Below are 55,275 nucleotides of genomic sequence, written 5' to 3' on the forward strand. Positions count from 1 at the left end.
CTGGCCACGCGCTTCGACAACCCCAAGGCGAAGGTCCTCGCGGACACCCTGGACCGGGCCACGGGCACGTTCCTCAACGAGAACAAGTCCCCGTCCCGCAAGGTCAACGAGCTGGACAACCGCGGTTCGCACTTCTACCTGGCCATGTACTGGGCCGAGGAGCTCGCCCGGCAGACCGAGGACACGGAGCTCGCGCAGGCCTTCCAGCAGGTCGCGTCCGAGCTGCGCGCCAACGAGGACACCATCAACGCCGAGCTGCTCGGCGTGCAGGGCTCCCCCGCGGACCTCGGTGGCTACTACTGGCCCAAGCCGCAGCTCGTCTCGGGCGTCATGCGCCCGTCCGCCACGCTGAACCGGATCATGGACTCGCTCTCCGCCTGATCCGCTCCGCACAGCACGACGCCGCCGCGTCCCCTCCCCGGGGGCGCGGCGGCGTCGTTTCTCGGCCGGTGTGGGAGCCGCGGGCCAGGAATGGGCGACGGCAGCGGCGTCGCATCTCCTGACGCAGCCCGCAGGGAGGGGGTCAGGACAGGGCGGCCACGGCGGCGTCGTAGTCCGGCTCCTCGGTGATCTCCGGGACGAGCTGGGTGTGGACCACCTGACCGTTCTCGTCCACGACCACCACGGCACGGGCGAGCAGGCCCTCGAGGGGGCCGTCGGTCATGGTCACGCCGTAGTCATCGCCGAACGAGGAGCGGAACGCGGACGCGTTGACCACGTTGTCGATGCCCTCCGCGCTGCAGAAGCGGGCCTGCGCGAACGGCAGGTCCTTGGACACGCACAGCACGGCGGTGTCCTGCAGCTCGGTGGCGCGCTGGTTGAACTCGCGCACGGACTGGGCGCACACGCCCGTGTCCAGGGACGGGAAGATGTTGAGCACCATGCGCTTGCCGGTGAACTCGTCGGACGCCACGGGACTGAGGTCCGCGCCCACCAGCTCGAAGGGGCGGACGGTGGCGCCCCGGGCGGGCAGCTCGCCCACGGTGTGCACGGGATTTCCTTGGAATGCGGTATCAGCCATGCCCTCATTGTGACGGGGCGCGACCACACGCCGCCAGGGGCTTGCGCCGTGCGCTGAACGGGTGCCGCTGATACTGTCGATCCCACCGAAATCTTGTGACGCACCACACACGTGTCACGCATCCCAGGAGGAACCACCGTGAGCCTCACGCCCATGACCGTGGCAGTGACCGGCGCCGCCGGCCAGATCGGCTACAGCCTGCTCTTCCGCATCGCCCACGGCGACCTCCTGGGTCGCGAGCGCCCGGTGCGGCTGCGCCTGCTGGAGATTCCCGCGGCGCTGCCCGCACTGGAGGGCACGGTCATGGAGCTGCAGGACTGCGCCTTCCCGCTGCTGCAGGACGTGGAGATCGGCTCGGACCCGCGCGAGGTGTTCGACGGCGCCCAGCTCGCCCTGCTCGTGGGTGCCCGCCCGCGCGCCAAGGGCATGGAGCGCGGTGACCTGCTGGAGGCCAACGGGGCCATCTTCACCGAGCAGGGCAGGGCCCTCAACGAGGTGGCCCACCACGACGTCCGCGTGGTCGTGACGGGCAACCCCGCGAACACCAATGCGCTGATCGCCCAGCGCAACGCACCGGACATCCCGGCCTCCCGCTTCAGCGCCCTCACCCGCCTGGACCACAACCGCGCGGTGGCCATGCTGGCCGCGGAGACCGGTGCCGACGTGGCCGAGGTGAAGCACCTGAGCGTGTGGGGCAACCACTCCGCCACGCAGTACCCGGACCTCGACCACGCCACCGTGGCGCGGCGCCCGGCCCTCGAGATGGTGTCCCGCGAGTGGGTCACCGAGACCTTCATCCCCACGGTGGCGCAGCGCGGTGCGGCGATCCTGCAGGCCCGGGGAGCGTCGTCGGCGGCCTCCGCGGCGAACGCGACCATCGACCACGCCCGCGACCTCATGCTGGGCAACTCCCGCGGGGACTGGACGTCCATGGCCGTGCGCTCGGACGGCTCCTACGGTGTGCCCGAGGGGCTCATCAGCTCGTTCCCCGTGACCACGTCCGGTGGGGACTGGTCGATCGTGCAGGGCCTGGAGATCTCGGAGTTCTCCCGGGCGCGCATCGACGCCTCCGTGGCGGAGCTGGAGTCGGAGCGCGCCGCGGTCACGGAGCTGGGCCTTATCTGAGGAGCGGCGCTACCACACCGCGCGGCATCCGCGCCGCTGCGGTTCCCCGGTTGTCTCGCGGCCCTGGCAGGAAACTCACGGAACGGAAGGAGACAACGGTGTGCCAAGGACACAGTGGCCTGCCCGAGCCGAATGCGATTCTCATCCGACCGGCTCGTCCCCAGGATGACATTTTTCTGGCCCGGATCGACCACGCCGGATGGTCGACCAGGACAGATCCCGGCGATCATTGGAGCGCCGACCGACCGTTCTTCGGCCCACCCACCGGGACCACCGTGGACGAAGTCCACGTGGCTTGTCGGTCCGGGAGCATCGTGGGCTACGTTAAGGCACGCCCCGAATCCGGACCGTTCGGCGACTGGTACATCGGCGGGCTCGCTGTTGCTCCGGCGGCACGCAGACGGGGGGGTGGCCCGCCAACTCGTGCATGCCGCAGTGGACCGGGCCGCACGGCATCAAGGCCGCCAAGTGTGGCTGAAAGTACTGTCCACCAATGTCCCGGCAATCGAGCTGTACTCGTCCCTCGGCTTCGTGGAATTGGCACGGACTCCCGAAGCCTTCGAGCAGCGACCGGGAGCGGATGATCTGCGGCTCGCGCGTTCACTTGGGGTTGCTTCACCCGGTCTCATGGGGTGAACGGCCAGCCCATTGGGCCCCGCAGCCGCAACCTCCGTGGTCGAAAGCTCTGGCCGACCGGATGCGGAGACCGATGCGTGCGACATCTCAAAACCCAAGGCGTCGAGCGCGGTCACACAGCGAGTGTTCTTCCGCGGGCACCGGTACACGTGTTCGCATCGATGCAGGACCAAGCGTTCCGGCCATCTCCTGATGCCTCTCCCCCCGCAGTCCCGAACGGGATCGAGTGCAGATTTTGCCGTGAATGGCGTGGATTTGGGCACACGCTGCACATAATCCTGGGTGGATGAGGGCGCACCGGCGCCGCGCCGGGTCAGTTGCGCCCGGTGGGTCGGTGCTGCGCGTCGGATCAGTGCTGCGCGGCGTCGAGGGCCGTGTGGAAGGCGGCCTCCGCGTCCGCCGAGAACGGGACGAAGACCACCGTCTCCACGTTCGTGTCCGTGTCCAGCACCGTGTGCACCGCGATCTCCGCGGCACTGTCCATGGGCCAGCCGTAGATGCCGGCGGAGATGGCGGGGAACGCCACGGACGTGGCCCCGATCTCGTCCGCCACGCGCAGCGACTCCCGGTAGCAGGACGCGAGGATGTCGCTCTTGTCCTTGGTCTTGGCGAACACCGGGCCCACGGTGTGGATCACCCAGCGCGCGGGGAGGTCGTAGCCGTCGGTGGCCACTGCCTGTCCCGCGGGGAGACCGTCCTTGAGCGTGGTCTCCCGGAGGTGCCAGCACTCCGCGAGCAGCTGCTTTCCGGCCGCGCGGTGGATGGCGCCGTCCACTCCCCCGCCGCCGAGCAGCTTGGAGTTGGCGGCGTTGACGATGGCGTCCGTCCGGACCGTGGTGATGTCACCCTTACGGATCTCGATGTTCATGGGGCCACTTTACTGCGGCGCCCCGGGTGAGCGAGGGCCGAGAAGCCCGCCCACGGGAGTGCCGCACGAGGTGAGTCCTCCCGCCGGCCCGCGGTTGCGAGTGCAGGGCCGTGCGCTCACTCGGCGGCCGGACCCACGTACATCCAGCGCTTCGCGCGCCGGGTGAACTCGGAGACCTCGTGCAGCTCCAGGGCTCGGCCACCGCTCACATGGGCTGCGGTGAACTCCACGATCCCGTGCTCGTCCTCGGGTCCACCGGCCACGGTGCTGTCCACACGCAGACCCGTCCACCGGGTGTCGGGGTCGATGGACACGTCCGCCGGCCGGGTCAGGGGGTGCCACGTGCGGAACAGGTGGTCCTCCGCCCCGGTGGCGAAGGCCGTGAACCGGGAGCGCATCAGCGCCTCCGCCGTCTCCGGCCACGTCTCGTTCGCCAGGGCGGGGCCGCAGCAGGAGGACAGGGACGCACCGGCGGGCAGGCCGCCGCAGGGACAGACGTTCATGCTCCCCGAGAGTACCCCCACACCCGCGCACCACGGTCGAGCGTGCTCAGCCGCCGGGAGCGGCGGCCAGGGCGAGGGCGTCGTCGAGCATCTGCTCCGTGAGCAGACCGGTGAAGGTGTTGCGCTGGCTCACGTGGTAGCAGCCCACGAGTCGCACGGTGCGTCCGTCCGGTGTGTGCAGCTCGGTCACCGCGCCGTGCCCGAACTTCGGACGCGGCCTGGGGACCTCCCAGCCCATGCGCACGGCGGCGGCGAGGACCGTCTGCCACGCGATGCCGCCCAGCGCGAGCATGCCCTGCAGGTTCGTGAGCAAGGAGATCTCCGCGTCGAACCACCCGCCGCACGCGGCCTTCTCCTCCGGGGTGGGCTTGTTGGCCGGTGGTGCGCAGCGCACGGGTGCCACCATCCGCACGCCGTGCAGCGTCTGCCCGTCCCCGGCGGTGGACACCGTCTCGTGCTCCGCGAGGCCCGCGCGGTGCAGCGCCGCGTAGATCCAGTCCCCCGCGCGGTCCCCGGTGAACATGCGGCCCGTGCGGTTGCCGCCGTTCGCCGCGGGCGCCAGGCCGATCACCGCGAGCCGCGCCCGGGGGTCCCCGTAGGACGGCACGGGTCTGCCCCAGTAGGGCTCCCCCGCGAAGGACGCGCGCTTGTGCTCGGCCACGTCCTCCCGCCACTCCACGAGTCGCTCGCACGCCCGGCACACGCTGGCCATGGCGTTGAGCCGGTCCACGTCCGCGGCGGTCGCGGCGAGCTCACGGACGCGGGCGGCGTCGTGCGCCACGGGCGCGTCCGACGGCGCGGGGTCCTCCGGCCATCCCGTGCCGGGCGGCACCGGGGATGGGAAGAGCTGTCCGGTGAGCGGGTGCGGAAGACCCGGGGTGGTCTGTTCGGTCATCGTGGGCCTTTCCTGGGATCCGTGGGTGCGGCCCCTCCCGCGGGCGGCGGACTTCGGCGAGGGGCGGCCGGAGGGCGATGGGGCGGCGGCGTCCGCTCAGAGCAGGGTGTCCTCGCCCAGCCGGCGCATGATCTTGCGGCGCCACTGCTCCGGGAACTCCGGGGCGCGGGTCAGGCCGCGCAGCGCGTCCCGGTCCGCGACCCCGGCGGCCATGATGCGCACGACGTCGCTCACGGACACCGCGCCCGAGGGCCGGCTCACGAACTCGAAGGCGTCCCCGGCGCCCACGTGACCCTCGCGCAGCACCCGCAGGTAGAACCCGGTGCGGGCGGTCTGCTCCATCTCCCGCGGCAGGTCCCAGTCCGACCAGCGCCGGGAGATGGTGTTGCACGGGGTGCGCGGCTGCGTCACCTGGACCACGGCGGTGCCCACCTGGAACACGTCCCCCAGACAGACCCGCTCCTCCGTGGCACCGCGCAGGGTGAGGTTCTCGGAGAACGCGCCCGCGTCCAGGTCGCGGCCCTCGCGCCGCCAGGCGTCGTAGTTCTCGGCCGCGTAGCAGCACACGGCCTTGTCCGGGCCGCCGTGGTGCTTGCGGTCGCCCTGCTCGTCCCCGATGAAACCGGTGCCGCTGAGGAACACCCTCCCGGTGCGGGGCTCCTTCTCCGCGGCGGTCTCGATGTCCCGGCCGTCCCATTCGTGGTGGCGCACCGCCCCGGTGTGCAGGGCGGTCACCTCGGCGTCCGTGACGGTCTGCTGGGGGTTGTCCATGTCAGCTCCTGGTCCTCGTCGCGTGGGAATGGTGGGTCTCGGATGCCGCCGGAGTGCACTCCGGGCAACGGGTGCGGGCACCGGTGCCCGTGCAGGTCTCGCAGCACAGGAACAGCCGACGGCAGTCCTGGTCCGCGCAGTTCACGAACCGGGGTGTGGGCTCACCGCACTGCACGCACGTTCCCAGTGACCGCGCGTCCGGCGAGAACTCCACGTGCATCCGCCTGTCGAACACGTACAGGGAGCCGTCCCACAACCCTGTGCTCCCGTACGCCTCGCCGTAGCGCACGATGCCCCCGTCCAGCTGGTAGACGTCGCGGAAGCCGCGGTTCCTGAGGAGCACGCTCAGCACCTCGCACCGGACGCCGCCGGTGCAGTAGGTCACCACGGCCTTGTCCCTGAGGTGGTCGTAGGCTCCGGAGTCCAGCTCGGCGAGGAGGTCGCGGGTGGTCTGCGCCCTCGGCACCACCGCGTTGCGGAACCTCCCGATGCGCGCCTCCAGCTCGTTGCGGCCGTCGAGGAGGACGACGTCCTCGCCGCGCTGCGCCACCAGCTCGTGCAGCTCGTCGGGCAACAGGCGCGTGCCCCCGCCCACCACCCCGCGTTCGGTCACCCGGATCACGTCCGGGGCGTCGAAGGTCACCAGCTCGGGGCGCACCTTCACGCTCAGCCGGGGGAAGTCGTCCCCCGCGCCGTCCGACCACTTGACGTCCGCGTCCTTGAACGGGGCGTACTCCCGCAGCCCACGCACGTAGGCCTTGACGTCGTGGATGTCTCCGCCCACCGTGGCGTTGATCCCCTGTTCCGACACGATGATCCGGCCCTTCACGCCGCACCGCTGCGCGAGGGTGAGCTGCCACAGTTTCACCGCCTCCGGGTCCGCCAGCGGCGTGAAGACGTAGAACAGCACGATCTTGGGGAGGGACATGTGCTCCAGGGTAGTAGGGCCCGGGCGGTGTCGTCGTGGCGGACGCCGCTGCCGGTTGACGGCACGCGAACCGGGTCTCGTCCCGTGGCGGCCCCGTCCGACGACCGGTGCGGGCTGCCCGATGCCACCACGCTCGCTGCGTCCGCCCGAACGACGGCGGTCCCAGCCCTACGTGCCGTCACCGTCCTTGCGCGCCGCGGGCCTGCGGCGCAGCCGCGTGAGCGCACCGGGGCTCAGGTTGGCGGGGCCCGGCAGCCGCCACCCGAAGCGACGCGCGGACACGCTGACCACGGCGCTGAGCACGATGGCGCCGGCCATCCCGTGGCTGGGGCGCCCGAGCCCGGCGGCCAGTGCCATGACGGAGCTCGCGAGCAGCGCGCTGGTCGCGTAGAGGGTGTTGCCGCCGAAGATCGCGGGCAGGCGCCCCACGGCGATGTCGCGGATCATTCCGCCGCCCACCGCGGTCACCACCCCCAGCAGGATCGCCGGCGGCCACGCGAGGCCCACGCCCAGTGCCTTGATCGTGCCCGTGGCCGCCCAGCACCCCACGGACAGGCAGTCCGCCACGAACAGTGCCCGGAAGGTCCATCTGCTGCCGAACACCATGAGGTAGGCGATCAGCGCCCCCGCCAGAGCGGTGCTCAGGTACGCCGGATTGGTCAGGGCCACGGGGAACCCCTGCTGCAGCAGGGTGTCGCGGAGGATGCCGCCGCCGAGCCCCGAGATGATGGCCAGCACCGTGAACCCCACGAGGTCCATGCGCAGCTGGCGGGCCACCACCCCGCCCAGGACGCCGTTGGTGAGCACCCCCAGGAGGTCCACGAGATCGAAGACCGCCCCCGCCTCGATGTCCACCGTGATCTCCCGTCTCCTCAGCCGCGCGGCCCCGGCGCCGGGACCAGCATAGGACCGGTCCGCGTCCGCCGAGGCCGGATCCGCGATCCATTCGTGCGCACGGGGTGCCCGCCACACCATTGCCGTTGCGCGATACCGAACATGGTTCCATTCTCGAACAAAGTTCGCCTATAGAACACCGTTCGGGAAAGGTCCCCACATGTCATCACCCCTCCCCGAGCCGATCACCGGATCGGCTCCCGTCACCACGCCGCGTTCCCGCGTCCCATCCCTCCGCGCGGCCTGGCTGCCGTTCACGGCCCTGTGCCTCGCCTTCTTCGTGGAGATGGTGGACAACACCGTCCTGACCATCGCGCTGCCCACCATGGGCCGGGACCTCCACGCGTCCACCGCGCAGCTGCAGTGGGTCACGGGCGCCTACTCCCTGGTGTTCGGATCGCTGCTGCTCACCGCGGGGTCGCTGGCGGACCGGTTCGGCCGACGCCGCGTGCTCATCACCGGTCTCGCGGGCTTCGGTCTGGTCTCCGCGCTCGTCTGGCTCGTCACGGACGCGAACCAGCTCATCGCGCTGCGCGCCGTCATGGGCCTGTTCGCCGCGTGCATGGCACCGGTGACCATGTCCCTGGTCTTCCGGCTCTTCGACGACGAGAAGGTGCGCATGCGGGCCATCTCCCTCATGGTGATGGTGGGCATGGGCTCCATGGCCCTGGGCCCGGTGGTCGCCGGTGGTGCGCTGCATGCCGTCAGCTGGCACTGGCTGCTGTTCGTCAACACCCCCATCGCGGCGTTCGCCGTCCTCGGTCTGCTCCTCGGCGTGTCGAAGGACACCGCCGAGGACCTGCACCGCGCGCCGCTCGACGTCCCCGCCGCGGTCCTCACGATGGCCGCCGTGGGTCTCGGGTGCTACGCCCTCACCAGCGGTGTGGACCACGGCTGGGGCTCCCCCATCACCGTCGGCTGCTTCGTGGCGGCGGTGCTCTCCGTGATCGGATTCATCCTGCGCGAGCGCAGTGCCCGGCACCCCCTGCTCGACCTCTCGCTGCTCACCCACCCCACGGTGCGCGGCTCGGCACTGGCCCAGCTGGCGTCCTCCGTGGCCATGATGGCCGCCATGTTCCTGCTCATCCTGCACTTCCAGTACGCGCTGGGCTGGTCGCCGATGAGGGCGGGACTCGGGAACCTGCCGTTCGTCGTCATGATGCTGCTCTCCAGCCCCGTCTCGGAGAAGCTCATCACCGCGTTCGGCCACCGCGTCACCTGTCTGGTCGCCACCGCCTCCGTGGTTCTCGGCACGCTCGTCCTCGCCGTCGGTGTAGCGCACGGCTACTGGGTGCTCGCCGTGGGGATGTCGGTCATGGCCCTGGGGCTGCGCATCATCATGACGGTGTGCGCGGTGGCGCTGATCGAGTCGGTTCCCGAGGACCGGACCTCGATCGGCACCGCGCTGAACGACGTCGCCCAGGAGCTCGGCACGTCCCTCGGCACCGCGGTGGTGGGCACGATGATCGCCGCGCTCGTGGCCACGGTGCTGCCCACCGGCGCCTGGGGCCCCGAGTTCACGCAGACCTTCTTCCACGGCGAGCGCACGACGTTCCTCGTCGTCGCGGCCCTCGTGGCCGTGGTCGGCGGCTACGGCTGCGCCACGCTCACGGACTCGCGCAGCGCGGAGGAGCACTGAACGCCCCCTCCTGCGCCCGGGCCACTTGGACCGGCGCCCGCCGTCCCGTCCCGCCCCGGGCACGGCTTCTGCGTGTCGGCGGGGTGGACCAGGATGGTGTCATGACTCACGTTCGCTCCGGATACACCCTGCTGGACGGCCCGCCCGCCGTGGCGGACTACCTCGCTCTGCGCCGTGACACGGGCATGCACCCCAAGACGGAGGAGCAGGCACGCGCCGGCAGCCACGGCGCCTGGGCAGCCGTTCACGTGCGGCACGACGACTCCGGGGCCACCGTGGGGATGGGCCGCGTGATCGGGGACGGCGGCTGGTACTTCCACGTGATCGACATGGCCGTGCTGCCCGAGCACCAGGGGCAGGGCCTGGGAAGCGCCGTCCTGCAGCACCTGCTGGACCGGATCCGCGAGGACGCCCCGCCGGGTGCGTACGTGAGCCTCATGGCGGACGGCCCCGGACAGCCCCTGTACGCCCGGCACGGGTTCCAGGACCGCGCACCGCACACCATCGGCATGGGCCGACGCCTGGACGGTCCGCGTGGGTGATCGGCCCTCCTGCGCAGACCCGTCCGGCGAGCACGAACCACACCGCCGCGGGGTCGGGCATCCGCTGTCCCCGAACCCCGGTGACGGGGTCCCGGGCACGAGTCACCCGCGCCCCGACGGCGCCGCCCCACCGGCCGCGGTCGGTCCACCCCGGTGGGACGCACCGTGCGGAACGGTGATCGGCCGGCGGGACGGGCCCGTGGACCGGGCCACCGGCATCCGGTATGCCCACGCGCAGCGGTACGAGCGTCCGCGGCCCGTGGCGGCGGCGTCGTCCGCGATCCGTGCCACCGAACCGGCGCCCGCGTGCCCCCAGCCGCCCATGCCGTTCCTGGACGACATCGTGGGCAGCACCATCGGGGACCTGCCGCAGGACGAGGACTGCCTGCGGGTCTCGGTGACCGCGCCCGCGGACACCCCTTGTGATGCGCGATTGCCCGTGATGGTGTGGATCCACGGCGGGTCCTACGCCGCCGGGGGTGGTGACGCCCCGTTCTACGATCCCGGCGCGCTCGTGGCGGAACAGGCCGTGATCGTGGTGAGCGTGACCTACCGGCTGGGGCTGCTGGGCTTCCTGGGCGATGGCGAGGCGATCCCCGCGAACCTCGGGCTGCTGGACATGATCGCCGCGCTGCGCTGGACCCGGGACAACATCGCCGCGTTCGGTGGTGACCCCGCGAACGTGACGCTGTTCGGGCAGTCCGCGGGCGGGGATGCCGTGGCACACCTGATGCTCGTCCCGGCCGCCCGCGAGCTGTTCCGCCGGGCCGTCATCCAGAGCGCCCCGTTCGGACTGCTGGCGGGACGTGCCAGGATGAGCGCGCTCATGGCCACCACCGCCGCCCCGCTCGCGCGGGACGCCCCGCTCACCGAGGTCCGTGCCATGCAGCAGCGCGTGGCGAAGGCCGCCACCCGGTACGGACTGAAGGGGCAGATGCCGTTCGGGCTGCAGTACGGCCAGGACCCGCTGCCGCCCGAGGACGAGCTGGACCGGTCCTGGCGGGACGCGGCACCGCACGTGGAGATCCTGGTGGGCAGCACGGCACGCGAGGCCGCGCTGTTCGCCGCCCGCATCCCCCCGCTGCTCTCCCGCATGCGGCATCCCCGCAGGGCCCGCAGGGTGGAGCGGTTCTTCATCAGCCCGTTCACCCGGCGGCTCTACGGCACGGGAGCCGTGCGGTTCGCGCAGCGTCACGCCCGGGCGGGTGGAACCGGTTGGCGCTACGAGTTCTCGTGGGGCATCGGGCGCAACCCCGTGGCCGCCTCGCACATCTCCGACCTGCCCCTGCTGTTCCCCGGCAGGGGCGTCTGGGGGTCCACGCCCCTGGTGGAGGGTCACACCCGGGCGGAGGTCCTGGCCGACGGCGCCGGGCTCCGCGCGGCGTGGGCCGACTTCGCGCGCGGGCGGACCGTCCGCAGTGACGCGCGGGCGGGGCTGCGGGTGTCCCCGCTCGGGGCCACGCCCTGAGAACCGGCGGGCTCCGAGAGTGCCACCGCAGCCCGCGGCCGTTGCAGGCCCGCCTGCTGTGTCAGTCTGACGCGGGAGGGAGCACCCCGGCCGCCCGGGCGATCTCCCCGTACGCCCTGGCGAGGTCGTCCAGTGACGAGTGGGCGTTCAGACCGCTCGGGTTCGGGGCCACGAACAGCTGGGTGCCCGGCCAGGGGGACTCCTGCCGACCCGTCGTGGCCCGGGGCCGGTCGAAGGCGGCCCGGTAGGCCGTGATCCCGAGAACGGCCACCACCGCCGGGTGCTGCTCCCGTATCAGCCGGTCCAGGCGCCGCGCCCCCTCGTGCAGCTCCTCCCGTGAGAGCTCGTCCGCCCGCGCGGTGGCCCGCGGGCACACGTTGCTGATGCCGATCCCCCGGCCGGTGAGCTGCTCCAGTTCCGCGGGGTCGTACCCGTCCGCCGCGTTGATCTGCAGGTCCGTGACACCGGCACGGTGCAGCGCAGGATAGAACCGGTTTCCCGGGCGGGCGAAGTGCGCCCCCGTGGCTGCGGTCCACAGTCCGGGGTTGATGCCCACGAACAGCAGGCGCAGCGGGCGGGGCAGCAGGTCCGGAACCGTGCGGTCCCGGAAGGACTCGAGTTCAGCGCGTGAGAAACCCATGGCAGCCCATGCTAGGCACCGGCGGTGACACGAGCCCGGCGCCGCCGCGCAGCACCACGGGTCGAAGACCGCCGCACACGGACGCGAGCCGGGAGCGGGCGGCGGCACCGCCTCCGTCCCGCTCAGGAGGCCGTCGCGGGCCTCGCGGGCGCCCTGCCCCCGGACCGCACGGCCGCCGCGCTCGCCAGGATCACCAGCGCCATGCCCGAGAGCTCCAGCGGGCCCAGGGCCTGGTCCAGGATCAGCCACCCCACCAGGGCGGCCACGGCGGGTGCCGTGCTCACGAGGATCGAGAAGGTCTGCGCCGGCAGCCGCCGCAGCGCCGCGAGCTCCAGCGCGTACGGCAGCGCGGAGGACAGCACCGCCACGGCCAGACCCACCAGCAGCACGCGCGGTCGCAGCAGGGCCGCGCCACCGCTGAGAACGCCGAACGGGGCCGCGAGCAGCGCACCCACCGCCATGCCCAGGGCCAGGCCCTGGATGCCCGAGAAGGACCGACCGGCCTGCCGGGACATCAGGATGTACAGGGCCCACATCCCCGCAGCCGCGAGCGCGAACAGCACACCCGCCGGATCGGGAATCGCCGTTCCCGGCCCCACACCGCTCAGCAGCAGCACCCCCGCGAGAGCCAGCGCGGCCCACAGCACACCGGTGAGCCTGCGGGACAGCACCACGGAGAGCGCGAGCGGACCGAGCAGCTCGATGGTCACGGCCACGCCGAGCGGCAACCGGTCGATGGCCTGGTAGATCAGCATGTTCATGGCACCCAGGGCGAGCCCGAACGCCAGCATCACGCCGAGGTTCCGGCGCGTGATCACCGCCGGGGACGGCCGGACAACGGCGCCCAGGACCACGGCGGCCATGGCCAGGCGCAGGAACACGGCGCCCAGGGCACCGACCTCCGCGAACAGGCTCACCGCGATGGCCGCCCCGGTCTGCGTGATGAACGCGGCGGCCACCACGAGAAGCACTCCCTGGGCGGTGGAGTCGTCGCGCGCCCGACCGGCGCGGAGGGGCGTGCGCACGGCTACCGCTCGGCCAGGAGGAACGTCCGCAGGGCCATGATCACCTGCTCCGGACGGTCCGAGTGCACCCAGTGGCTTGCACCGCGCACCGTGATCCGCACGGTCTTGGGGAACAGCGCCCGCATGGCAGGGGCGTCGGCGTCCTGGATGTAGGGGGAGTCCTCCCCCGCGATCCACAGCACGGGCCCCGTGAAGGTCCGGCCGGCCACGTCCTGCGCGGGCCAGTCCCCCACGGCATCGAGCTCGGCGTGCAGCAGATCCAGGTTGGGCTGCCACCCGAACCCGCCGTCCCGGTGCCGCAGGTTCTGCAGCAGGAACCCGCGCACCATGTCCTGGGGGATCTCGGCACGCAGGGCGGCGTCGGCCTGGGAGCGGTGCGTGATCCCGCTCAGGTCCAGGCGCTTGAGGGAGCCCAGCAGGTGCTCGAAGTCGCCTCGGGACGAGGCGGTGTCCGCCTCCTTGGAGTCCACGGGAGCGATGTCCTCCACCACCAGCCGGCGCACGAGGTCCGGGTGGCGCAGCGCCAGGATCATCGCCACCTTCCCGCCCATGGAGTGCCCCAGCACGTCCACGGGGCCGTCCGCGGCGAATCCCGCGCGCAGCTCCGCGGCCACGGTGTCCGCCATGTCGGCGTAGCCGAAGCTCTCGGTCCACGCCGAGTCCCCGTGGTTGGGCAGGTCCACCAGCAGGCACCGGAACTGCGGCTGCAGCCCCTTCGCGATGTTCGTGAAGTTCTTGCCCCGCCCGAACAGGCCGTGCAGGAACACCAGCCGGTGGTCTCCTGAGCCGATGAGCGTGGTCTTCAACGTGGGCTTCGCATCCTGGGGCACGCGGGTCAATGTACTGCGCCGCCGCACCGGCCGCCAAAGCCGACGACGCCGCACGGCGCGCGCCCGCCGCGCACCCCGGTGGACGCGGTGACGGGCGGCCGCCGGGTGGTGGTGCGGGCTACTCCGGGAAGTTCCCCCACACCAGCTGGGCACCCGCGTGACCCGTGAGCGCCGTCATGACCAGGGCGAACACGGCGAACCCCATGGCGAGGACGCGCAGCACCAGCAGAAGCGTGTCCCGCCGGGCAAAACGCTCCGGCGTGAGCCACCGCTCCGCGGCGTACAGGCACGCCGAGGCGCCGAGGGCGAGGCCCACAGCGACCACCAGCAGGTCCGCGTACTGGGCGTGCGGACCCACCTGACCCGGTGCGTGCTCACTGAGACCCATGGCGGGGAGCAGGGCCTCACCCGTGCTCTTGGCGATCACCGAGGCGAGGAGCGCCACGGCGTTGACTCCCACGGTGGTGGCACGGAGGCCGCGGCGCCACCGCGGGACGAGTGCCCACAGCAGCAGCAGGAGAGCCCCGAGGGGAGCGGCGACGACGGAGAGGTGGACGAGGAGCGGATGGGCGGGCAGTCCCGCGATCGATGCGAACACGCGATCATCTTCGACCCGGCCGCGGGTCCCCCCAAGCAAGCTGAGGCTCTCCTGGCTCGGCCGGTTCCCAGGAAGGCCCCCGGACTGGGACGTCCCCGGGAAACACATGAGAACCGCCCCGCAGCGCCCTGGGGAGGGGCTGCGGGGCGGTTCCGGTGGAGCGGACGAGTTCAGTTCGTGGAGCCCTTGAGCCGTTCGATGTGCTCGGAGGCCTGCGCCTTGGTGAGGTCCGCGGGCAGCTCCTCGCCGGCCTGCTTGGCCAGGGTGTCCAGGTAGGACTTCTGCGCGCCGGTCATGGGCTCGTCACCGCTGACCCAGGTGGAGGGGTCCTTCTCCAGCGTGGAGTCCTGGGCGTCCCCGGTGGCGCCGATGGTCTCGCCCTGGGGAGCGCCGTTCTGCGCGGCCCCGTTCTGGCTCATTCCACCCTGCGGTGCGCCGTTCTGCGCGGCGTCCTGGGGCACGGAGCCGTCCGGGGTGCCGTTCTCGAGGGGCGGCTGGGCGTTCTGGTCCTGTGGGTCCTGTGCGGGGGTCTCGGTCATGACTGCTCCTCGGGTGGGTGCCGGGCCGGTGACCCGGGCGGGTTCTGAAGGTGCCGGAGATGGTGCACACGTGCGGTGCCGGGCCTCGTGGCCGTGGCGCCGGACGCAGGCATTCTCCCTGTCGTGGTGTCGACCGTAGTGGTCCACGGCTCGGTTGGGGAGCCGGTTTCGCTCACGGCGCGCACGTCAGGCGGCCCCTCGGCGCACGATGCTGCGGTTGCTCCCGTCCTCCCGCCGGGTCCAGCCCTTGGCATCCAGGTGTTCCAGCAGCGGGATGGCCACGCGCCGCGTGGTGTCCCACGCCTGGCGGGCCTGGCTCGTGGTGAACGGCTGCGGCAGGCGGGCGAGCTCACGCATGGCCAGGGCGGGCGCCGTGGGCAGCAGCACGACGTCGCCCGGCAGCCGCAGCAGCCTGCCCAGCCGCTGCGCCGTGGCGAGTTCCCGGGGACCGAGCTGCAGGGCGGCGAGCTCGTGGGCCTCCGGGGCCGCGAAGGGCCGGCTCCGCAACCGGGCCTCCAACCGGGCCACAGCGGTCTCCGCCGCTCCGAGCCCGGTGCTGCGACCGGGAAGGGCGAGGTAGCCCTCACGGTCCTCGAGGCGGGCCCGCTCCACGACCGTGTCCAGGACGTGCGCGCCGGGTTCGCCGAGCACGGAGCGGGCGGCCCCGCGGGACAGTCCCGGAGCCAGGGGGTCGCGGTCGTGGGCGGCCGCCATGGCCGCGCGCAGGTCCGCGGCCCACTGCCGCAGCCGCGGCTCGTGGATCCACCAGCCGTGTGCGACAACGACCTCCGGTGCGCCGGGGGAACCCGCGGTCGCGGGTGGCGTGGTGGGCAGCCCGAGCAGCTCCAGGCGGCGTGCGGACACCGCCCCGTGCTTGACGGTCTCCGCCACGGGGTCCCCGCGATCGGGGATGGCGGCCAGGCGCTCGGCCTCGCGGGCGGCGGCACCGCGCCGGTCGAGCGCGGGCGGGTCCACGTCCAGCACCCGCGCCCCGCCCACGACCACGCGCGCACCGGGATAGCGCAGCACGAGGCGGTCACCGGGGACGAGGGTCAGGGGGTGCTCGAGCTGCAGCCTGGCGTGGTCCTCGTCCAGGGGTCGGATGCGGGCGCCCACACCCGCGGTGCCGGCGTGCACCACGAGCTCCTCCGGAACCTCGGTGAACGGTGCCCCGCGGTCCCGGCGGACCTCCAGGACGTCCGTGGTGGGCCAGGCGTCCGGGCTCAGCAGCACGTCCCCGCGGTGGATGCCGTCTCTGCCGGTGCCCCGCAGGTTCACGGCAACCCGGTTGGTGGGTCCGATCTCCTGCACCGAGGTGTTCTGGCTCTGCAGGGAACGCACCGTGACGTGCTGCTCCCCCGTGGGGCCCCGCATCGTCATGCGGTCCCCCGTGCGCAGCGTGCCCGCCGTGAGCGTTCCGGTGACCACGGTGCCGGCGCCGGAGATCGTGAAGGCGCGGTCGATCCACAGCCGGATCCGCGCGCGGGGATCCGGTGCGGGCGCCCGGGACAGCACGGCGTCGAGCGCGGCCCGGAACTCGTCCAGCCCCGTGCCCTCCTGCGCGGAGACAGCCACCGCGGGGGCGTCGCCCAGGCCCGTGGCGGCCAGTTCCGCGCGTGCCTGGGCCGCCACCGCGGCCACGCGGTCCGGCGCCCGGTCCGCCTTGGTCACCACGATCAGCCCGTTCGTGATGCCCAGTGCCGCGACGGCGTCCCGGTGGTCCCCGGACTGCGCCTGCCAGCCCTCGTCCGCAGCCACCACGAACACCACCACGGGAGCGGGACCCACCCCGGCGAGCATGTTCCCGAGGAACCGCTCGTGCCCGGGCACGTCCACGAAGGCCACGTGTCTGCCGGAGGGCAGCTCGGTCCACGCGAAGCCCAGGTCGATGGTGAGTCCGCGCTTCTTCTCCTCGTCCCAGCGGTCCGGTTCGATGCCCGTGAGCGCCCGGACCAGCGTGCTCTTGCCGTGGTCCACGTGACCGGCGGTTGCCACCACGTGCATCAGTCCAGTCCCTCCAGCGCGGTGCGCACGGCCTCCTGCAGTGCGCCGTCCTCGGACTCCGGGACGCAGCGCGGGTCCACGAGGCACGCGCCGTCGTGCACCCGGGGCAGCACGGCGGGCCGGCCCAGGCGAAGGGGCTGAGCCGCGGTCTCCGGCAGGCGCACGGCCCAGCCGTGCAGGGCAACCCCGGGGGCGCCTCCCCCGCCCACGCGGCCGTCGTGCGGCACCACCTCGGCGCCCACGGCGGCGGCCAGCGCCTCGGCGCGCTCGCGCAGCCGCGCCGGGTCCGCGTGCAGGGCGCGGGCGACGGGCGCCTGCGGGCCGCGCAGCGTGGCCTCGAGCGCCGCGAGTGTCAGCTTGTCCGCGCGCACGGCCCGCGCGAGCGGGAAGCGGGCGAGGCGCTGGACGGTCTCCGCACGGCCCAGCACGATGCCCGCCTGCGGTCCCCCGAGCAGCTTGTCACCGCTCGCGATGACGACGTCCGCGCCCGCCTCGAGTGCCTCCCACAGGCTGGGTTCGTGCGGGAGCGCGGGGTCCGGGGTCAGCAGACCACTGCCCACGTCCACCACGAGGGGCACCCCGAACTCGTCCGCCAGCGCGCGCAGCTGCGGCAGCGGCACGGCGGACGTGAAGCCGTCCACCCGGAAGTTGCTGGGGTGGACCTTGAGGAGGCACCCGGTGTCCGGTCCCAGCGCGTCCCGGTAGTCACCGGTGTGCGTGCGGTTGGTGGTGCCCACCTCGCGCAGCCGCGCCCCGGTGGACTCCATGAGGTCCGAGAGCCGGAACCCGGCCCCGATCTCCACGAACTCGCCGCGGCTGATCACCACCTCCCGGCCCGCCGCCAGCGCCGTGGTGGCGAGCACCAGTGCACCGGCACAGTTGTTGACGATCAGCGCGTCCTCCGCCGCCGGGCACGCGTTCAGCAGGGCCTGCCGCGCCGCGGCACCGCGCGTCGAGCGCTGACCGGTGCCCAGGTCCAGTTCGACGTCCACGTACCCCGAGGCGTCGAGCAGGGCCTGCCGCGCGGCGTCGGACAGCGGGGCCCGGCCCAGGTTGGTGTGCACCACCACCCCGGTGGCGTTGAGCACGGGGGTCAGTGAGCTCGCACCACGCGCGGTCAGCGCGGCGACGACGGCGGCCACGACGTCCTCCGGCGCGACCTCCCCCGCGCGGGCGCGCTGCTGCGCGGTGACGACGGCGGTGCGCACCACCTCCTCGCCGAGCCCCGCACCGGCGCGGAGGACCCCCGGATCCGCGAGGACCCGGTCCGTGCGCGGGATGCGGCGGCGGGGGTCCTCTGCGTTCACGGGGCTCCTCGGTGGCGCGGTGGTTGGCGGAGGCGGACGGGAATCGAACCCGCCAGACCGAGCTGCTCGGTCTCACCGGTTTTGAAGACCGGGGCGCCCACCAGGACACGGACGCCTCCGCCAGCGAATGTAGCACTGCGCGCGGACCCGTTCATTAGCAGGCTGTCCGGGCCGCTCCCTAGACTGGGGCCATGACTGATCTCCCCGTCGACCCGACCGCCGCACCGGAGGATTCCGCGCCGGGTTCTCCCCCCGGTGTGGGCCGGCTGACCGGGTACGCCCACGGCGGCGGCTGCGCCTGCAAGATCCCGCCTGGTGAACTCGAGGACGCCGTGCGCGGGCTCACCGGCCAGAACGCCCCGAACGTCCTGGTGGGCCTGGACGACGGCGACGACGCCGCGGCCGTCCTCGTGCGCCCGGACCTCGCCGTGCTCTCCACCGCGGACTTCTTCACCCCCGTGGTGGACAGCGCCTACGACTGGGGCCGGATCGCCGCGGCGAACGCGCTCTCGGACGTCTACGCCATGGGCGGCACCCCCGTGGTCGCGATCAACCTGGTGGGCTGGCCGCGCGAACTGCTGCCCATGGAGCTGATGTCCCAGGTGCTGCAGGGTGGTCTGGACGTCGCCTCGCAGGCGGGGTGCCCGGTGATCGGTGGCCACTCCATCGACGCCCCCGAGCCCACGTACGGGATGGCCGTCACGGGCACCGCGGACCCGCAGCGCCTGATGCGCAACGACGCCGCCCGGCCCGGTCTTCCGCTGACCCTCACCAAGCCGATCGGCGTGGGGCTGCTCAACAACCGGCACAAGGCCACGGGGGAGGTGTTCCCCGCGGCCGTCGAGACGATGACCGCCCTGAACCGGGACGCGTCCCAGGCCGCGCTGGCCGCTGGCGTGCAGGCGGCCACGGACGTCACCGGCTTCGGTCTGCTGGGCCACCTGTACAAGATGTGCCGCGCCTCCGGTGTGGGTGCCGTGCTCGACGCCTCGGCCGTCCCCCTGGTGGCCGGTGCCGCCGAGGCGCTGCGGGACGGGTACGTCTCCGGGGGCACCCGCCGGAACCTGGACTGGGTGCGCCCGTTCCTGTCCTCGGGTCCCGGGATCGACGAGGACCAGCTGCTCCTGCTCGCGGATGCCCAGACCTCGGGTGGTCTGCTGGTGGTCGGCGAGGTCCCGGGCTGCCCGGTGATCGGTGAGACCACGGTGCTCCCGGAGGAGGCGGGCGCGCTCGTCACGGTGCGCTGAGCACCAGGACGGCCCTGGCCGGTGACATGCGCAGGGGCGGACCGGTGAGGTCCGCCCCTGCGCATGATGGCCGTTCACGGTCGGGGACTAGGAACTCAGGCCACCGTGGTGATGGAGTCGTCCGTGATGCCCTGCGCGCGGCGCTTGTTCAGGCGGTTGCGCTGCGGGACCACGGTGTACTTGGGGTCCTTCACGGACTCCTTGCCGGCCCAGAACACGCCGAAGCGGGTGAGAGCGGACGACGCCATCAGCGCGGCGCCCGAAGCTGCGGCAACCCAGCGGCGTCGTCCGCCGAGGAGAGCGCCGAGACCACCGGCGATCGACAGGCGTTCGCTCCACTCGAGCCACGTGCCGGGCCTGCCCTGTTCGAGGGGTTCCGCGGCCACCGGATCCATGGCGCGCTTCATGACGCGCATGGCCGCGAGCTCACCGGCCACTCCGGCCACCGCGAAGACCCGCGCGGGACCGGTCTCGGCCACGGGTGTGGTGAGCAGTGCGAGACCGCCCGAGGCCAGGGACGCCGAACTGACGAAGACGAACGGGAGGTGTCCGTGCATCTCGTGCCACGTGGGGACGGAGGTGTCACCGAGCAGCACCGCGGTGTACGCGGCCAGGGGCGCGCCCAGCACACCGGCACCCACGCTCGTGGGCGTCTCCATGACGCGCAGCACGGGACGCAGCGGACCGAGCGGCAACCGTTCCCCCGTCATGCGGTCCACCTCGACGGCGGCGGCCACACCCGCGTTCGTGGCGAACACGGCGAGCAGCCACGAGCCCAGGCTCATGGGCGAGGTGGGCTTGAACGTGCGCATCATGTGCAGGAAGCGTTCGGGGCGCCCGAGATCCGCCACCAGGGCGATGGTGCCGAGACCCGCCGCACCCAGTGCACCGAGCCGGCCGTTGCGGCGCAGGACGTCGCGGCCGGTCAGGTGGCCGCCGAGGGCGAGGACGGACGATCCGCCCGCCAGTCCGCCCAGGAACAGGTACGCGGCGATCTTGGAGTCCCACGGCGGCGCCTTGACGATCGGGCGGCCGTAGTAGGACGTGAACTCCGGCTCGGGCACCATGGCCACTTCGCGGGAGCCGTCCCCGCCGCCGCGGCGGAACGCGCCGCCGCCGGGGGTGCGGTTCTTCCGACGCCGTGTGCGCCGCGGCTCCTCCGGCGGGCGGTAGCTGTCGTAGGGGGACAGGCTCATGCGCGATCACCCGCCGCGAAGGCCGCGACACCGAGTGCCAGCATGCCCGCCACGGCCATGCCCGCCCGCTTGTACATGCGCGGCAGGTCCGCGGTGGGAACCCGGGGATCCGGCGGCAGGCCGTAGACCTCCGGCTCGTCGAGCAGCAGGAAGATGGAACCGGTGCCACCCACGCCGTCCTTGGGGTTCGCGCCGTACAGCCGGGCCTCGGTCCGGCCCTGCTCGTGCAGCTGGGCCACCCGCTGCTGCGCGGACTCCAGCATGGTCTCCCGCTCGCCGTACTTGATGGAGGTGGTGGGGCACGCCTGCGCGCACGCGGGGGTCTGGTCCTCCTTCATACGGTCGTAGCACAGCGTGCACTTCTGGGCGATGCCGTCCTGCGGCACCTTCACGGTGTCCGGCATGGGTGCCGCACCGCGCTGCGTCTTGGGCTCCACGAGACCGTCGTCGCGGCGCTCGATCACGCCGAAGGGGCACCCGGCCACGCACGTTCCGCAGCCGTTGCAGATGTCCTCCTGCACCACCACCGTGCCGAACTCGGTGCGGAACAGCGCACCGGTGGGGCACACGTCCAGGCAGCCGGCGTGGGTGCAGTGCTTGCACACGTCCGAGGACATGAGCCACCGGAAGTCGGGGGTGTCCAGGACGGGGGAACCGTCCTCGCCGGTGCCCGCGGATGCACCGCCCGCTCCACCGGAGGAACAACCGCAGCCGCCCGTGGATCCGCAGCCACCGGCCGCGGGCGCGGTGGTCGCCGAGGACGGGCCCGCGCACGCGCACCCGGACCCCGCGGCGTCGTCCGCCGGCGCCGCCGAACCGCACGCGCACCCGCCGGCCGCCGGGGTCGACGCCGCCTGCGGGGGTCCCACACGCGGCATCCCCAGGTTCACCAGGGCGCGGCCGGACTCACGGGCCTCCTCGATGCGGTCCTGGGTCTGCTCAATGAACGCCACGTGGCGCCACGTGTCCGCGCCGAGCCCGCCGGTGTTGTCGTAGGAGGAACCCAGGATCTCGTAGTCCGAGTCCACCGGGTTGCGGTTCCACTCCTTGCACGCCACCTCGCAGGCCTTGCAGCCGATGCAGATGGACGTGTCCGTGAAGAACCCGCGCCGGGGATGCGGGTGGTCCCAGTGGGTGTCGTCCGCGAAGGCGGAGGTGGGCGTCATCCGGTCCGTGCTCACTTGTCTTCTCCCTGGTCCGTCGTGGCCGTCCCCGCCGTGTAGGCCGTGGACCGTCCGGCGACGTCCCCGCTGTCGCGTGCTCGCAGCGGATCGTCGTTCAGCTCGCGCTCCGGATCCGTGATGCGCTCCATGCCGGTCATGATCGTGAGGTTCGCGCGCTGCTGGTACTCGCGCACCAGCTCGTCACGCTGCGCCCCGCGCGGTCTGCGACCCGGACGGATGTCGCACGAACCCGTCTTGAAGTTCTGGATCTGCACGTTGGGGTCCAGCGTGATGCCCAGCAGGTCGTTGGCGCCGTCACCGGAGACCACGGCATCGCTGCCTGCACCCCAGTGGTAGGGCAGCCCGATCTGGTGGATGGTCTTGCCCCCCACCGTGAGCGGGGTCATCCGGTCCGTGACGAGCACCTTGACCTCGATGGCCGAACGCGGTGAAACGATCGTGGCCCACCCGTACGGCTCCAACCCCTTCAGCTCCGCGAGCTCGGGTGAGATCTCGCAGAACATCTCGGGCTGCAGCTCGGACAGGTACGGCAGCCACCGGCTCATGCCACCGGCCGTGTGGTGCTCGGTCAGCCGGTAGGTGGTGAACATGAACGGGTACACGTCCGTGCCCGGTGCCTCGCCGCTGGGGGCGGAGAGGTTGTCCTCCCGCGGGAACATGACGCGCGTGGGACTCTGCTGCTGCGTGTACAGCGGATTGTCCACGGGCGATTCCTGCGGTTCGTAGTGCGTGGGCAGCGGACCGTCCAGCATGCCCTTCGGGGAGAACAACCATCCCTTGCCGTCCGCCTGCATGATGAAGGGGTCGTCACCGGCCAGGGCGTCGGGGCCGCCCTGCTGCGGGTCGGGATGGCTTCCGGGCTCCCGGTCCAGTGGGAAGTCCGGGTTGTCCTTGCCCGTCCAGGTGTGGTTCTCCTCGTCCCACCACACGAGCTTCTTGCGCTCGCTCCAGGGCTTGCCCTGGGGGTCCGCGGAGGCACGGTTGTAGAGGATGCGACGGTTCGCGGGCCACGCCCACGCCCACTCGGAGGCGATCTCGTCCTGCACCTGCCCGGGCACGCGCATGGCGGCTCGGTTCACACCGTCCGCATAGATGCCCGTGTAGATCCAGCATCCGCCGGCCGTGCTCCCGTCGTCCTTCATCTGCGTGTAGGAGCTCAGGGGCTTGTCGGCGTCCGGGCCCGTGAGGAACCGGCCGTTGATCTCGGCCAGGACGGCCTCGGCGTCCGGCTCCCCCTCCTCCGTGAGCGGGTAGTCCCAGGTGAGGTCCTGCAGTGGACGGTCACGGGGATCGTCCGAGTCTGCGACCCGCGCGCGGATGCGCTTGCCCAGCTCGTGGAAGAACTCCAGCTCACTCTGCGCGTCCCCCGGCGGGGTGACCGCCTGGTGACGCCACTGCACCAGACGCTGGGTCTGGGTGAACGAGCCGGACTTCTCCACGTGCGTGGCCGCGGGCATGAAGAAGACCTCGGTGTCGATGTCCTCGGTCCTGAGTTCACCGGAGGCGATCTCCGGGCCGTCCTTCCACCACGTGGCGGACTCGATCATGTTCAGGTCCCGCACCACGAGCCACTTCAGGTGGGACATGCCCATGCGCTGCAGCCGCCCGTTGGCGGAGCCCACCGCGGGGTTCTGACCCAGGAGGAAGTACCCCTCCACCTGGTCCTTGAGCATGGCCATCAGCGTCTGGTACGTGCCGTGCGCACCGTTGATGCGCGGGATGTAGTCGTACGCGTAGTCGTTCTCGGCCGTGGCGGCGTCCCCCCACCACGACTTGAGCAGGTTGACGGCGTAGGACCGGGCGTTGGCCCAGTACCCCTTCTGGTTGGTGGTGCGGATCCCGTCCACGTAGTCGTCCAGGGTCTGCGCCGTCACGGACGGCATGGGCAGGTATCCCGGCAGCAGGTTGAACAGCGTGGGGATGTCCGTGGAGCCCTGGATGGTCGCGTGCCCGCGCAGGGCCATGATGCCGCCACCGGGGCGCCCCATGTTGCCCAGCAGCAGCTGCAGGATGGACGCCGTGCGGATGAACTGGGCGCCCAGCGTGTGCTGGGTCCACCCCACCGCGTAGGCGAAGCACGTGGTGCGGTCCCGGCCGGAGTTCTCCGTGACCGAGCGCGCCAGGTACGCGAAGTCCTCCTCGGAGATGCCGCACGTCTCCCGCACCATCTCAGGGGTGTAGCGCGAGAAGTGGCGCTTGAGGATCTGGAACACGGTGCGCGGATGCTGCAGGGTCTTGTCCCGCTTGGGCGTGCCGGTGCCGACTGGGGCACCGCCGCTGCCGAACTGCTGCCCACCGGCCTTCGCACGCTGCTCATGACCCTTGGCGTGCTCCTCCGCGCCCTCGTGGCCGGAGCCGTCGTCCTCGGTCTGGTAGGCCCACGACCCCAGGTGGTAGGAGCCGCTCTCCGGGTCGTAGCCGGAGAACAGCCCGTTCAGGTCCTCGGCGTCCTCGAAGTCCTCGCTGATCAGGGTGGCGGCGTTCGTGTAGGAGACCACGTACTCGTGGAACCACAGGTCGTTGCTCAGCACGTAGTTGATCAGCGCACCGAGCAGCACGATGTCCGAACCCGCGCGGATGGGCAGGTGCTTGTCCGCCACCGCAGAGGTGCGGGTGAACCGCGGGTCCACGTGGATGACCTTGGCGCCGCGCGCCTTGGCCTCGGCGACCCACTGGAATCCCACGGGGTGGCACTCGGCCATGTTGGAGCCCTGGATGACGATGCAGTCCGCGTTGGCCATGTCCTGCAGGGACTGGGTGGCGCCACCGCGTCCGAATGAGGTTCCCAGACTGGGAACCGTGGCAGAGTGTCAAATCCTGGCTTGGTTCTCGATCTGTACGGCACCGGCTGCGGTGAACAGCTTCTTGATCAGGTAGTTCTCTTCGTTGTCCAGCGTGGCCCCGCCCAGGGAGGCGACACCCATGGTGCGCCGCAGGGGACGGCCCTCGTCGTCGGTGTCCTGCCAGCCGCGGCGTCGTGACTCCAGGAAGCGGTCCGCGATCATGTCGATGGCCTTCTCGCGCTCGAGCGGCTGCCACTCGGAGGCGCCCGGTGCGCGGTACAGCACCTGTGTCTGCCGGCCCGGGGAGTTGACGAGCTGCTCGCTCGCCGATCCCTTGGGGCACAGGCGACCGCGGGAGATCGGGGAGTCCGGGTCCCCCTCGATCTGGACCACGCGCTCGTCCTTGACGTAGACCTTCTGGCCGCATCCCACCGCGCAGTACGGGCAGATGCTCTGCACCACGCGGTCCGCCGTGGCGGTGCGCGGGGTGATGTCACGGGTGCGTTGGGACTGCACCGCGGAACTGCGGCCGGTGTGGTCACCGGTTCGGAGCTGGCGGATGACCGGCCACTCCAGCGGGCTGAATCGAGACATGCGGCAAGCTTAGACCCTTCCTCCGACACGCACGGGAAGCACGTGTGTGGCAGGACCCGATCTCGGGAGCGCCCCCGGACGTGCCGGACGGCCGGGACCCGCAGGTCCCGGCCGTCCCAGCAGTCACCGCACCGCGCGGGCGGCGCCGTGGCCCGTCCTCACTCCATGGGATCGGAGGGTTCCGCCGCCCCGTCCTGCAGCGAGCGGTTGACCTCTCGGTCCGCCTGGGGATCGTCCACGAGCGCCGCGATCTCGGGGTCCTCGGTCTCGGCGGGGGTGTCGGGCCCGGGGACGGTCTGCTCCTCGGCCACCTGTTCCACGTCCGCCTCCTCGGGGCGCTTGAGGGGGTCCGCGTCCTCACCCCACTGGGCGTCGTCCTCCTCCCACGCGGAGTCCTCGTCCCCGGTGGTTCCGATCAGCTCGTCCTCGCGGAAGGTGTCCCCCGTGGCCTCGGGGTCGTCGAGGGGGTTGGGATCCGGAATGGGCTGCGTCATGGGTTGCTCCTTGCCAGGTTCTCGACCGACGCGCTGTCACGCGCACCGCCAGACTACGGCGCGACCCTCCCGCGCCTCCAGCCTGCGCGCTCAGCGCGGCGGGCGGCGTCGGTGTGCTCCGGGTCCTCCGAGGACGACGACGCCGCCGCGGCGTCTTCGAGCCGCGCCGCGGCCGCGCGCACCTCGTCCCGGTCCACGAACGGGACCCGTGTGCCGGGCGGACCGATCTCCATCCACCGCTCGTGGCCCTTGCCGTAAAGGGCCACCGTGCCGTCGGGGCCCGCGAGCTGCAGGGCGGTGCGGATCGCGTCCCGACGCGTGGGCGTCTCCACGACCCGCGGCTCGGGCAGCCCCGCGGCGCGCCGGGCCCACACGGCGGCCTGCACGCCCCGCATCACGGCCGCGCGTATGGCCGCGGGGTCCTCGGAGCGCGGGTTGTCGTCGGTCACCACGACCACGTCCGCGCCCGCTTCCACCACCGCGCGGCCCGTGAGCTCGCGCTTGGAGGTGTCCCGGTCCCCTCCGCTGCTGGCCGTGACCACGAGTCTGCCCCGGGTCCGGGCCTGCAGCGCCGACACGGACTTGGCCGTGGCGTCGGGGGTGTGTGCGAAGTCCACGAGTACCGTGGGCCACTGCGGCCCCAGCTCCACCCGGTCCATCCGTCCCGGGACGCCGACCGGTCCCGCCAGCGCCCGCACCACGTCCTGGGCGGCGTGGCCCGACCCCAGCAGCATGAGGGCCGCCAGCGCGGTGTTCACGCGGTTGTGCTCCCCCGGCAGCGGCGAGCGCAGCGCCAGGTCCCCCCGTGCGCCCCGCAGCGTGAACTCGTCCTGTCCCGTGGCACCGTGGACGTGCCACGTGGCGGCGACGTCGGCACGGGTGCTCAGCGTGACGGTAGCCAGCCCCCGACGGCGGGCGAGCCGGTCGAGCCGCCGGCCCGCGGCGTCGTCCACCACGATCACGGCGCGGGAGGCGAAGCGCGGGGTGAACAGCCGGGCCTTGGCCTGGAAGTAGGACTCCATGTCCCCGTGGTAGTCCAGGTGCTCGTGGGTGAGGTTCGTGAAGGCCACGGTGTCGAAGCGGATGCCGTTGACCCGTCCCTGGTCCAGGGCGTGGCTGCTGACCTCCATGACGGCGGCCGCGTTGCCGGCCGCGAGCATGCGGGCCAGCACGTCCTGCACGTGCGGAGCCGTGGGCGTGGTCATGCCACTGGGTTCCCGCTGCGTGCCTATCACGGTCTCCGGGGTGCTCAGCAGTCCCGGTCGCAGGTCCAGCCGCCGCAGCGCAGCCTCCAGGATGAACGCCGTGGTGGTCTTGCCGTTGGTTCCGGTGACCCCGTAGACCGGCAGGTGGTGGGAGGGGTGCCCGTTCAGCAGGGAGGCGATCGGTCCCAGCACGGCGCGCGGATCGTCCACGACGAGCACCGGAACCGCCGGGGCATCGGGAAGCATGGCCGCGCCCGCCGGATCCGTGAGCACGGCCACCGCCCCGGCCGCCACGGCCTCCCGGGCCCTGGTGGCGCCGTGGTGGCGGCGCCCCTTTAGGCCCACGAACAGGTCTCCGGGGCGCACGTCCCGGTGGAACTCCGTGACGCGGCGCACCGTGATCCCGCGCGCGACACCACGGTCACGCCCGCGCAGCGCGGCTCCCGCGTACTCCGCCAGTTCCTCGACGGACCGCTCGTGCGGCACGCACGTTCCCATTGCCCGACTTCCCCTCCGTCGTCGCACCTGCCCGGCACGGCCGGGTCATAAGACTACTGATGAGAGCCACCGGAGGCCCCCGAGATATTCCTGCCCGGCCCGAAATGGGGACAGTCTGTCGACATATTCCCATGCAATGACATACGGATGTTGCAGAAGGGAACAAAAGCGGGCACGCTGATGCCGTACCCGGCCGTCGCGGGTCCACCCAGCCTGAGAGGTCCACCATGAACCGGTCCCGGAAACTCACCGTCGTCGCCCTGCTCGTGGTGCTGGGGGCGGGTCCCCTCACGGCATGCGGCTCCGACTCCTCCGAGGAACCGCGGTCCATGTCCACGAACTCCGTGATCGACGGCGGGCCCACGTCCGGGATCCGTTCACAGGCGGCGTCGCAGGCACCCTCGAGCGTGCCCACGTCCGCACCCGAGGTGACGGACCGCCAGACCGAGATGGCGTCCCCCGCAGGGGAGGCCGTGGGTCGGGAGGGGGCCACGGCGTCTGCGGAGCCGAAGAACAAGCGTGCCAAGTCTCCCGACCACTCGGCCTCCTGTGGCTCTGACGATGCACAGACGGCGATCGACAAGAACATCATGAAGGCCCCGTCCCTCAACGGGACGAAGCCCGTAGCCGGTGAATGGACCGTGGAGGACAGTGACGGGTATGACGCGTGTGCGACCCTCTCATGGGTCACCCTGATCGGCGGGGGCAGTGGTTCATCCATTCGGCAGCAGATGCTCTTCCACTACGGCGACTACCTGGGCACCACCACTGCCGAGCCCATCGGCTTCCACCCCGCCACGGTGCGACTCACCGATTCCTCCATCCGGGTCACGTACACCTACACCAAGGATGGCGAGAGCAACGCCGAGGCCAGCGGCCGAGCGGTCTCCACCTACACTTGGAACCCGGACACCGAGTCCATCGACCACGCGGGCGAGTGGCCCCCGGGCATTGGCTGACGGGCCGCCACCGGACCGGCACCGACCCGGCGCAACCATGCAGCCCAGGAGTGTGACTCAACCGTAACCCTGCAAGAAAACTCGGTGTGACGTGCGGAGATGCACCCACCCCAGCACCCAGGAGCGTCGCGCAACCCGCTCAACGGGGCGTTTACTATTGCACATCCACGACTGAGCTCCCAGTGTGGATACACGTCGCCGAACGGTGACCGTACGGAGAACACAAGGAGTCACGTCATGGGACACCTCACCCGTCTTTCCACCCGCACCACCGCCGCCGCTGCCGGCGCCCTCCTCCTGGCGGGTGGCCTGGCGGCCCCGCTCTTGCCGGGGGTCCTGGCCCGGGCTCCGACCCCGCACCCCCTTCGGTCTCGTGCGGAGCGGAGACCGGGGCCCAGCAGCTGGCCCGGTGGGGCGGCACGCTGCCCCGGCCGTTCAGCGGGGGCAGCACCACCGACAACGCGTGGGACCTCGACTCGGCGGACACTTCCACGTACAACAAGTGTGCCGAGCTGTCCTGGATCACACTGACGGTCAAGGGCGCCACGGCTTCGTCCCCGCACGTGGTCCTGCTGTTCCACAACAACGAGTACGTGGGCACCACGACCATCGACTCCTTCGGGTTCGAGCCCACGGTCGTACGGGTGGACACCAGCACCCTGGACATCATCTACCACTACATGCTCACGGGGGACTCCAACGCGCAACCGAGCGGGCTGGCGCACAGCACGTACACGTGGGACTTCAGGACCGACGTGCTGAGCGAGCACGGCGACCTGCCCCCGGGTCAGAAGTGACACGGGTCCACAAACCCGACTGCGCACGCGGGGCCGACCACCAGCACGGTGGTCGGCCCCGCGTGTGCGTCCCGGCGCGAGCCGTTGGACCGGCGGTGTCTTGCGCGTGCCGTGAACGGGGACCGGGTGTCCTGGCCGCAGCGGATCGGGCGGCGGGCCCAGGGTGTTCCACGACACACCTGCTCCCCTGTTCCGCATCCACCGTGTGACACGATGACGGGGAGGAACACGGCGGTGAGGAGACCCATGACACTCGTGCGCACGCTCGTCACGGCCGCGGCCGGGGCGTACACCGCCAACTGCTCGCTGGGCGGTTCGGTGGCACTCGGGTGGATCGACACCTCGAACGTCCGGTGGGTCCACCACGGGCTCTACATCGTCACGTGCTCGCTCACGGCGGCCGCCTGCGTGGCCGGCCTGCGGGAGCGCTCGACGACGTGGCTCGCCCTGCTCCCTGCCCTCGCTCCCCTGTTCCTGCTGCAGCGTCACGGTGCGCGCCCGCTGCAGCGCCACACCCGGGACGCCCTCGCGGCGGCCCCCTGCTACGCGGCCGGCCTCGCGCTGGCCTGGAGGTGAATCGTGGAATTCTTGGACGTCGTGTTCAACCGCAGGACCACCAACGGAGCGTTCCGTCCGGATCCCGTGAGCCCCGAGCACCAGCAGCTGCTGATCCGCGCGGCCGCGGCGGCGCCGTCGCAGTTCAACAGCCAGCCGTGGCGGTTCGTGCTGATCGAGGACCGGGACACCATCGAGACCGTGGCGCGCATCAGCGGCGAGAGCATGACTGAGGTGATGGGCGCGGGCACGTTCTTCGACCGCTACAAGAAGTACTTCCGGTTCAGCCAGAAGGAGATGGACACCCTGCGCAGCGGCATGCTGTTCGACAAGCTGCCCGCCCTGCTGCGACCGTTCACCTCCCGAGCCTTCACCCCGTCCGGGCAGAACCTCATGAACAGGCTGCGCGTGCCGCAGACCCTGGGTGAGGAGAACCGCAAGCTCGTGGCGGGGTCACCGCTGCTGATCGGTGTGATGCTCGAACGCGGGGAGTACCGCCCGGACGAGCTCTCCGGGTTCTACTCCGTGTTCAGCATGGGCGCGGCCATGGAGAACCTGTGGCTCACCACGGTGGAGCTGGGCATGGGCATCCAGTTCGTGTCCTTCCCCATGGAGGCCCCGCACCAGTGGCAGCGGATCGTGGACATGCTCCACGTCCCGGAGGACCTGGAACTGATGGCCGTGTACCGCCTGGGCTACGTGCCCGAGCGCACACACCGCCCCGCGATCGACTGGTCCAGCCGCGAGCGCAAGCGGCCCTCCCAGTACGTGTTCCGGGAGACGTGCGAGACGCCCCAGCAGGGCTGGGATCAGGACGTGCGTCCCGGGTCCCACTGAGTCCGGTCCTGCTGCGGGGTGTCCACCGGATCCCGGTCCGCCCGGACCGGCTCCGCTTCCTGGCCGGCGTGCACCGCCAGCAGCCGGAAGAACCGCTGCCGCACGGCCCGCCACCCCGGGGGCAGCGCCTCGCGCAGCTCTGCAGGGCGGTAGCTGCGCCGGATGGACAGCAGACCGTCGAAGCGCACGAACACCCTGGCTCGCGCGAGCGGCAGCGTGGCCACCCAGTACAGCAGCCAGGCCGCGCGGTTGCGGCGCAGGTCGTTGTGCACCGCCACCCCGCGGGTCAGCCGACGTGAGTCCGCCAGCACGTCGGACAGCTCCTCCCGTGTCAGGTGGTGGAGCATGTGGTTGGAGATCACGGCGTCGTAGCGCTCCCCCGCTGCCACCAGGTCGTGGCTCGCGAGCGTCCGGTAGGTGGTGCCCGCTCCGCGGTCGTGCGCGGCCGCCCACCGGGTGGCCCGGGCGTCCGGGTCGATGCCCGTGACCCGCACGTCCATGCCGTCCCGGGCGGCCCAGCGTGTGACGGCCCGCGCGACGTCGCCGCCCCCGCAGCCCACGTCCAGCACGGTGGCGGGACGGCCCGCCGCGGCCGCGTCCCGCAGGACGGGTCGCAGGTACCGGCGGTACACGGGTCGCCACGAGGCCACGAGCGGGTTGATCACGCCGAACAACCGGTAGGTGTTGTCCAGGGCCACGGGGTCGCAGGCGGGGTCGTCCATGAGTTCGGGCTCGTGCACGGCCCGCGAGCGCAGCAGCGGGTCCATCAGCCCCGGCCGTCCCGCGCGGGGACCAGGCGCAGCAGGGCGCTCTCGATGCTCAGTCCCGGTCCGAACGCCATGGCGGCCACGGTCCCCGGCATGCCCGCGGACAGCAGGCGTTCCAGCACGAACAGGATGGTCGCGCTGCTCATGTTGCCCACCTCGGAGAGCACCGCCCGCGAGGGCGCCATCTGCTCCGCGGCGAGGCCCAGTCGGCTCTCCACCTTGTCCAGGATGCTGCGTCCGCCCGGGTGCACGGCCCACTGCCCGATGTCCGGCACACGCTCGCCCGTGCGTTCCAGCAGGGGCGCCAGCGCATCGCTCACGTGGTCGTCGATGATCCGCGGCACGTAGGTTCCCAGGATCATCTCGAAGCCCTCGTCCCCCACGCTCCACGCGAGCTCCTCCTCCCCCACGGGCGCCAGGGTGGTCTCGAAGTCCACGAGCTCCATGGTGGGTCCGGGGGCGGGGACGTCGCGCGCGGTGATCACGGCGGCCGCCGCGCCGTCCGCGAAGAGGGCGTTGCCCATGATGGTGTCGGTGTCGTTGCGCACGTGCAGGTGCAGGGTGCACAGCTCCACGCAGACCACGAGCACCACGGCCTCGGGGTCCGCGCGGCACGCGGTGGCCGCCGCCTGCAGCGCGGGGAACGCCGCGTTGCACCCCATGAACCCCAGGTGCATGCGTTTCACGTCCGCGGGCAGGCCCAGGTCCTTGGCCACCCGCACGTCCGGCCCCGGCGCGAAGAACCCGGTGCAGGACACCGTGACCACGTGCGTGACGTCCGCCGCGGTGATCCCCGGTGCCGTGCTCTCGAGGGCCGCCCTCCCGGCGGTCACGAACAGCTCCCGCGCGTTCTGCGTGTACAGCTGGTTGCGCGCGTGCGTGCCGGGTGAGAGCAGGTGCCCCGTGGCGGGGTCCACGAACGGCGACGGCGCGGCGTCGGCCTGCGGGGCCCGCGCGGCGTCGTGCGGCGCGGTGGCCGCGGCGAGACCCAGCTCCGGAAGAACGGTGTGGCGCGTGGCCACCCCCGCGCCGCCGAACGCGGAGCGCACGAGGCGCGAACCCAGGCGGTTCATGCCCGGCTGCTCGGCGAACAGGCGGGTGACGTCCTCCTGGTGGATGACGGTCTCGGGGACCACGGTGTCGATCGTCAGCATACGAACGGTCATACCCCATGGTAGGCACGGTCGACCCGGCGCAGCCGAGCCGCCGGGTCACGCACCAGCCCGCGACCGTGCAGGGCAGGCGCGGCACATCCGAGTTCTCTCCGCGCACAGCCACGGCCGCACCACGGGAAACGGCCGCCCGATCCGTGCGGATCGGGCGGCCGTCGAACGGGTGAGGACGCTCGGCTCAGAGGTCCACCACGTCGTTCTCGCCCTTCACGGTGTCACCCGTGACCTTGGACTTGATCAGGTTGGCCACCTGGGTGACCTTGCTGCTGCCGGGGCTGTCCCAGTACTCGGCGGTGTCGCCGTCGATCTCGATGAGGATGTTGTTCGGGTTCTCGGGCCCGCCCTCGAGCCACGAGCCGGAGAAGGAGTCCCACAGCTCGCGCAGCTTGGCCTCGTCGTTGACCACGCGCGCGGTGCCGCTCAGGGACACCCACGCGCCGCTGCCGGAGTAGGCCACGTTGACCTCGGGGCGCGACTGGATGTCCTGGGCCTGCGTGGAGTCCCGCTCGGCGATGAAGCGCACGGTGCCGTCGAAGTCTACTTCCTGCGTGGCCATGGGCTTGGAGACCAGGTGCCCGGCGCCGTCCACGTGCGTGAGCATGGCGATGCGGGTGCCCTTGATGATGTCCCGCACCTTCTCGATGTTGTCGTTGCTGTCTGCCATGGCACTGCCTTTCGTCGCGACTGATCATGGGGTCCGGCCGCCGTGCGCGAAGTGCCCGCGAGCGCGTCACCCGCGCGGCGGCGTCGGGCCTCAGTCTATTGACCGGTGACGCCGCGCACGAGAAGTTGGCCGCGAGCGGAATCCCGGGGGTCCGCTCCGGCCCGGTCACCTCGTGTGCCGATGGCACCGGGATCCGCCCGCCCCCGGCCCGCAGCGCGCGGCCGGGCCCACCCACCACCGCGCGAGCCCGACCGCCGCGAGTTCGACCGCCCGGCGCCGGCGGTCCTAGGCTGGGGGTTCGCCCGCCGACCCGGACGGCGTCGTGGGCAGAGCCCTGCCACGCCGTCGTCGTGTGCCGGGCCCGTGTGATCACCCGTGCCGCACCGAGAGGAATGCCGCCGTGGAGCGAGCTCCGGAGCAGATCGTCGACGCGCTGCTGCAGCGCCACGGTCTCAGCTACGCGCAGGAGGCGGGGATCCGGCTGCGGGACACGCCCGCGCCCCTGTACCAGCTGCTCGTGCTGTGCAACCTGCTGTCCGCGCGCATCGGCGCCCCGGTCGCCGTGGCCAGCGCGCGGGAGCTGTTCGCCGCCGGGTGCACCACGCCGGAGAAGATGCGCGCCGCCACGTGGCGCCACCGTGTGAGCGCGCTGGGGCGTGGCGGCTACAAACGCTACGACGAGCGCACGTCCACCATGCTCGGCGACGGCGCGGACCTGCTCCTGCACACCTACGGCGGTGACCTCCGCCGGCTCCGTGACGCCGCCGGGGGATCCCGGGAGATCCTGCGGCGGCTGCAGGAGTTCCCGGGCATCGGTCCCACGGGTGCCTCGATCTTCGCCCGCGAGGCCCAGGGGGTGTGGCCCGTGCTCGCCCCGCACCTCGACACGAAGGCCTTGGACGGTGCCCGCAGGATCGGTCTGCCCGACGACGCCGCCGCGCTCGCGGATCTCGTGGCCCCCGATCAACTTCCCGTTCTGGCCTCGGCCCTCGTCCGGGTGGCGCTGGACCGCACCAAGGGCGATCCGCTGGGGTAGGCCGAGCACCGCCGCGCACCCGCACCGCACCTGCCAGCCCCGTTCCCGAAAGGCCGCGCCGATCTCATCCCGCACCGTGCCGCTCCGCTCTTGTCCGACACCGCCGGACCCGCGTGTGACCTGCGAGAACACATGCGGTTTTCACGTTCCCGTCACGTCCAGGACGGCGCGATGCTACGCGGGGGTAGCACCGTGGCACCCGTCCGACCGCCCCCGCGGCCACCGTTGCGGGAACGTCCCCTGCCTCCGCTGTGAAAGGCCCACCGTGAACTCTCACCCCACCCCCCGCCGCCTGCGTCGCGCGAGTGCCGCGGCCGCGCTCTCCCTCGCGGTCCTCGCTCCCGTGGCCGCACCCGCGTCCGCCACCGCCCCGCCGGTCCAGACCCCCGCTCACGCCGCCCCCGCCGCGGCCACGTCCGGGCCCCTGCTGATCGGACACCGCGGAGCCGCCGGGACCGCCCCCGAGAACACCGTCTCCGCGTTCGAGGAGGCGCGCTCCTCGCATGCGGACTTCTTCGAGCTGGACGTGCAGCTCTCCGCGGACGGGGTGCCGTTCATCTTCCACGACGACGTCCCCGCGCGGACCACCAACGTGGCCCAGGTCTTCCCGGGCCGGGAGAACGACCCCATCACCTCCTTCACCTGGGCCGAGCTGCAGCGGCTCGAGACCGGTTCACACTTCTCGGGTCGGTTCGCGGGCGAGAAGATCCCCCACTTCGACGACGCCGCCAAGGTGGCCGGCAACAAGATCGGCGTGTTCGTCGAGATCAAGTCCCCGCAGAACTCGCCGGGTCTGGAGAAGGTGGTGGCGGACTCGCTGCGGAACAACCCGGCGTGGAACCGGCTGGTGCGGTGCGGGAAGATCGAGGTGCTGGGTTTCGACGCCGCGTCCAACCGGAAGTTCGCCCGCCTGGCTCCCGAGGTGCCCCTGCAGCAGCTCATGGACACCGTCCCCGATGCCGCCACCCTGGCGCAGATCGCCACGTACGCCGACCACTTCGGCACGGACTACCGGCTCCTGGACGCCGCGGGCGTGCAGCGTGTGAAGGCCGCGGGACTCGGCATGGGCGTCTACACGGTGGACTCCACGGCGGCCTACGACTCCGTGGTGGCGCTCGGCGTGGACCGCGTGACCGGGGACTTCCCGGTGCAGTTCTCCCGGCACGCCCGCGGCCAGAAGGCCTTCCCCCAGAACACCGGCGTGCGGGTGGCGGGTGCCGTCAACGACGTCCCCGGCAACGACCTGCAGCCGGAGACCGGCGAGCACGTGATCCTGCAGAACACCACCCGGCACCCGGTCGACGTGTCCGGGTACCGGGTCCGGGACACCAAGGACAACACCCTCACGGTGGGTCGGGGGTACGTGCTGGCACCCGGGGCCCGGTTGAACGTCTACACCGGGCCGGGCACCAACCGCCCGGGGGCCTACTACAACGGCGCCGCCACCGAGGCGCTCGACAACGAGGGTGACTCCGTGGCGCTGTGGTCCTCCCACGGCACGCTGCAGGACACGTTCGCGAACTGAGTCCGCGCGGCCAGGGGCCGGGCCTGGAGGGAACGGCGGATCCCTCCGGGTGCGGCCCCGGGTGTGCCCGGCAGGGGCAGCGGGCGGGCACAGCATTCCCGGCCCCGGTGCCGACCGGCTCGCGTGAGTCCCGGCCGGGAAGGCGCGTCAGTCGGTCACGATGAGGTGCAGTCCTCGATCCAGCGCGGCTTCCACGCCTGCCCGGACGGGATCGGGTGCGTTGAGGTGGTCCAGTGTCAGCCCGTTGACCAGGGCCGTGACCAGGGAGGCCGCCGCGTCCGGCGTGAGACCCTCCCGCAGCTTGCCGTCCTGCCGGGCGCGTTCCAGCACGTCACGCACCATGGCGTGGAAGTGCTGCATCTCCGCCCAGTACAGCTCTGCGAGCCAGGTGCGGGTGGAAGCGGCCGCGCCGTAGCTGACCCACACGGCGGCGTCCTCGCGACGCACCCCTTCCAGGGGAAGGAGCTCCCTCAGGGCGCGCACGAGTGATGCGCGGTAGCCGCCAGGACCCCGCGCCCGCTCCACCCGCTGGACCTGGCGTTCCACGGAACGGGTCAGCGCCGCGACCAGCAGGTCCTGGCGCGTCGTGTAGTGGTACTGCACCGTCCCCGCCGACAGTCCGGATTCCTGGGCCACGCTGCGCATACTCACCACGTCGAAACCGCGGCGGGCGATGACACGGATGGCGGCGTCCGCGATCCGTTCCTGCGTGGGCAGCACGCCTGACTTCTCGTGTTCCTCCGTCATGGCCCCTTCACCTCTCGTACGATTGTATGGTGAGATGCTCTCGTACATTCGTATGAGGGATGCCGGAACATGACGGGAGCGGACATGGGAGACGTGCTGGCGCTGATCGGCCTGGCCCTGCTGGACAGCATGAGTCTCGGCACCCTGGTGATCCCTCTGGTGCTCGTCATCTCCCGTCGACGGGTGGACGTCCTCCCCCTGGCCTTCTACTTCGCCACGGTGGTCGTGATCTACTTCGCCCTGGGAATCGCCCTTGCCCTGGGATTCGAGCTGCTGGCCGACACGGCGCAGGACGTGTGGAGCAGTGCCCCCGCGCAGTGGTTCAAGCTGATCTCGGGGATCGGGCTGTTCGCCTACGGGGTCCTCGCCCCGGACCCCGTGAAGCGGCAGGGTGCCCGCACACCTCCGCGTTCGCTCCACCCGGGTGCCATGATCGCGCTGGGAGCCGGCGCCGCCCTGACGGAGGCGGCGACCATGGTTCCGTACCTGGCGGCGAACGGCATCATCACCGCCATGAACATCGGGTGGCCCGCGCGGATCGCCCTGCTGGCCGGTTACTGCCTCGTGATGATCCTGCCCGCGCTCGTGCTCATCGGCGGCGCCACCGTGCTCGGCGAGCGCATCTGGCCGCGCCTGGAGGCCTTGATCCCCACACTGGAACGGGAAGCGAAGATCACGCTCCTGTGGGTTGCCGCGCTGGTGGGCATCTGGATGGCCGGCTCCGGCTTCTCCGCCCTGCACCACTGACACCGGGACAAACTCCCCCCGCCCGCTGTGGCATACTCGCCACCAGACGGCGTGACCCAGCGCCCAGCCCGCGCACGGACCCCAGCTCCCGCGCCGAGGCGAAGGGGAGAGAATTCTCGGGTCGTCCGTTGCCGTCATTCCTCGTCCGACCGGGCGATCATGCTGGGGATGGTGTGCGCGGTCGAGGTACGAGATGACCCACAGCAGCGACTTCAAGGACCTGGTCCGCGCCCGCATGCGCGCCACCGGTCAGCCCTACACGGCCGCCCGCGCCGACCTCCTGCGCGAGCACGACGACGCCGCGGCGCCCGGTTCCTCCCTCCGCGCACCCCGTGCGTCCTCTTCTGTGCCGGAGCCATTCCCTGCCGCGCAGCCCACGCCGACCGGAGACGCGTCCGCTCCCACGGCCCCCGACGCGGCGTCGTCCGAACAGTGGCGCCGCGCCGAGGCCGAGTACCGCAGGATGCTCGGGCGCTTCGTGCAGGACGGTCGAGTGGTGTCCGTCCCGGCCCGCAGGCGTGCCCGCGTGTTCGTGCTGCTGCACCTGCTCTCGCTGATCCCCGCCGGACGCACCTACTCCGAGTCCGAGATCAACGAGATCCTGCGGACCACCGTGGCGGATGTCGCGTTCTGGCGCCGGGAACTCGTGAACTACGGGTACCTGGAGCGCGAGCCGGGGGTGTACTGGCTCCCCACCGAGGTGCCCGAGCGGCCGGTGTCCATCAGGCAGGAGACCCCCGAGTGGGAAGCCCTCTGGCTCCCCACGCACCTGCGCAACCGGACCCGGTGAGCGCCGGGACCACACGCGATGGCATCCGCCTCACGGTGCTGCTCGCGGGACTGCTGCTGTCCACGTGCGGGGACGACATCGCCGCGATCGCGTTCTCCCTGCGCGCCGCCCGGTCGGGCTCCCCGCAGCTGCTGGCGGCGATCCTCCTGGCCCAGTCCGTTCCCGCACTGGCGCTCGGACTGTTCGGAGGGGTCATCGCGGACAGGTCGCTGCGCTGGTGGTGGTGGCCGGCCTCCCTGCTGGTCCAGGGCCTGCTGTTCATCACCATGGCCGTGCTGCAACGGGATGCCGTGATCGTGCTGTGCGTCGCGCTGACCAGCGCCGTCGCGGCCCTCACCGGCCCCGTGGCGAACAAGCTCATCGCGCGGCACAGCCGCAACCACCAGCGCACGGGCGGGCACCTGGCCACGGTGAACGGGCTGTCGCAGGCCGCCGGGGCCGCACTCGGTGGGGTGGCCTTCGGCATGAACGGCGTGGCGCCCCTGCTGCTGGTCGACGCGGCGAGCTTCCTCCTGCTGGCGGTCGTGGCGCTCGCCGTGACCGGGCGGGCGCCGGTGCCCCTGGACTCCTCCGCTCGGGGTGGAGTCCTCCTGGGATTCTCCCGCCTGGCCGCGCCGGGATCGTTCGGGGTCGCCGGCCTCCTGCTCCTGGCGTGGACGGTGTTCGCCACTTCCCTGGAGGGTGTGGCCGGGGTCTTCGTGCTCACCGGTCCAGCCGCCTGGACATCGGCGCACGTGGGCCTCGCGTGGGGCCTGTGGGGTGTCGGCCTCGTGGCGGGGGGCCAGTTTGCGGGCCGGGTCCGGGGGCGGGCGACGCCGCTGCTCGTCGCCGGCGCCGCGTGCATGGGCGCCGTTTTCCTGGTGCTCGCGTGCTTCCTGCCCGGCTTCGGCGCCGCCGCCCCGCTCTTCGGGATCGGGGGCGCGGCCAACGGCGCTTTCAACGCGGCGGTGTCACGGATCATCCTCACCGCGGTTCCGCTGACCGAGCAGGCGCGCTGCTGGGCCGCGTACCGTTGGATCGTGACATGCTGCCTGGTCGCCGGATACGTGGTGGGCGGCGCGGCGGGCGCGCAGCACGGCGTCGCGGCGCTTGCCGGGGCCGGGGGGCTCGCCGTCCTCGGGGCGGTGGTGCGCGTCGTCGCCGGAGCAGGCGGCCGACGTGCACCTCGAAAGGAGCTTCCATGACCCAGCAAGTCTTCGACTCCCACCTGCACATCATCGACCCCGCCCACCCGCTCGTGGCGAACGACGGGTTCGTGCCCGGGCCGTTCACGGTGGCTGACTACCGCGAGCGCACCGAGGGGCTGGGCATTGCCGGCGGGGCGGTGGTCTCCGGATCGTTCCAGGCCTTGGACCAGGGCTACCTCGTCGCCGCGCTGCGGGCGCTGGGCCCGGGCTTCGTGGGTGTCACGCAGATCCCGGTGGACACCACCGATCGGCGGATCCGGGAGCTGCACGACGCCGGCGTGCGGGCCGTGCGCTTCAACGTGGCCCGCGGTGGCTCGGCGGACCTCGACGAGCTCGAGCGGCTGGCACGGCGGGTGCACGATCTCGCGGGCTGGCACGCGGAGTTCTACATCGACGCCCGCAGCATCGACGCCGACCTCTCCCACCGGATCGCCGCCCTCCCCGCCGCGAGCATCGACCACCTGGGCATGCACGCGGACGGCCTTCCCACCCTCCTGCGACTCGTGGCGCAGGGGGTGAAGGTCAAGGCCACCGGTTTCGGCCGGGTGGAGCTGGACCCCACCGCCACCATCCGGGCGATCATGGACACGGACCCGACGGCGCTCATGGCCGGCACGGACCCGCCCTCCACCCGCGCGCGCCGCCCGTTCCGGGACGAGGACCTCGAGGTGATCCGCGCGGCCCTCTCCCCCGGTGAGGTGGCGGACGTGTTCTGGAACAACGCCGCCGCCTTCTACGCCCCGTAGCCCACCGCGACGCCCCGCCCCCGACGCCCCACCCGGCCGCGCGGGTGTCGGCACGACGGCGGGGAGGCCGCGGCGGGCCCCGGCGACGTCGTCCGCCACACCCCGGCCCCGGCGGCGCCGTCCGGGATCAGGCCGCTCCGGATGCCGTCGGTGCAGGAGGCGCGGAAGAGCGGGGCCGCGCATCCCGCCGCCCGCCGCGCTGCGCGGCGATCCCGGCGAGCACGACGACGGTGATGCCCACGACCTGCACCGGCGCGGGTGCCTGGCCCAGCACGAGCAGCCCGATGAGCACGCCGAACGCCGGCTCCACGGACAGCAGCGTGCCGAATGCCGTGTGGGTCATCCGGCGCAGCGCGAGCATCTCCAGTCCGAATGCCAGCACGGGCGTGATCAGGGCGATCCCCGCGGCCGCGGGCAGGACCCACCACACGAGCTCCCCGCCAAGGACCTGCGGCAGACCCACCGGCAGGGTGGCCACGGCCGCGACCGGGATGGTGAGCGAGAGGCCGCTGATGCCGGAGAGCCTGTCCCCCACGTGCTGGGTGAGCACGTTGTAGAGGGCCCAGCACGTGCCGGCGGCCACCGCGAAACCGAGACCAGCCGGGTCGATGCTCCCGCGCCACGGCTCGCTCAGCAGCACCACGCCGCAGAAGGCCAGGGCCGGCCACACGAGTGCCGAGCGGCGCCTGCTCGTCACCCCGGCGACGGTGAGCGGCCCGAGGAACTCGACCGCCACGGCCGTGCCCAGGGGGATGCGGTCCACGGCGGCCAGGAAGAACGTGGTCATGAACCCCGTGGCCACCCCCAGCGCGAGCAGTGCCGGGATGTCCTGCCGCCGCAGGGAGCCGATGGCCGGGCGGGCGAGGAGCCACAGGAACACCACCCCGAAGCACATGCGCAGCCACGCGGTGCCGGCCGGGCCCACCTGCCCGATCACCGGCACGGACAGCGCGTTGGAGAGCTGCACGGCGAGCATGGCCGTCACGGCCAGCGTCCACGGTGGCAGCCCGTCGAGCGTGCGGCGGGTGCTCACGAGGCCCGCAGCACGGTGCGGGACACCGTGACGGTATCGCCCAGGGTGGCCAGCGCCTCGGCGAGGTCGTCCCCCGCGGCGCTCAGCGCGGCGTCGTCCACCGGGGCGAGGGCGTCCATGATGAACAGGGCCGAGCGGGTGCCGTCCGACAGCGCCGTGCGGCGGCCCTGGCGCCAGTTCCAGCGCCGGCAGGTGACCCCCGCGTCGTCGCGCCACACCACCTCGCCCGCGTCCGGGTGCTCGACCACGTCCGCGCCGTCGGCGCTCGTGTCGAAGGCCTCGTCCCCCGTGGCGCGCACCAGTCGTGCGGGCCCGCGGTAGCGGGCGAGGTCCTCGCCGCCCAGGGGGATCTGGTGCAGCACGGAGACGGCGTTGTAGATGTCCGTGAGGGCGTTGACGCGGGGCAGCCCGCCCTCGGCGCGGCGGGTGAGGGCCTCGAGGCTGTTGCGGGTGCGCTGCGGTTTGGCGCCGAACGCGCGGTACGCGTCCCGCCACGCGGCGATGTGGGGCAGCTCGACCACGGGTGCGCCGGCCAGCAGCTCTCGCGCGCGGGTCTCGGCCCGGGCGATCATCCGGTCCGCGGCCGGCGAGGCGGCACGTGCGTCGAGGCCGTCCACGACCATCAGCAGGGCGCGGTAGTCCGGGCGCAGCTCGGCCACGGCGGGGTCGATCGCGCAGCGGGCGAGGAACGGGTGGGGTGAGCGGTCGTCATGCATGCGGTGCCTCCGGGGTGCGCGTGTGCCCCACGCCCGGCTCGAACACGCAGAGCGAGAACCGGGCCGTGGAGCCGTGGGTGTGGGCGTAGGAGTGGTCGACGTCGCCTGGGAACGTCAGGGCGTCCCCGGCGTCGAGCGCGTGGGACTCGTCGCCGACCTCGACGAGCACGGAACCCTCCAGGACCTGCAGGAGCTCACGCGTGCCGGCGCTGTGCGCCTCGCTCGCGTGGCGCTCACCGGGGGCCAGGGTCCAGTCCCACAGCTCCACCACGTCCGGCGGTTCGGTGCCGGCCACGAGCACGCCGCGGCCGCCGTGGTCCCCGCGCCACAGCAGAGCCCCGTCACCGGCGCGGGTCACCCTGGCCGTCCACTGCGCGGGCGGCTCCACGAGCGCCGGAAGGCCGACCCCCAGCGCGTCCGCGAGCCGCAGCAGCGTGCCGACACTCGGGTTCGCGGATCCCTGCTCCACGTTGACGAGCATGCGCCGGCTCACGCCGGCCTGCTCCGCCAACCGGTCCAGGGTCCAGCCGTGGGTGGTGCGTTCATGTCTCACGCGCTCGCCGATGGCGCGCGCGAGGGTGTCCGGGGTGGTCGCCATATAATGCAACATAGTGCACTTTACGTGCACTGTAAAAATTTACAGGCGCACGGACCCGTTCAGGGGGCAACCCTTCGCAGACCCGCTTCCGACAACCCTCGGGGGCGCGGGCGGCAGACCGCCCCGGTGCTGAAGCACTCTAGAGTGACTTCCATGTCTGATCACCGGGACTCCCCCGCAGCCGACGACCGCGAAAACCTCCGCATCCCCGTGGGGTCCGGCACCGTGGCCGGCCACCTGTGGCTGCCCGCGGAGGGCCCGAGCGGCGTCGTCGTCGTGCACCCCGCCACGGCCACTCCCGAGCGGTTCTACACCGGGTTCGCGCAGTACCTCGCATCGCGCGGGCTCGCCGCCGTGACGTACGACTACCGCGGCACGGGCGCGTCCGGGAACCCTCGCGAGCATCGGGAGATCCGCATGCGCGACTGGATGGGTGGGGACGTCCCCGCGGTCGCCGCGTGGACCCGCGAGCGCTTCCCGGACCTGCCGGTCATGGCCGTGGGCCACAGCATCGGCGGCCACGCCATGGTGCTCGGGCACGGCATCGAGGGCCTGGACCGCTTCGCGGTGGTCTCCTCCCACCTGGCGCACACCAGGACCATTGCGCCGCGCGCCGAGCGGTTGCGCGTGGCCGCCATGCTGCATGCCGTGGGCCCCGCTCTGAGCCGGGCGCTGGGTTACATGCCCGGCAGACGGCTGGGCATCGGGGAGGACATGCCCACCGCGGCGATGATCGAGTGGGGCGCCTGGGCGCGCCGCCCGGGCTACTTCTTCGACGACCCGTCCATGGAGGCCACGTCCCGCGCCGCCTCGGTGACCCAGCAGGTGCTCGCCCTGGGCGCGTCCGACGACCCGTGGGCCAGCCCCGCCCAGATGCGCGCCCTGACCGATCGGCTCACCTCGGCGTCCGTGGAACACCGCACGTTCACCCCGGAGCAGCTGGGGGTCGCACGGATCGGGCACCACGGTCTATTCCGCCGCTCCGCCGCCGACGCCGTGTGGCCGGGTCTGGTGGACTGGCTCACCGCGCCGTCGGTCCAGGACTGACCCGCTCCACCCGGACTGCCACTCGTGGCTCTCGCACGATGGAACAATGACGACGTTGTTCGCCACAAAGAGTGCTAGTGACTGTTATTCTCGTCATTGACAGCGAGGAGGGGGTCATGGCCGGCTACCACATCGAACGGCAGATGGCCGAGTTCGGGGCGCACATCCGCGGCTGGCGGCTGGTGCTGAACCTGACCGCGCAGCAGGTCTCCGAGCGCGCGGACATCACACGCGACACACTGCGCCGGGTGGAGAAGGGCGATCCCGGCGTCGGCTTCGGCAACGTGGCCCAGGTGCTGCGCGCGCTGGGCATCCTGGACATCGCCGTCCACGCGGTTGATCCCCTGGAGAGCGACGTGGGGCGCCTGCGCGCCGGCAATCTCACGAGGAAGCGCGCGCGATGACGACGCTCGAGGTCTTCAGCTCACCACGTCACCCGAGCGCCCCTGGCCCGGGACGCGCCTCACTCTCCGCGAGCGCCTCGACAAACGGGACAGACGACTATGTGGGCCAGGGATCAGACGCGAGCCGCCCGTAGGTCTCCACATCCACACGGGCCCCGTCGATCAAGAACTTTCCCCGTTCCGTCCCCTCCCTCACGAAGCCGGCGGACCGGGCGACAGCCCCGGACGCCGGGTTGTTCACTCGATGGCCCAGCTCCAGTCGTTCCACACCACGCTCTGACAACGCCCAGTCGGCAACCGTGGCCGCTGCCCGTGCGGTCCATCCCCGGCCCCGCGCGCTGACGGCCGTCCAGTACCAGAACCAGCCGCTCTTGTTCTGCTCGTCGATGGTGATGCCAATGAGGCCCACGAGAATCGACCCCTCGCACAGCGCCCAGGCAGCGCCTGATGCGGGATCGCTGACAGTGCGGACGTATTGTTCGGCTTCCACAAGGGTTCGAACGGTCCCCTGACGAGCCATCTCCGGGTCGGAAACGAACGCCGCCAGGACCTGCGGTGCGTCCTCCGCGCGAAGGAACCGAAGGCGCGGACCCGGCGGGGCGATGCAGGTGGCCAGTGACTGTGCCATGACGGGCTCCTCGGGAGGCTGGTCGGAGAACCCAGTATCACCCGTGGGACACCGTCCCGGGCGAACGGCGGCCCGCACCGGCGTGAGGGCGGGCATCGCGGCGGAGGCCTGCCCGGCGGTGTTGGTGCCCACCAGCAGGGCGGGGCTCGCACCGATGCCCTGCGCGATGGCCACCTGGAGCGGGCCGAACAGGGTGTTGTAGTTGACCACCGACCCCGTGAGGAACACGCCGATCCAGTCGGTCACGGGCGCAATGAGCGGGAACACCGGCGCCGACCACCGCAGAGGCGGGAATGCGGAACACGAGCAGCGCCACGAGGGCCTGCCACCGCGGGTGCCCGCCCGGGATCCGAGCGGGCACCCGCGGTGGGCTGGACGCACACCCGGCCGAGCGGCGTCGTCCTGCGTGTCAGGGAGTGGCCGTGTCCGGCTCCCGCAGCGCGGGCTCCGGGAGGTAGACCTGCCCTCCGACCGCCAGGAACTCCTGGCTCTTGCGCTGCATGCCCGCGATCGCCGCCTGGTTGTCGGCGCTGCCGTAGGTGTCCCGGATGTCCTGCGAGATGCGCATGGAGCAGAACTTGGGCCCGCACATCGAGCAGAAGTGGGCGGTCTTGGCGGGCTCGGCGGGCAGGGTCTCGTCGTGGTACTCCTGCGCGGTGACCGGGTCCAGGCCCAGCCCGAACTGGTCCCGCCAGCGGAACTCGGAGCGCGCCTTGGACAGCGCGTCGTCCCGTTCCGTGGCGAGCGGGCCCAGCGTGTAGAACGGCGCGCCGTCGCACAGCTCCTGCTGGCGCTCCACGTTCTCGCGGGTCTTGTGCAGCGGGATGTGGCCGGGACCCTCCACCATCACCTGCACGTCGTGCTCCCAGGCACGTTTGGTCAGCTCGGCGAACTGGGCGGCGTCGTTGGCGTCCCCGTCCACCTTCTCGAGCGCCTGGTAGATGGGCACCGTGCCGATGGGAATGGGCGAGTTGCGCAGGATCCACTCGCGCGTGGTGTGGATGTCGTTGCCCGTGGAGAGGTCCATGAGCGTGTCCGCACCCCACTTGGCGGCCCATTCCAGCTTGGCCACCTCCTCGCTGATGGAGCTGGTCACCGCCGAGTTGCCGATGTTCGCGTTCACCTTCACCAGGAACTGGCGCCCGATGACCATGGGCTCGGACTCCGGGTGGTTCACGTTCAGGGGGATCACCGCGCGGCCGGCGGTCACCTCCTGGCGCACCAGCTCCACGTCGCACTGCTCCCGCAGCGCCACGAAGCGCATCTCCGGGGTCACGACGCCGCGGCGCGCGTAGTGCATCTGGGTCACCGTCCTGCCGGGCCGGGCCCGCCGGGGCTCCGGCTTCCTCCCCCGCCACTGCTGCGACGGTGCACCGCGGCGCACGGCGCTGCGGCCGTCGTCCTCGAGCTTCCGACCGCGGGCCTCGTGGACCCCCGTGTCGTCGCGCTCCTCGATCCACGGCGCCCGCCAGGGCTCCAGCCCCTCCTCCGGGACACTGCCCGGACCCATGGTGCGGTACACCCGCAACGGGTCATTGGGTGTGCCGTCCGGGGCGTCCAGCTGGTGGATCTCCGTGACCGGAACCTGGATGCCGTGCTCCGTGTCCTCGACCCAGCTGAGGCGGTGGGACTCCTGCTGCTCGGACTGGTTTCCAGGGGTGGTGCTGCGTGTGTGGGGGCATGTGCAGACATGGCCGTTCCACACTTCCTACGCCGGTACGAGCCGGTTCAGGTTCGACGGTCTCGGGCAGCACTGGCCCGATCTCAGCCCCCGTGTCTGGGGCTCCCGTGTGGACGGTCACATGTCTAGCACAGATCCGCGGGTGGGGAAACGTCTTTCTTTGCGCTCAAGGTTGCTAGAGCGTCTTGTTCCTGAACGGCTCCTCACTAGAATCGTGCACATGTTCCGTCGCTGAGTTGCTCACTCTCTGCATCCCCATACCCAGAACGGAACAATCATGCCCTCAGATCTTTTGCGTCTGTCCCTTGCGCCGACTGTCAGCGCGAGCGTTGATCGCCAGTCGAGCCAAATCGGAATCCGTCCTCTGGAGGCGGTCGACACAGCCGCCCTGGCGGAAGTGTATTTTGACAGCTACCCCCGAGGGGTTGCCGTCGACGATGTGGGGGCCGCCCGTAAAGACATCGAGTCCACATTCTGCGGGGACTACGGGCGTCTGCGACTCGACGCCAGCGCAAGCGCCTGGCGTGGAAACCGGCTCGTCGGCGCTGTCATGGTGGTGGAGCGCTCGATCTGGGACAAGCATCTCGATGGCCCGTTCATCATTGAGCTGTTCGTGTCCCCCAGTTCCCGACGCGTGGGGGCTGGACGAGCTCTCCTGCAACACGCCATCGCCACATGTGTTGCCGCAGGCGATCCCGCCCTCAGTCTGCGATTCGGAGAGGGCACCTCCTCTGCCGCCATGAAGCTGTACCACGACCTCGGTTTCATCACTCACCCTGGCTCGTAACCACAGAAAGACTCACAGACGCTGGCCCCTGATGCTGGGCACCAACCATCCGTGCTCGGTCGTGACATCTCTCCCTGTTATTGGCTTTACCCCAAAAATCCAAGGGAGCCCACAAAGTCTTTTTGGGAGCGGGTCAAAGCCCTACTGACTGTCCACGTCGCGGGCCGCGGTGGCTCTCCTATTGGTTGCCGTCGGCAACCGATCCACACGGTGCCCTGGGCCGCTCGGTTCACGGCTGTCAGAGCTGGCGGCCCAGGGCGACGGCATTCACCGCGGTCAGCCAAAGGTGCTCTCCCCCACCCGTGGCAGTATCGTGACGCGCGAGGCGGATCGTTCCGTCACGGCCGCACCGCGCGCCGCCGCCGCCTTTGTCCGACAGAAGGTTTGTCCCCCAATGGCCTTGACCGTCCGTAAAAAGCGCTTCATCAGGCGCATGCTCGGCTACGTCATAAACCCGGTCGGCGTGCGCTGGCGCACCTGGCGCGGCCGGGAGCAGCACCACACGATCGGGAGCGTGGAGATCGTGCTGCCACCGGAGCACGACCTCCCCTTCTACCAGCGACGCGATCCCACGTACGACGCGTACGCCATTGGCCACCTCGCCCGCCTCGCGGCCGGGGACCGCGTCGTCGTCGACTGGATCTCCCCCGAGTCCCTCCTGGCCATTCCCGCGCCCTACGGCGAGCGCCTGATCCAGGCCCTCGCCGAGAGCGGCCGCACACTGCTCGTCCACGACAACCTCGGACGCCGCATGGTGGAACTGCCGCCGGGTGACACCGCCGGGCTGCGGACCCCCTCCCGGTGGTTGCACGAACAGGTGGACGGCCACGTTGTGGTGCCGTACCTGGACGTCCGGGCACTGACCGATCGTGCGGCGCAGCTGCTGCAGACACCTGTGCGCCGCTAAATCCAATGACCACACTTGAATTGCGCACATCCTGGAATCACCGATCGCTGATCTTTTCTCCCAGCAGCAGTCCTCACACCCCCGGTGGATGCACGGCAATCAGCACTCTGCACCCCTGCCAGGAGTAGCGTGGAATTCACAGTCGGCGACATCGTGGACGCAGTTCAGGCACGGGGGAAGGACAGTCATGACGGCAACCCTGCAGAGGCGGCAACAAACAGCGTCCCCGCCGCGCAGAAGACTGCCGATATCCAATTTCGCGGCGAAAACCACCATGGCTCTCACCGGGCTCATTTTCGTGGGATTCGTGTTCGTCCACATGTACGGCAACCTGCACATCTACCGGGGCCAGGAGGAGTTCGACCACTACGCCCACTGGTTGCGCGAGCTGCTGATGCCGCTGGTTCCCTACGAGGGCGTGCTGTGGATCCTCCGCGCGGTGCTGGTGACCAGTCTGGTCCTGCACGTCGGGGGCGGACTCCTGCTGTGGACACGCGCCCGCCGTGCCCGCGGGCCGTTCCGCCGTTCCGGGCTGACGCGCGGCGAAGCCTGGATGGCGCGGTCCATGCTGGGCACGGGCATCGTGATCCTGCTGTTCGTGGTCTTCCACGTCCTCGACCTCACCCTGGGTGCACAACCCGCGGCCACGGACACGTTCGAGGCGGGTTCGGCCTATGCCAACCTGGTCGCCAGCTTCCAACGTCCCCTGGTCTCCGGTTTCTACATCCTCACCATGCTCGTGCTCACCGTGCATGTGGCCCACGGCACGTGGACCGCCGCCAACGACCTCGGTGCCACGGGCAGGCGGCTGCGCCAGGTCGCGGCCTGGGTGGCCGGGCTGGTGGCGATCGCCGTCTGCGTGGGCAACGTGACCATCCCCCTCGTGGTTCTGCTGGGAGTGATTCAGTGATGACTCCATCCACGACTGGCTCAGCGCAGGCCCTGCTCGAGGAGCTGCGCACCGTGGGCTCGGACCTCCCCGGTCTCGACACGCAAGTTCCCGCGTCCCAGATCTGGGCGGACCGGCGGCTGCACTACCGCCTGGTCTCGCCGCTGAACCGCCGCAAGTTCACGGTCATCGTGGTCGGCACGGGTCTCGCGGGGGCGGGCGCCGCCGCGGCCCTCGGGGAGCTCGGGTACAACGTGGAGTCCTTCACGTTCCACGACGCCCCGCGGCGAGCGCACTCGGTGGCGGCCCAGGGCGGCATCAACGCGGCCCGCGCCCGCACGGTGGACAACGACTCCGTGGCCCGGTTCGTGAAGGACACCGTCAAGGGCGGAGACTTCCGGGGCCGTGAGGCGGATGCCTGGCGCCTGGCCGAGGAGAGCGTGCGGGTCATCGACCACATGAACGCGATCGGTGCGCCCTTCGCCCGCGAGTACGGCGGCCAGCTGGCCACCCGCTCGTTCGGTGGCGTGCAGGTCTCCCGCACGTACTACACCCGCGGGCAGACAGGTCAGCAGCTGCAGGTGGCCGCCGCCCAGGCGCTGCTGCGGCAGGTCTCCACGGGGCAGGTGAACCTGCACACGCGCACGGAGATGCTGGACCTGATCGTCGCGGACGGCCGCGCCCAGGGCATCGTGGTGCGCGACCTCGTCACGGGAAAGATCTCCGCGGTCACCGGCGACGCCGTGGTGCTGGCCACCGGCGGCTACGGCAACGTGTACTACCGCTCCACCCTGGCCAAGAACTCGAACGTGACGGCCGCGTTCCGGGCCCACCGGCGGGGCGCGCTGTTCGCCAACCCGTGCTTCATCCAGTTCCATCCCACGGCACTGCCCGTCTCCAGCGAGTGGCAGTCCAAGACCACGCTGATGAGCGAGTCCCTGCGCAACGACGGCCGCATCTGGGTCCCCGTGCAGCCGGGCGACGACCGCGCACCCAACGACATTCCCGAGGACGAGCGCGACTACTACTTGGAACGCCGGTACCCGGCCTTCGGCAACCTCACGCCCCGTGACGTCGCCAGCCGTGCGGCGCGCACCGAGATCGACGCGGGCCGCGGCGTCGGGCCCCTGAAGAACTCGGTGTACCTGGACTTCCGGGACGCGATCGAGCGGCTTGGGAAGAAAGTGATCGCCGAGCGCTACGGCAACCTCTTCGAGATGTACTCGGACGCCACGGGCGAGGACCCGTACAAGGAGCCCATGCGCATTGCGCCCGGCGCGCACTTCGCCATGGGCGGGCTGTGGAGCGACTACGACATGATGACGTCGGTCCCCGGCCTGTTCGTGGGCGGCGAGGCCGGCTGGGGCTACCACGGGGCCAACCGCCTGGGCGCCAACTCGCTGCTCTCGGCGTGCGTGGACGGCTGGTTCACGCTCCCCTACTCGGTGCCCAACTACCTGGCCCCGCTGCTGGGCAAGAGAAAGCTGTCGGTGGACGACGACGCCGTGCGCGCCGCGGTGGCCGAGGCCGAGGCCGGCGTGCAGGCCCTGATCAACATCGGCGGCACCCAGGGCCCCGAGCGTTTCCACCGCCGCCTGGGAGACCTGCTCTACGCGAAGTGCGGGGTCACCCGCTCCGCCGAGGGCCTCGTCGAGGGCCTGGAGGGCATCCGCGCGCTGCGCGAGGAGTTCTGGACGGACCTGCGCGTGCAGGGCCGCCCGGACGGTTTCAACCAGGAGCTCGAACGGGCCGGGCGCGTGGCCGACTACCTCGACATGGCCGAGCTCATGTGCCTGGACGCGCTGGACCGGGACGAGTCCTGCGGCGCGCACTTCCGGGACGAGCACCAGACCGAGGGCGGCGAGGCCCAGCGCGACGACGCCCACTGGCTCTTCGCCTCGGCCTGGGAACGCACCGCGTCCGACGACGCCGCCGCGCCCGGTCCGCGCTACGTGCGGCACCAGGAGCACCTGGAGTTCCCCAGCGTCCCGCCCGAGACCCGCGACTACCGATGAGAGGACCATCCTCATGAAACTCACGCTGAAAGTCTGGCGGCAGGAGTCCGGCGCCGAGGACGGGCACTTCGAGGAGTACCCGCTGGAGGGCGTGGGGCCCGAGTTCTCGCTGCTGGAGGCCCTGGACAAGCTCAACGACGACCTCGTGGCCCGCGGTGAGGACCCCGTGGCGTTCGACTCGGACTGCCGCGAGGGCATCTGCGGTGCGTGCGGCGTGACCGTGGACGGCAGGCCCCACGGCCCCCAGGAAAAGACGCCGTCCTGCCGGCAGCACCTGCGCTCCTTCGAGGACGGCGCCACCGTGCAGCTCGAGCCGTTCCGCAGCGGGGCGTTCCCCGTGGTCAAGGACCTCGCGGTGGACCGCAGCGCCCTGGACCGGGTGATCGAGGCCGGTGGCTTCGTGTCCACCTCCGTGGGCACCGCCCCGGATGCGGACGCCATTCCCGTGACCCACGAGTCCGCGGAGTGGGCCCTGGACCTGGCAGCGTGCATCGGCTGCGGTGCGTGCGTGGCCGCGTGCCCCAACGGTTCCGCGCAGCTGTTCGCCGGGTCCAAGACGATGCACCTGGCCACGCTGCCCTCCAGCCAGAAGGAGCGCAGCCGCCGGGCCAAGGGCATCACGCGCGCCGCCGAGGAGGAGTTCGGCCCGTGCTCGGTCTACGGCGAGTGCGCGGAGGTGTGCCCCGCGGGTATCCCGATCACCGCGATCGCCGGGCTCAATCGGGAGAAGCTGCGGCAGGTGCTGCGCAACAAGGACGACTGACCCGCTCCCCCGACGACAGACGACGACGCTCGGTGCCCCTGGGAGGGTAGCGAGCGTCGTCGTGCTGGCCGGGTTCGCCGTGCGGACTACATGGCGAGGTCGCCGAGGACCCACATCCAGCCGGTGCCCACCACGGTCCAGATGACAATGATCGCGACGGACATGATGAAGGCGACCTTGAACCACTCGGAGACCTTGACGTACCCGGAGCCGTAGACCACGCCGGACGGGCCGGACGCGTAGTGGCTGATGGCGCCGAAGAGGTTGCCGATGAAGCCGAGAGCGAGGGCCGCAAACATCGGCGGGGCACCGGCGGTGATGGCCGCGCCCAGGAACACGCCGTACATGGCGACGATCTGCGCGGTGTTCGAGGCGAACATGTAGTGCGCGTAGAAGTAGACGAGCGCCAGGATGGCAAAGGCAACAGCCCAGGGCATGCCACCGACGGCACCGGAAACCACCGAGCCGATCCAGGTGATGACTCCCAGGTTGTTCAGGTTCTCCGCCATGCCCACCAGGACCGCGAAGAAGATCAGGGTGTTCCAGGCGGAGCCGTTCTTGGCCATGTCGTTCCAGGTGAGCACCTTGGTCACCAGCAGCACCGCAATGCCGACGAAGGCCGCCGTGGTGGCGTTGACGCCAATGGCCGTGCCGAAGACCCACAGCAACAGGAGCAGTACGAACGTGGCCGCCATGATGATCTCGCCGCGGGTCATGGACCCCATCTTCTGCAGCTCGCTGCGGGCCATGGTGGGTGCTTCCGGCGTGCTCTTCAGCGTGGGCGGGTAGATCTTCATGAGCAGCCACGGGACCACCGCCAGGCTCACGAGGCCGGGGATCAGCGCGGCCAGGGCCCACTGGCCCCAGGAGATGTGGACGCCGAGCTTCTCCGCGGAGGCCACGGCCAGCGGGTTGCCGGCCATGGCGGTGATGAACATGGCGCTGGTGATCACGTTGACGTGGGCGGCGGTGAACGTGAGGTAGGAGCCGAGCTTCCTGCGGGACTCGTCGGTGTCCGGGGTGGAGCCCTGGACCTCGGCGACGGAGCGGACGATCGGATAGATCACGCCACCGGCGCGGGCCGTGTTGGACGGCGTGGCCGGTGCGAGCAGAAGGTCCGTGACGGCCATGCCGTAGGCGATGCCCAGGGGCGATTTGCCCAGCACGGAGAGGAACATCAGGGCGATGCGGCGGCCCAGCCCGGTGAGCAGGAATCCGTCCGCGATGAAGAACGCCGCGACGATGAGCAGCACCGCGGAGTTGGAGAATCCACTCAGCGCCTCCCCGCCCTTGACGTCCATGGCGCCGGTGATCATGGCCGTGGCCAGCCCGATCAGCGCCACCGAGGGGGTGGGCAGGGGCTGCAGGATGAGCCCCAGGATGGTCGCGACGAAGATGCCGAGCATGTGCATGCCGCGGGGGTCCACGCCCTCGGGTGCCGGGATGAAGAAGATCACCGCACCCACGAGGAGCATGAGCCCGAACTTCCAGAGCATCGAGACAGTGTCTCGGCTCATGGTTCTGGATTCGTGGGTGGAATCAACCTGATGGCCGGACATTTCTGCCTCCGAGTGTCGCTCCGGTGTGAGACCCTTCTTGCCTCAATTTTAGACCCGGGACCAGGGGAAAAACGGTTCCCCGGGCATGCGGCGGCGACCTGATTCGTGTTTCCCGTCACCATTCATCGGGTGACCATAGGCAGGGGGTCAAAGGCCGGATGCCAGTCGGTGAAGGAACGGGGCTTCATCGGGCACAGCAACATTCCTCACCAATGAAGGGTCGGACAATCTTCTCGGGCATCCCAGAAATTCGCCATAAGCGTCGGCCACAAAGTCACCTGGCACAACCGATCCGAACAACGACAGTTCAGCCCGGCTCAGTAGTGGTATCGAGCCTGCAAGATCACGAGATCCTCACCAGTCACGAGGTAGACGAGCCGGTGCTCCTCGTTGATGCGCCGCGACCACGAGCCCCGCGCCCCGTACTTCAACTGCTCCGGCTTGCCGATGCCCTCGAACGGCTCGCGCAGGCAGGCATCGATGAGCAGGTTGATCCGCTTGAGGATTCTCCGGTCGGAGGTCTGCCAGTACGTGTAGTCCTCCCAGGCGGCCTCATCCCAGACCAGCCGCATTCAGACGTCCCGAGCCTGGCTGACCGACTCGTCGGAACGGTCGAGCTCGTGGACCTGGGTCTTCCCGACACGGGCACGATCGTAGGCGTCGAGAAGCCTGCGGGCGTTCGACGGCGACCGGAACAGGTAGGCGGTCTCCTGCCACGCCGCGTACTCGTCGGCGGGCATGAGCACCGCGTTGCCCTTCCGAGAGACGATCTCGATGGCTTCCTGGTCCTCGTTCACGCGCTCGATGAGCGGGAAGAGAGTCTTGCGGGCCTCGCTGGCGCTGATGGACATGGAGTACCTTCCCTACGTTGACTGGTACAGGTTTATGGTACCAATCAACACTCTGGGGTGGGCCGCATGACGACGATCAGGCATGGGCCTCCCTCACTGGGGACGTTGCCGACGCGAGCGAGCACTGCAGCTGCTGCTCTCCAGGGTTAGCCGCAGGAGGCAGTTCAGGAGTCATGCAACGGCAAGAGGGGTTATCTCTGCAATTCGTTCTCCCGCGCGATCCTCCGCGCAGTCCAACTCGTAGTGGCTCTGCAGATTGAGCCAGAACTCGGCCGATGTCCCGAAGTAACGCGCCAAACGGAGGGCTGTGTCCGCGGTGATCCCCCGCTTGCTGTGCACGATTTCGTTGATCCTCCGGGGAGGCACCCCGATGGCGACGGCGAGCTTGTTCTGCGTGATGCCGAATTCTTCGATGAAGTCCTCCATCAGAACTTCTCCCGGGTGGATCGGCTCGATCTTGTCAGTGGTAGTCAACGATCTCGACCTCCTCTGGTCCTGCGTCTGTCCATGTGAAGCAGATCCGCCACTGGTCATTGATGCGGATGGTGTGCTGCCCCGCCCTGCTTCCCACCAGCGCCTCCAGTCGGTTCCCCGGTGGGCTCCGAAGGTCTCTCAGTGACACCGCCGAGCCTACTTGCCTTAGTTTGCGCAACGCCGCCCTACGGATCCTCGGATCGATAGATCGCGCCCGTTCACGGTTCCACAGTCGCTCCGTGTCCCTGCTGGCGAAGGATCTGATCACGAGACGAGTCTATAACGCAATCCGTCAATAACGCTAGACGTTAAACCTGAGCTCAACCCGCTTGCGGGCACCATCCACCCCACGCGAAGAACCGGGAGTCCACTTCGCCCTCAGCCGGCTCAGCCCAGGCCGACAGGCCCCTCAGGAGCCGAAGCTGGCGAGCGTCATCACAGCGATGTCGTCCTTCCACCTGTAGGCAGCTGGTTCTGTCGTGCAGATCAGAGGATCCACGAAGCATGGCCCCAGCTGTTCGCGCAGCCAGCGCAGGTGCTTGCCTTCGGAATCGCTGACAGCCGCCGCGAGGTCACCTCCACGCCGACGACGACGCAGTTGTGGTTTTGCCCAAGGCCTTGGAACCGCCGAGTATGGACTGCCATCTCCCCCAAAGAAGTCACCCAGGTCAAGATCCACGATGCGACGGCTGTACGTCACGGTTCAACCATGCCGTTAGCAGGCGTGGAACTAGACAAGACGCATAATCCGCACTCGCAAGGCCGTCGACAGGTTACCACCACGCCGACCCCTTCGAAGTAAGTCGAAATTCGACCACATGAGGTTGAAGCCTATGCGCCCTTCGTATGAGGGGCACCGCACCAGAATACCTATAAGAGGCTCTTCACAGATGAGGGTGTAGCCCGGACGGAGGCGGTCGGCGTGGTGGTGTCCGGGTAGACGTCGAGGCCTCCCCAGGA

At 71.1% G+C, this 55,275-nt stretch carries 58 protein-coding genes, 1 tRNA gene, 1 pseudogene and 1 riboswitch (1 of these 61 only partly in view); of the genes and pseudogenes, 25 read left to right on the plus strand and 35 right to left on the minus strand.

From position 1 onward, the window contains the following. A protein-coding gene (locus C1C97_RS04050) for an NADP-dependent isocitrate dehydrogenase (protein WP_121030099.1) crosses the window boundary here: on the plus strand, window positions 1-381 show its 3' portion. 1,833 nt of this gene lie to the left of the window's left edge; only the last 381 of its 2,214 coding nucleotides appear in the window; its start codon lies beyond the left edge, outside the window; it ends in the stop codon at window positions 379-381. Between the two features lie 142 nt (window positions 382-523). Here the strand turns inward: C1C97_RS04050 and tpx are convergent, their stop codons facing one another. Further along, on the minus strand, window positions 524-1,021 hold the full coding sequence (gene tpx, locus C1C97_RS04055) for a thiol peroxidase (RefSeq protein ID WP_121030101.1): 498 nt from the start codon (window positions 1,019-1,021) through the stop codon (window positions 524-526). Window positions 1,022-1,174: 153 nt separating this feature from the next. On the opposite strand from tpx, the gene C1C97_RS04060 reads away from it, so the two are divergent. From C1C97_RS04060 to C1C97_RS12760, 3 genes and pseudogenes are all read left to right on the plus strand, one after another. Beyond that, a complete protein-coding gene (locus C1C97_RS04060) occupies window positions 1,175-2,146 on the plus strand; it encodes a malate dehydrogenase (protein WP_199712191.1) in 972 nt (323 codons plus the stop codon). Between the two features lie 290 nt (window positions 2,147-2,436). Beyond that, window positions 2,437-2,508 (plus strand): annotated as a pseudogene (locus C1C97_RS12755) (hypothetical protein); the annotation flags it as partial. A gap of 19 nt (window positions 2,509-2,527) precedes the next feature. Further along, window positions 2,528-2,782, plus strand: coding sequence for a GNAT family N-acetyltransferase (locus tag C1C97_RS12760; protein ID WP_407657242.1), 255 nt, complete (start codon window positions 2,528-2,530; stop codon window positions 2,780-2,782). 349 nt (window positions 2,783-3,131) lie between these two features. On the opposite strand, the gene C1C97_RS04070 is transcribed toward C1C97_RS12760, so the two are convergent. From C1C97_RS04070 to C1C97_RS04095, 6 genes are all read right to left on the minus strand, one after another. Next, window positions 3,132-3,650 (minus strand): O-acetyl-ADP-ribose deacetylase, encoded by a 519-nt coding sequence (locus C1C97_RS04070; protein ID WP_121030107.1) that lies wholly within the window; start codon window positions 3,648-3,650, stop codon window positions 3,132-3,134. A 116-nt stretch (window positions 3,651-3,766) separates the two neighbouring features. Beyond that, window positions 3,767-4,153, minus strand: a complete 387-nt coding sequence (locus tag C1C97_RS04075) for a YchJ family protein (RefSeq protein WP_110919300.1) — start codon at window positions 4,151-4,153, stop codon at window positions 3,767-3,769. Between the two features lie 46 nt (window positions 4,154-4,199). Next, window positions 4,200-5,048: a uracil-DNA glycosylase gene (locus C1C97_RS04080; RefSeq protein WP_121030109.1), complete on the minus strand. Its 849-nt coding sequence runs from the start codon at window positions 5,046-5,048 to the stop codon at window positions 4,200-4,202. A gap of 96 nt (window positions 5,049-5,144) precedes the next feature. Next, entirely contained in the window at window positions 5,145-5,819 is a 675-nt protein-coding gene (locus C1C97_RS04085) for an MOSC domain-containing protein (protein WP_121030111.1), read from the minus strand. 1 nt (window position 5,820) lies between these two features. Next, window positions 5,821-6,747, minus strand: coding sequence for an oxygen-dependent tRNA uridine(34) hydroxylase TrhO (gene trhO, locus C1C97_RS04090; protein WP_121030113.1), 927 nt, complete (start codon window positions 6,745-6,747; stop codon window positions 5,821-5,823). A 168-nt stretch (window positions 6,748-6,915) separates the two neighbouring features. After that, window positions 6,916-7,722, minus strand: coding sequence for a trimeric intracellular cation channel family protein (locus C1C97_RS04095; protein WP_233542718.1), 807 nt, complete (start codon window positions 7,720-7,722; stop codon window positions 6,916-6,918). Window positions 7,723-7,801: 79 nt separating this feature from the next. Between C1C97_RS04095 and C1C97_RS04100 the strand changes: the two genes are divergently transcribed. From C1C97_RS04100 to C1C97_RS04110, 3 genes are all read left to right on the plus strand, one after another. Further along, window positions 7,802-9,280, plus strand: a complete 1,479-nt coding sequence (locus tag C1C97_RS04100; RefSeq protein WP_110919296.1) for an MFS transporter — start codon at window positions 7,802-7,804, stop codon at window positions 9,278-9,280. Between the two features lie 101 nt (window positions 9,281-9,381). Continuing rightward, window positions 9,382-9,822, plus strand: coding sequence for a GNAT family N-acetyltransferase (locus tag C1C97_RS04105; RefSeq protein ID WP_110919295.1), 441 nt, complete (start codon window positions 9,382-9,384; stop codon window positions 9,820-9,822). Beyond that, window positions 9,815-11,290: a carboxylesterase family protein gene (locus C1C97_RS04110; protein WP_267897583.1), complete on the plus strand. Its 1,476-nt coding sequence runs from the start codon at window positions 9,815-9,817 to the stop codon at window positions 11,288-11,290. The genes C1C97_RS04105 and C1C97_RS04110 overlap by 8 nt, the downstream gene beginning before the upstream one ends. A gap of 61 nt (window positions 11,291-11,351) precedes the next feature. Here C1C97_RS04110 and C1C97_RS04115 read toward each other — a convergent pair whose 3' ends face one another. The 8 genes from C1C97_RS04115 to C1C97_RS04150 form a co-directional block, all read right to left on the minus strand. Continuing rightward, on the minus strand, window positions 11,352-11,930 hold the full coding sequence (locus C1C97_RS04115) for a mismatch-specific DNA-glycosylase (protein ID WP_110919294.1): 579 nt from the start codon (window positions 11,928-11,930) through the stop codon (window positions 11,352-11,354). Between the two features lie 122 nt (window positions 11,931-12,052). Then, on the minus strand, window positions 12,053-12,955 hold the full coding sequence (locus tag C1C97_RS04120; protein WP_121030115.1) for an EamA family transporter: 903 nt from the start codon (window positions 12,953-12,955) through the stop codon (window positions 12,053-12,055). A gap of 2 nt (window positions 12,956-12,957) precedes the next feature. Next, window positions 12,958-13,785 carry an alpha/beta fold hydrolase gene (locus tag C1C97_RS04125; RefSeq protein ID WP_110919292.1) on the minus strand — a complete coding sequence of 276 codons (828 nt, stop codon included), beginning with the start codon at window positions 13,783-13,785 and terminating at the stop codon, window positions 12,958-12,960. 118 nt (window positions 13,786-13,903) lie between these two features. After that, window positions 13,904-14,383 carry a DUF2231 domain-containing protein gene (locus C1C97_RS04130; protein ID WP_110919291.1) on the minus strand — a complete coding sequence of 160 codons (480 nt, stop codon included), beginning with the start codon at window positions 14,381-14,383 and terminating at the stop codon, window positions 13,904-13,906. Between the two features lie 170 nt (window positions 14,384-14,553). Further along, window positions 14,554-14,802, minus strand: a complete 249-nt coding sequence (locus tag C1C97_RS04135; protein WP_233542769.1) for a DUF3072 domain-containing protein — start codon at window positions 14,800-14,802, stop codon at window positions 14,554-14,556. Between the two features lie 306 nt (window positions 14,803-15,108). Further along, on the minus strand, window positions 15,109-16,926 hold the full coding sequence (gene selB, locus C1C97_RS04140) for a selenocysteine-specific translation elongation factor (RefSeq protein ID WP_110919289.1): 1,818 nt from the start codon (window positions 16,924-16,926) through the stop codon (window positions 15,109-15,111). Continuing rightward, window positions 16,926-18,233 carry an L-seryl-tRNA(Sec) selenium transferase gene (selA, locus tag C1C97_RS04145; RefSeq protein ID WP_121030117.1) on the minus strand — a complete coding sequence of 436 codons (1,308 nt, stop codon included), beginning with the start codon at window positions 18,231-18,233 and terminating at the stop codon, window positions 16,926-16,928. The genes selB and selA overlap by 1 nt, the downstream gene beginning before the upstream one ends. A gap of 24 nt (window positions 18,234-18,257) precedes the next feature. Then, a tRNA-Sec gene (locus C1C97_RS04150) sits at window positions 18,258-18,352 on the minus strand. Between the two features lie 72 nt (window positions 18,353-18,424). On the opposite strand from C1C97_RS04150, the gene selD reads away from it, so the two are divergent. Next, window positions 18,425-19,480: a selenide, water dikinase SelD gene (selD, locus tag C1C97_RS04155; protein WP_110919287.1), complete on the plus strand. Its 1,056-nt coding sequence runs from the start codon at window positions 18,425-18,427 to the stop codon at window positions 19,478-19,480. Between the two features lie 95 nt (window positions 19,481-19,575). Here the strand turns inward: selD and nrfD are convergent, their stop codons facing one another. The 5 genes from nrfD to C1C97_RS04185 all read right to left on the minus strand — a co-directional run bounded on the left by nrfD (window position 19,576) and on the right by C1C97_RS04185 (window position 27,422). Continuing rightward, window positions 19,576-20,676: an NrfD/PsrC family molybdoenzyme membrane anchor subunit gene (gene nrfD / locus C1C97_RS04160; RefSeq protein WP_110919286.1), complete on the minus strand. Its 1,101-nt coding sequence runs from the start codon at window positions 20,674-20,676 to the stop codon at window positions 19,576-19,578. Further along, entirely contained in the window at window positions 20,673-21,842 is a 1,170-nt protein-coding gene (locus C1C97_RS04165) for a 4Fe-4S dicluster domain-containing protein (RefSeq protein ID WP_110919305.1), read from the minus strand. The genes nrfD and C1C97_RS04165 overlap by 4 nt, the downstream gene beginning before the upstream one ends. A gap of 11 nt (window positions 21,843-21,853) precedes the next feature. Beyond that, a complete protein-coding gene (fdh, locus tag C1C97_RS04170; RefSeq protein WP_199712168.1) occupies window positions 21,854-25,237 on the minus strand; it encodes a formate dehydrogenase in 3,384 nt (1,127 codons plus the stop codon). A 158-nt stretch (window positions 25,238-25,395) separates the two neighbouring features. Next, complete coding sequence (locus tag C1C97_RS04180) at window positions 25,396-25,731, minus strand: hypothetical protein (RefSeq protein ID WP_110919283.1); 336 nt, start codon at window positions 25,729-25,731, stop codon at window positions 25,396-25,398. 53 nt (window positions 25,732-25,784) lie between these two features. Next, the gene (locus tag C1C97_RS04185; RefSeq protein ID WP_158591129.1) at window positions 25,785-27,422 is read right to left on the minus strand and encodes a Mur ligase family protein; all 1,638 of its coding nucleotides are present in this window, start codon (window positions 27,420-27,422) and stop codon (window positions 25,785-25,787) included. 239 nt (window positions 27,423-27,661) lie between these two features. Between C1C97_RS04185 and C1C97_RS04190 the strand changes: the two genes are divergently transcribed. The 4 genes from C1C97_RS04190 to C1C97_RS04205 all read left to right on the plus strand — a co-directional run bounded on the left by C1C97_RS04190 (window position 27,662) and on the right by C1C97_RS04205 (window position 30,582). Beyond that, the gene (locus C1C97_RS04190; protein WP_121030123.1) at window positions 27,662-28,393 is read left to right on the plus strand and encodes an LppP/LprE family lipoprotein; all 732 of its coding nucleotides are present in this window, start codon (window positions 27,662-27,664) and stop codon (window positions 28,391-28,393) included. Window positions 28,394-28,815: 422 nt separating this feature from the next. Further along, entirely contained in the window at window positions 28,816-29,190 is a 375-nt protein-coding gene (locus tag C1C97_RS04195) for an LppP/LprE family lipoprotein (protein ID WP_267897590.1), read from the plus strand. 246 nt (window positions 29,191-29,436) lie between these two features. Beyond that, window positions 29,437-29,766 carry a hypothetical protein gene (locus C1C97_RS04200; RefSeq protein WP_110919279.1) on the plus strand — a complete coding sequence of 110 codons (330 nt, stop codon included), beginning with the start codon at window positions 29,437-29,439 and terminating at the stop codon, window positions 29,764-29,766. 3 nt (window positions 29,767-29,769) lie between these two features. Then, the gene (locus C1C97_RS04205; protein WP_121030125.1) at window positions 29,770-30,582 is read left to right on the plus strand and encodes a nitroreductase family protein; all 813 of its coding nucleotides are present in this window, start codon (window positions 29,770-29,772) and stop codon (window positions 30,580-30,582) included. Here the strand turns inward: C1C97_RS04205 and C1C97_RS04210 are convergent. From C1C97_RS04210 to C1C97_RS04220, 3 genes are all read right to left on the minus strand, one after another. Further along, window positions 30,555-31,349 (minus strand): class I SAM-dependent methyltransferase, encoded by a 795-nt coding sequence (locus tag C1C97_RS04210; protein ID WP_121030127.1) that lies wholly within the window; start codon window positions 31,347-31,349, stop codon window positions 30,555-30,557. The genes C1C97_RS04205 and C1C97_RS04210 overlap by 28 nt on opposite strands. Beyond that, entirely contained in the window at window positions 31,349-32,515 is a 1,167-nt protein-coding gene (locus tag C1C97_RS04215) for a type III polyketide synthase (protein WP_121030129.1), read from the minus strand. The genes C1C97_RS04210 and C1C97_RS04215 overlap by 1 nt, the downstream gene beginning before the upstream one ends. Window positions 32,516-32,699: 184 nt before the next feature. After that, complete coding sequence (locus tag C1C97_RS04220) at window positions 32,700-33,185, minus strand: pyridoxamine 5'-phosphate oxidase family protein (RefSeq protein ID WP_121030131.1); 486 nt, start codon at window positions 33,183-33,185, stop codon at window positions 32,700-32,702. A 400-nt stretch (window positions 33,186-33,585) separates the two neighbouring features. Here C1C97_RS04220 and C1C97_RS04225 point away from each other — a divergent pair, with 400 nt between their 5' ends. Next, window positions 33,586-34,221 (plus strand): endonuclease, encoded by a 636-nt coding sequence (locus C1C97_RS04225; protein WP_121030133.1) that lies wholly within the window; start codon window positions 33,586-33,588, stop codon window positions 34,219-34,221. A 265-nt stretch (window positions 34,222-34,486) separates the two neighbouring features. Then, window positions 34,487-35,746, plus strand: a complete 1,260-nt coding sequence (locus C1C97_RS04230; protein ID WP_233542721.1) for a glycerophosphodiester phosphodiesterase family protein — start codon at window positions 34,487-34,489, stop codon at window positions 35,744-35,746. Between the two features lie 147 nt (window positions 35,747-35,893). Here C1C97_RS04230 and C1C97_RS04235 read toward each other — a convergent pair whose 3' ends face one another. Beyond that, window positions 35,894-36,493 carry a TetR/AcrR family transcriptional regulator gene (locus C1C97_RS04235; protein WP_121030135.1) on the minus strand — a complete coding sequence of 200 codons (600 nt, stop codon included), beginning with the start codon at window positions 36,491-36,493 and terminating at the stop codon, window positions 35,894-35,896. Window positions 36,494-36,562: 69 nt separating this feature from the next. Here C1C97_RS04235 and C1C97_RS04240 point away from each other — a divergent pair, with 69 nt between their 5' ends. The 4 genes from C1C97_RS04240 to C1C97_RS04255 all read left to right on the plus strand — a co-directional run bounded on the left by C1C97_RS04240 (window position 36,563) and on the right by C1C97_RS04255 (window position 39,963). Next, a complete protein-coding gene (locus tag C1C97_RS04240) occupies window positions 36,563-37,240 on the plus strand; it encodes a GAP family protein (protein WP_233542723.1) in 678 nt (225 codons plus the stop codon). A 193-nt stretch (window positions 37,241-37,433) separates the two neighbouring features. After that, complete coding sequence (locus C1C97_RS04245) at window positions 37,434-38,030, plus strand: DUF2087 domain-containing protein (protein ID WP_121030139.1); 597 nt, start codon at window positions 37,434-37,436, stop codon at window positions 38,028-38,030. Continuing rightward, window positions 38,027-39,214, plus strand: coding sequence for an MFS transporter (locus C1C97_RS04250; RefSeq protein ID WP_121030141.1), 1,188 nt, complete (start codon window positions 38,027-38,029; stop codon window positions 39,212-39,214). Before C1C97_RS04245 ends, C1C97_RS04250 begins: the two co-directional genes overlap by 4 nt. Next, entirely contained in the window at window positions 39,211-39,963 is a 753-nt protein-coding gene (locus tag C1C97_RS04255; RefSeq protein ID WP_121030143.1) for an amidohydrolase family protein, read from the plus strand. Before C1C97_RS04250 ends, C1C97_RS04255 begins: the two co-directional genes overlap by 4 nt. A gap of 127 nt (window positions 39,964-40,090) precedes the next feature. On the opposite strand, the gene C1C97_RS04260 is transcribed toward C1C97_RS04255, so the two are convergent. From C1C97_RS04260 to C1C97_RS04270, 3 genes are read right to left on the minus strand one after another with little or no spacing between them, the layout of a single operon-like run. Beyond that, a complete protein-coding gene (locus C1C97_RS04260) occupies window positions 40,091-40,996 on the minus strand; it encodes an EamA family transporter (protein ID WP_121030145.1) in 906 nt (301 codons plus the stop codon). Next, window positions 40,993-41,712 (minus strand): B3/B4 domain-containing protein, encoded by a 720-nt coding sequence (locus C1C97_RS04265; RefSeq protein WP_121030147.1) that lies wholly within the window; start codon window positions 41,710-41,712, stop codon window positions 40,993-40,995. Before C1C97_RS04265 ends, C1C97_RS04260 begins: the two co-directional genes overlap by 4 nt. After that, entirely contained in the window at window positions 41,705-42,310 is a 606-nt protein-coding gene (locus C1C97_RS04270; protein ID WP_199712169.1) for a helix-turn-helix domain-containing protein, read from the minus strand. Before C1C97_RS04270 ends, C1C97_RS04265 begins: the two co-directional genes overlap by 8 nt. Window positions 42,311-42,463: 153 nt before the next feature. Between C1C97_RS04270 and C1C97_RS04275 the strand changes: the two genes are divergently transcribed. After that, window positions 42,464-43,357, plus strand: a complete 894-nt coding sequence (locus C1C97_RS04275; protein WP_121030151.1) for an alpha/beta hydrolase family protein — start codon at window positions 42,464-42,466, stop codon at window positions 43,355-43,357. A 77-nt stretch (window positions 43,358-43,434) separates the two neighbouring features. After that, on the plus strand, window positions 43,435-43,761 hold the full coding sequence (locus tag C1C97_RS04280; protein WP_407657243.1) for a helix-turn-helix domain-containing protein: 327 nt from the start codon (window positions 43,435-43,437) through the stop codon (window positions 43,759-43,761). Window positions 43,762-43,858: 97 nt separating this feature from the next. Here C1C97_RS04280 and C1C97_RS04285 read toward each other — a convergent pair whose 3' ends face one another. Further along, entirely contained in the window at window positions 43,859-44,770 is a 912-nt protein-coding gene (locus tag C1C97_RS04285) for a GNAT family N-acetyltransferase (protein WP_407657244.1), read from the minus strand. A 28-nt stretch (window positions 44,771-44,798) separates the two neighbouring features. Next, window positions 44,799-46,094, minus strand: a complete 1,296-nt coding sequence (locus C1C97_RS04295) for a phosphomethylpyrimidine synthase ThiC (protein WP_267897584.1) — start codon at window positions 46,092-46,094, stop codon at window positions 44,799-44,801. Continuing rightward, window positions 46,077-46,188, minus strand: a riboswitch (TPP riboswitch). Its footprint overlaps the gene before it by 18 nt. A gap of 159 nt (window positions 46,189-46,347) precedes the next feature. On the opposite strand from C1C97_RS04295, the gene C1C97_RS04300 reads away from it, so the two are divergent. From C1C97_RS04300 to C1C97_RS04320, 5 genes are all read left to right on the plus strand, one after another. After that, a complete protein-coding gene (locus tag C1C97_RS04300) occupies window positions 46,348-46,857 on the plus strand; it encodes a GNAT family N-acetyltransferase (RefSeq protein WP_121030155.1) in 510 nt (169 codons plus the stop codon). Window positions 46,858-47,251: 394 nt separating this feature from the next. Then, window positions 47,252-47,764 (plus strand): aldose epimerase family protein, encoded by a 513-nt coding sequence (locus C1C97_RS04305; RefSeq protein WP_147406047.1) that lies wholly within the window; start codon window positions 47,252-47,254, stop codon window positions 47,762-47,764. Window positions 47,765-48,038: 274 nt separating this feature from the next. Then, window positions 48,039-48,674, plus strand: a complete 636-nt coding sequence (locus C1C97_RS04310; protein WP_233542725.1) for a succinate dehydrogenase cytochrome b subunit — start codon at window positions 48,039-48,041, stop codon at window positions 48,672-48,674. Next, window positions 48,674-50,668 carry a fumarate reductase/succinate dehydrogenase flavoprotein subunit gene (locus C1C97_RS04315; RefSeq protein ID WP_121030160.1) on the plus strand — a complete coding sequence of 665 codons (1,995 nt, stop codon included), beginning with the start codon at window positions 48,674-48,676 and terminating at the stop codon, window positions 50,666-50,668. Before C1C97_RS04310 ends, C1C97_RS04315 begins: the two co-directional genes overlap by 1 nt. A 13-nt stretch (window positions 50,669-50,681) precedes the next feature. Continuing rightward, complete coding sequence (locus C1C97_RS04320) at window positions 50,682-51,431, plus strand: succinate dehydrogenase/fumarate reductase iron-sulfur subunit (RefSeq protein ID WP_121030162.1); 750 nt, start codon at window positions 50,682-50,684, stop codon at window positions 51,429-51,431. 86 nt (window positions 51,432-51,517) lie between these two features. Here the strand turns inward: C1C97_RS04320 and C1C97_RS04325 are convergent, their stop codons facing one another. From C1C97_RS04325 to C1C97_RS12150, 6 genes are all read right to left on the minus strand, one after another. Next, window positions 51,518-52,948, minus strand: a complete 1,431-nt coding sequence (locus C1C97_RS04325; protein ID WP_121030164.1) for an anion permease — start codon at window positions 52,946-52,948, stop codon at window positions 51,518-51,520. Between the two features lie 359 nt (window positions 52,949-53,307). Next, window positions 53,308-53,562: a Txe/YoeB family addiction module toxin gene (locus C1C97_RS04330; protein ID WP_121030166.1), complete on the minus strand. Its 255-nt coding sequence runs from the start codon at window positions 53,560-53,562 to the stop codon at window positions 53,308-53,310. After that, window positions 53,563-53,841: a type II toxin-antitoxin system Phd/YefM family antitoxin gene (locus tag C1C97_RS04335; protein ID WP_121030168.1), complete on the minus strand. Its 279-nt coding sequence runs from the start codon at window positions 53,839-53,841 to the stop codon at window positions 53,563-53,565. It abuts the gene before it with no gap. A 171-nt stretch (window positions 53,842-54,012) separates the two neighbouring features. Continuing rightward, on the minus strand, window positions 54,013-54,315 hold the full coding sequence (locus C1C97_RS04340; RefSeq protein WP_121030170.1) for a HigA family addiction module antitoxin: 303 nt from the start codon (window positions 54,313-54,315) through the stop codon (window positions 54,013-54,015). Beyond that, window positions 54,302-54,583, minus strand: a complete 282-nt coding sequence (locus C1C97_RS04345; RefSeq protein WP_121030172.1) for a type II toxin-antitoxin system RelE/ParE family toxin — start codon at window positions 54,581-54,583, stop codon at window positions 54,302-54,304. Before C1C97_RS04345 ends, C1C97_RS04340 begins: the two co-directional genes overlap by 14 nt. Before the next feature lie 141 nt (window positions 54,584-54,724). Further along, the gene (locus C1C97_RS12150) at window positions 54,725-55,015 is read right to left on the minus strand and encodes a hypothetical protein (protein ID WP_147406048.1); all 291 of its coding nucleotides are present in this window, start codon (window positions 55,013-55,015) and stop codon (window positions 54,725-54,727) included. Window positions 55,016-55,275 lie beyond the last annotated feature (260 nt).

This window comes from Kocuria tytonis (assembly GCF_003226895.2).
GTDB lineage: Bacteria > Actinomycetota > Actinomycetes > Actinomycetales > Micrococcaceae > Kocuria > Kocuria tytonis.

Excerpts from the sequence above, each read along its gene's own strand:
- tpx (WP_121030101.1), bottom strand. The coding sequence starts at position 1,021 with ATGGCTGATACCGCATTCCAAGGAAATCCCGTGCACACCGTGGGCGAG.
- C1C97_RS04060 (WP_199712191.1), top strand. The coding sequence starts at position 1,175 with ATGACCGTGGCAGTGACCGGCGCCGCCGGCCAGATCGGCTACAGCCTG.
- C1C97_RS04070 (WP_121030107.1), bottom strand. The coding sequence starts at position 3,650 with ATGAACATCGAGATCCGTAAGGGTGACATCACCACGGTCCGGACGGAC.
- C1C97_RS04075 (WP_110919300.1), bottom strand. The coding sequence starts at position 4,153 with ATGAACGTCTGTCCCTGCGGCGGCCTGCCCGCCGGTGCGTCCCTGTCC.
- C1C97_RS04080 (WP_121030109.1), bottom strand. The coding sequence starts at position 5,048 with ATGACCGAACAGACCACCCCGGGTCTTCCGCACCCGCTCACCGGACAG.
- C1C97_RS04085 (WP_121030111.1), bottom strand. The coding sequence starts at position 5,819 with ATGGACAACCCCCAGCAGACCGTCACGGACGCCGAGGTGACCGCCCTG.
- trhO (WP_121030113.1), bottom strand. The coding sequence starts at position 6,747 with ATGTCCCTCCCCAAGATCGTGCTGTTCTACGTCTTCACGCCGCTGGCG.
- C1C97_RS04095 (WP_233542718.1), bottom strand. The coding sequence starts at position 7,722 with ATGGTGTGGCGGGCACCCCGTGCGCACGAATGGATCGCGGATCCGGCC.
- C1C97_RS04100 (WP_110919296.1), top strand. The coding sequence starts at position 7,802 with ATGTCATCACCCCTCCCCGAGCCGATCACCGGATCGGCTCCCGTCACC.
- C1C97_RS04105 (WP_110919295.1), top strand. The coding sequence starts at position 9,382 with ATGACTCACGTTCGCTCCGGATACACCCTGCTGGACGGCCCGCCCGCC.
- C1C97_RS04115 (WP_110919294.1), bottom strand. The coding sequence starts at position 11,930 with ATGGGTTTCTCACGCGCTGAACTCGAGTCCTTCCGGGACCGCACGGTT.
- C1C97_RS04135 (WP_233542769.1), bottom strand. The coding sequence starts at position 14,802 with ATGAGCCAGAACGGGGCCGCGCAGAACGGCGCTCCCCAGGGCGAGACC.
- selB (WP_110919289.1), bottom strand. The coding sequence starts at position 16,926 with ATGCACGTGGTGGCAACCGCCGGTCACGTGGACCACGGCAAGAGCACG.
- selD (WP_110919287.1), top strand. The coding sequence starts at position 18,425 with ATGACTGATCTCCCCGTCGACCCGACCGCCGCACCGGAGGATTCCGCG.
- nrfD (WP_110919286.1), bottom strand. The coding sequence starts at position 20,676 with ATGAGCCTGTCCCCCTACGACAGCTACCGCCCGCCGGAGGAGCCGCGG.
- C1C97_RS04165 (WP_110919305.1), bottom strand. The coding sequence starts at position 21,842 with ATGACGCCCACCTCCGCCTTCGCGGACGACACCCACTGGGACCACCCG.
- C1C97_RS04180 (WP_110919283.1), bottom strand. The coding sequence starts at position 25,731 with ATGACGCAGCCCATTCCGGATCCCAACCCCCTCGACGACCCCGAGGCC.
- C1C97_RS04190 (WP_121030123.1), top strand. The coding sequence starts at position 27,662 with ATGAACCGGTCCCGGAAACTCACCGTCGTCGCCCTGCTCGTGGTGCTG.
- C1C97_RS04200 (WP_110919279.1), top strand. The coding sequence starts at position 29,437 with ATGACACTCGTGCGCACGCTCGTCACGGCCGCGGCCGGGGCGTACACC.
- C1C97_RS04210 (WP_121030127.1), bottom strand. The coding sequence starts at position 31,349 with ATGGACCCGCTGCTGCGCTCGCGGGCCGTGCACGAGCCCGAACTCATG.
- C1C97_RS04215 (WP_121030129.1), bottom strand. The coding sequence starts at position 32,515 with ATGACCGTTCGTATGCTGACGATCGACACCGTGGTCCCCGAGACCGTC.
- C1C97_RS04220 (WP_121030131.1), bottom strand. The coding sequence starts at position 33,185 with ATGGCAGACAGCAACGACAACATCGAGAAGGTGCGGGACATCATCAAG.
- C1C97_RS04235 (WP_121030135.1), bottom strand. The coding sequence starts at position 36,493 with ATGACGGAGGAACACGAGAAGTCAGGCGTGCTGCCCACGCAGGAACGG.
- C1C97_RS04240 (WP_233542723.1), top strand. The coding sequence starts at position 36,563 with ATGACGGGAGCGGACATGGGAGACGTGCTGGCGCTGATCGGCCTGGCC.
- C1C97_RS04245 (WP_121030139.1), top strand. The coding sequence starts at position 37,434 with ATGACCCACAGCAGCGACTTCAAGGACCTGGTCCGCGCCCGCATGCGC.
- C1C97_RS04255 (WP_121030143.1), top strand. The coding sequence starts at position 39,211 with ATGACCCAGCAAGTCTTCGACTCCCACCTGCACATCATCGACCCCGCC.
- C1C97_RS04265 (WP_121030147.1), bottom strand. The coding sequence starts at position 41,712 with ATGCATGACGACCGCTCACCCCACCCGTTCCTCGCCCGCTGCGCGATC.
- C1C97_RS04270 (WP_199712169.1), bottom strand. The coding sequence starts at position 42,310 with ATGGCGACCACCCCGGACACCCTCGCGCGCGCCATCGGCGAGCGCGTG.
- C1C97_RS04275 (WP_121030151.1), top strand. The coding sequence starts at position 42,464 with ATGTCTGATCACCGGGACTCCCCCGCAGCCGACGACCGCGAAAACCTC.
- C1C97_RS04300 (WP_121030155.1), top strand. The coding sequence starts at position 46,348 with ATGCCCTCAGATCTTTTGCGTCTGTCCCTTGCGCCGACTGTCAGCGCG.
- C1C97_RS04305 (WP_147406047.1), top strand. The coding sequence starts at position 47,252 with ATGGCCTTGACCGTCCGTAAAAAGCGCTTCATCAGGCGCATGCTCGGC.
- C1C97_RS04310 (WP_233542725.1), top strand. The coding sequence starts at position 48,039 with ATGGCTCTCACCGGGCTCATTTTCGTGGGATTCGTGTTCGTCCACATG.
- C1C97_RS04315 (WP_121030160.1), top strand. The coding sequence starts at position 48,674 with ATGACTCCATCCACGACTGGCTCAGCGCAGGCCCTGCTCGAGGAGCTG.
- C1C97_RS04320 (WP_121030162.1), top strand. The coding sequence starts at position 50,682 with ATGAAACTCACGCTGAAAGTCTGGCGGCAGGAGTCCGGCGCCGAGGAC.
- C1C97_RS04325 (WP_121030164.1), bottom strand. The coding sequence starts at position 52,948 with ATGAGCCGAGACACTGTCTCGATGCTCTGGAAGTTCGGGCTCATGCTC.
- C1C97_RS04330 (WP_121030166.1), bottom strand. The coding sequence starts at position 53,562 with ATGCGGCTGGTCTGGGATGAGGCCGCCTGGGAGGACTACACGTACTGG.
- C1C97_RS04335 (WP_121030168.1), bottom strand. The coding sequence starts at position 53,841 with ATGTCCATCAGCGCCAGCGAGGCCCGCAAGACTCTCTTCCCGCTCATC.